The sequence below is a fragment of the Bradyrhizobium iriomotense genome (assembly GCF_030160715.1).
Taxonomy (GTDB): domain Bacteria; phylum Pseudomonadota; class Alphaproteobacteria; order Rhizobiales; family Xanthobacteraceae; genus Bradyrhizobium; species Bradyrhizobium iriomotense.
Map to the genome: position 1 here is coordinate 167554 of NZ_BSOW01000017.1, position 40438 is coordinate 207991.

Below are 40438 nucleotides of genomic sequence, written 5' to 3' on the forward strand. Positions count from 1 at the left end.
TGAAGAATCTCGGCTCCGACTCGGTCTGGGTGGTGCACGGCTCCGACGGGCTCGACGAGATCACCCTCACCGGCCCGACCTTCGTTTCTTCGCTGCACAAGGGCGAGATCAAGACCTTTGAGATCACCCCCGAGGACGCCGGACTTCCGCGCTGCGACGCCGTCGGCCTGAAGGGCGGCGACGCCGATGCCAACGCCATCGCCCTGCAAGGCGTGCTCGACGGCAAGCCGAGCGCCTATCGCGACGTCGCGCTGTTCAACGCGGCCGCAGCGCTGGTGGTGGCCGGCCGTGCCAACGACATCAAGGAAGGTGTGGCGCTCGGCGCCAAGTCGATCGACAGCGGCGCGGCGTCGGCTCGGCTAAAGCACCTGATCGCGGTCTCCAATAGCTGAGCCCTGCATGTCGGACATCCTGACCAAGATCGAGGCGTATAAGCGCGAGGAGATCGCGGCGGCCAAGCGCGCAGAGCCGCTTGCCACCGTGGAAGCCAAGGCCAAGGCTGCACCTGCGCCGCGCGGCTTTCTGCGCGCGATCCGGCAGAAACTTGCCAATGGCGACTATGCGCTAATCGCCGAGGTCAAGAAGGCCTCGCCCTCAAAGGGGCTGATCCGTCCCGATTTCGACCCGCCGCTGCTCGCCAAGGCCTACGAGGCCGGCGGCGCGGCCTGCCTGTCGGTGCTGACGGATACGCCTTCGTTCCAGGGGCATCTCGACTTCATGGTCGCGGCACGCGCGGCGACGTCGCTGCCGGTGCTGCGCAAGGATTTTCTGTTCGACACCTACCAGGTGGTGGAAGCCCGCGCCCATGGCGCCGACTGCATCCTGATCATCATGGCGGCGCTCGACGATGCCACTGCCAAGGATCTCGAAGACGCCGCCCTCGCCTACGGCATGGACGTCCTGATCGAGATCCACGAGACGAGCGAGCTCGACCGCGCGCTAAAACTGCGCTCGCCGATGATCGGGGTCAATAATCGCAACTTGCGCACCTTCGAAACGACGCTGGCGACAAGTGAGACGTTGGCACCCCTGATCCCGAGCGACCGGCTGATGGTCGGTGAAAGCGGCATCTTCACCCCGGCGGACCTCGCCCGCCTCGAGCGCGTGGGCATGTCGACATTCCTGGTCGGCGAAAGCCTGATGCGGCAGGCCGACGTGACGGCTGCCACCCGCGCGCTGCTGTCGCGCGAGGCCCCGCGCGCCACGGGCACGCGCTGAGATGGCGCGTTCACCGTCCAAAACCAGAGCCAAGACCAAAGCAAAGGCAAAACCCGCCCTCACCCATATCGGCGCCTCCGGCGAGGCGCGGATGGTGGACGTGTCGGAGAAGCCCGCGACCGAGCGGCTCGCGGTTGCCGAGGGGCGCGTCGTCATGACCAGGGCGACGCTCGATCTGATCCGCTCCGGCAACGCCAGGAAGGGCGACGTGCTCGGAACCGCTCGCATCGCCGGCATCATGGCAGCCAAGCGCACCTCGGAGCTGATCCCGCTCTGCCATCCGCTCGCGCTCTCGAAGGTCACCGTCGACATCGAGCCCGACGACAAGCTGCCGGGTTGCCTCGTCCGCGCCGCGGTGAAGGTCACAGGTCCGACCGGCGTCGAGATGGAGGCGCTGACCGCCGTCTCGGTCGCCTGCCTCACGATCTACGACATGATCAAGGCGGTGGAGCGCGGCGTGCGCATCGAAGGCATCCATCTCGTCGAGAAGATGGGCGGCAAGTCCGGCCATTACCGCGCCTAAAGCGCGCCCCGCTATTTCGCCTCGCGCTGGCGCTCGCGATAGGCGCGCGTCTTCATCCGGTTGCCGCACAGCGTCGACATGCACCAACGCCGCGTGGACGGTTTCGACCGGTCGTAGAACACGCGGCGGCATTCCTCCGACGCGCACATCTTAAGCCGGTCCAGCGTGCCGGTGAGCGTGCCGTCGTGTAGCTCGATGGCGATGGCCGACAGGCCGGCAAGCGCGTCCTGACGCACCGCAGACAGCGTCGCGCCGCGACCGGCCCGGATCTCCACCCGCAGCGGAAACGGTTCGAGCGCGCCACCGAGCGCACTAAGGACGTCCCTGTCCCTCCGCCGCTCGGTCGGCTCGCATTGCAGGTAGGCGCGCAGCGCCCCGCGCAGCCGCAGCGCGGTCTGGAACATCGCAGGCGTGATCTTCTCGCCGCCCTCGCCCATGCCGTGTTCCGCCAACCAGCCCCCAAGCTCCTTCGGACCGGAAAGCGCGTCGCTCTGCGGATGCTGCACGCCGAAATGCGTGAAATGGCGGACATCGAGCGAATTGGCGAAGTCGTAGAGATTCGCCAGATCGTCGGGAACCCTGAATTTTCGGGACTGTTTCGACATGCACACCAGTAAATCATTTTTACTAGTTTACGGCAACTGACACAGGTATTAATCGTTTAATGGTGTCGAGCAGATCAGACCATGGAGGCCGAGATGACAACGGACGCAACGACGTTCACCCGCCCCCGCATCTTCCACGGCTGGCTCGTCGTCGCCGCGGCCTTCGCGGTGACGTTCGTCGGCTTCGGTTCCGCCTACACGTTCAGCGCGTTCCTGGAGCCGCTCCAGCACGACTTCGGCGCTTCGCGCGGCTCGGTTTCGCTGGTGTTCTCGATCGCCGGCTTTCTGTATTTCGCGCTCGGCGTCGTCAGCGGCCCGCTCGCCGACCGCTTTGGCGCGCGCCCGCTGGCCGTGACCGGCATGATTGTGGTCGCCGCGGGGCTTGCGGCCGCGAGCGCGGCGCGCTCCCTCACCGAGGTCTATCTCGCCTACGGACTCGGAATAGGCCTCGGCGTCGGCTGCGCCTACGTCCCTGCAATTGGCGCGGTGCAGCGCTGGTTCGTCAAACGCCGCGGCTTCGCCTCCGGGCTGGCCGTGAGCGGCATCGGGCTCGGCACGCTGGCGATGCCGCCGATCGCTTCGCTGCTGATCGCGACATTTGGCTGGCGCGGCGCCTATCTGGTGCTGGCCGCGGTCGCCATCGTGCTGGGCTGCGGGATCTCATTGCTGCTCGAGAACGATCCGCGTGATCGCGGCCTCGGCCCGGACGGCGATCCGCCTGAGCCGGCACGCGCGATCAAGAGCGCAGGCACCCCGGTGCTGGAGGCCGTGCGCTCGGCGCGGTTTGCCGGCCTCTATTTGTCGTGCCTGGTCTGCTCCTTCGGAGCCTTCGTCCCCTTCGTGCATCTCGTGCCCTACGCACGCGATCACGGCGTTGCGACCTCGTCCGCCGTGCTGCTGCTTGGCACGATCGGCATCGGCAGCACCGCCGGCCGCTTCCTGCTCGGCGGGCTTGCCGACCGGATCGGCCGCGACCGCTCGCTGATCATGGTCCTGCTCGGCATGGCGCTCGCCATGGCGATCTGGGCGATCTCGGCGAGCGCCTTCGCGCTTGCCGGCTTCGCATTCGTCTATGGTGTGTTCTACGGCGGCTGGGTCGCGGTGCTCCCCGCCGTGGTGATGGACCATTTCGGCGGGCGCAACGTCAGCGGTATCATCGGCATTCTGTACACCAGCGTCGCGTTCGGCACGCTGATCGGGCCGAGCGCCGCAGGCTTCGCCTACGACGCCACGCACAGCTACACGCTGCCGATCCTGATCAGCGCCGCAGCCAACGTCGTCGCGGCGCTGATCGTGGCGGCGCCCCTGTTGCGAAGCGGAACGCGGGCGATCAGCGCAGCGAGGCGCTGATGGATCCGAACTTGCTGTTGAGCTTGGTGCCGAGCCCGTTGACGACGGTGATGACGGCGAGCGCGATGCCGGCAGCGATCAAGCCGTATTCGATCGCGGTGGCGCCGGACTCGTCGGCAATGAACTTCTGCAATATCGTCTTCATGATCCAGTTATCCTGTCCTCTCCCAAGGGATGACAAGACAACTCGCAAGCGTCGTGCCAGAGCACGTGTGAACCTCGCCAGCACGTTAGATGGTTAAATACTGGTTGACGCGGGCGAAGTCGGCAAGATTTGACCGCTCATATGCACGCTACCGGCAATATCTGCTGGTCCCGCTCATCGCACGCGCGTCATGAACGCTACGTCCGATTTACCCTCCATTAACTGCGATTCCTAACGTCGCCTCCACATCGTTCCCGTAAACCAACGGATGTTTCCGGGCTCAAGAATTGATCCTGGCGTGTGCACCGAAGCTAATCAGGTCATGACGGGATTCGTCAGTCGTCTCCTCGATCAAACGGCATTGATCCGCAGCGGACCGATCCGCTGGCTGGTGGTGGGCGGCACGTTGCTGATTGCTGCGATCGCGATCGGCGCGACGCTGATGGCGATGAATTTCCGCGAACGGGCGCTTCGCAACAGCGCGCGCGAACTCGACAACACGGCCCTGCTCCTCGCCCACCATTTCGATCAGCAGCTTCAGGATTTCGAGGTCATCCAGAAGGACCTGATCACCAATATGCGCGCAAGCGGCATCGCGAGCGTCGAAGACTACCGCAAGCGCCTGGCCACACAGGACGTCCACCGGCTGCTTCGCTCCAAGATGGAGGCGCTGTCCTATGTCGGCGGCGTGAACATCTTCGACGCTGACGGCGAGCTGATCAATTCGTCGCTTACCTGGCCCGCGCCGAAGGTCAACGTCGCCGACCGCGCTTACTTCCGGACCTTCAAGTCCGACCCGCGCTCGCCTGACGTGTTGGTCCAAGCCGTGCACAGCCGTGTCTCGGGCATGTGGACGATCCTTATCCTGCGCAGGGTCACGGGCCCGAACGGCGAGTTCCTGGGCTTGGTCGGGCGCGGCATCGAGCCTGCAAGCTTCGAGAAATTCTTCGCCTCCGTCGCACTTGGCGACGACGCGACGATCTCGATGCTCCACAGCGACGGCACGCTGCTCGCCCGCTTCCCCCATCTCGACGACATGATCGGGCGAAACTTCAAGACCGGCCCGGATGCCCAGCGAAGGTTGTTCGAGGTCGATCATCTTGCCGGACGCTTCACGAGCCCGATCGATGGTGACGACCGTCTGGTCTCGTCCCATGCCCTGCCCCACTTTCCGATCGTGATGGTCGCGACCACGACGCAGGCCGCTGCGCTTGCCAATTGGCGGGAGCAGATCGGCATGCTGGTCTCGGTGGCGCTTGCCTCGGCGCTCGCCATCGCGGCGCTCCTGATCGCGGTTGTGCGCAAATTGTCGGAGCAGCACCGCCTATCGCGGGAACGGCTGACGCTGGAGAAGCAGCGGCTGGATCGCGCCGTCAACAACATGACGCAGGGGCTTCTGCTGTTCGACTCCTCGCGACGGCTGGTGGTCTGCAACCAGCGCTATCTGGAAATGTATGGACTGTCGGACGACGTCGTGAAGCCCGGTTGCAGCTTCCACGACATCATCGCGCACCGCAAGGCGACCGGCTCGTTCGCCGGCGATGTCGATCGCTATTCCGCGCGCGTGCTGCGCGACATCCACCTGCGCAACTCCATGGTCGTCGACACGTCCGATGGACGCTCGATCCAGATCGTCAACGAGCCGCTTGCCGACGGCGGTTGGGTCGCGACGCATGAGGACATCACGGAGCGCCGGCGCACCGAGGAGCGCATCACGCATCTTGCGCATTACGATGCGTTGACCGACCTGCCCAACCGCACGATGTTCCATGAGCATCTGCGGGACGCATTGGGTGCGATCGCCAGCGGCGAGCAGATCGCCGTGCACTACATCGACATCGACGAATTCAAGGGCGTCAACGACGCGCTCGGCCATCTCGTCGGCGACGAGCTCTTGAAGTCGATCGCCGAGCATCTGAACCGTTGCGCCGGCGAGACCGAATTCGTCGCCCGCCTCGGCGGCGACGAATTCGCGATCGTGCAGAGTGCCGTGACCTCGCCCGACCACATCACCGATCTCGTGGCGCGGGTCTTCGCCGCAATCCGCGAGCCGTTCGACTGCATGGGCCACCATCTCACCACCGACGCCTCGATCGGCATTGCGCTGGCGCCGGACCATGGCGTCGACCTCGATCAGATCCTGAAAAATGCCGATCTGGCGATGTACGCCGCCAAGGCCGCGGGCCGACACACCTACCGCTTCTTCGAGCCGGAGATGGATGCAAAGGTGCGCGAGCGGCGACAGCTCGAGACCGATCTCAGGCATGCCATCGCCCATGGTGGGCTCGAAGTATTCTACCAGCCCTGCCTCAGCCTGAAGGACGATCGCATCACGGGCTGCGAGGCCCTGGTGCGCTGGCGCCATCCGGAGCGCGGCATGGTCTCGCCCGCCGAATTCATCCCGATCGCCGAGGACACGGGCCTCATCAACGAGATCGGCGAGTGGGTGCTCGCGACCGCCTGCCGGGATGCTGCGACCTGGCCGGATGACATCCGCCTCGCCGTCAACGTCTCACCGGTACAATTCAAGAGCGGCACGCTGGCGCTGAAGATCATGTCGGCGCTCGCGGCCTCCGACCTGCCGGCAAGCCGGCTCGAGCTCGAGATCACCGAGGCCGTGCTGATCCGCGACGACGATACCGCGCTCGCCATCCTGCATCAGCTCCGCGCCATCGGCGTGCGCATCGCGCTGGATGATTTCGGCACCGGCTACTCATCTCTGAGTTACCTGCACCGCTTCCCGTTTGACAAGATCAAGATCGACCGCTGCTTCGTCGAGGACATCGCGGGACCCGACGGCTCCTCCAGCATCGTGCAGGCCGTGGTCGGCCTCGCCGCTGCGCGGCGCATGACCACGACCGCGGAGGGCGTGGAGACCGAGGAGCAGCAGCGCCTGCTCCGCTCGCTCGGCTGTAGCGAAATGCAGGGCTATCTGTTCAGCGCGGCAAAGCCGGCCGACAAGGTGCAGGAGCTGTTTGCGCTTCACCGCACCCGGCTTGCCCAGAGGAGCAGCCACGAGAGCCGCCGCCGCGAAGCGGGCTAGTTCCCTTCACCTCGCTCCCGCTTGCGGCAGGGTAGGCAAAGCGACTTGTCCGCCGTAGCTCGGAGAGCGAAGGCGGAAGCGTGCCCACCTCTCGTCTGGCCGCGGATGCAGAAGCGGTAGGCACGTCGCTTACGCTCCTTTGCCCACCCGGCATCTCGACACTCAATCGGCTAAAGCGCGATGAGATTAGGATGAATCGTCATCGCGCTTTAGGTTGTTGTTTACGCATGATCTTTCCGGAAAACCGCTTCACACTTTTCCGGATCATGCTTTAGTTCGGCACTGCCGCCTTTTGTGCCGGTTTCGCGGCCGCCGCATTCACGGTTACGCCGTGCAGGAAGTCATAGGCGGCGTGCAGCGCCTTGTCGTCCTTCTCCTCCGGCGGAACATAGGATTGCGATCCGGTCTGCTCGCTGCCGTCGGCGGCGGAGAGATGGCCGCGCATTTGGGATTCGGCCATCGTGTCGACACGGCCCTTCAGCTCCGGCGGGACGTCCTGGAGGATCTCGATGTCGGGCGCGATGCCCTGCGCCTGGATCGAGCGGCCCGACGGCGTGTAGTAGCGCGCGGTGGTGAGCGCCAACGCGCCGCTGCCGGTGCCGAGCGGGATGATCGTCTGCACCGAGCCCTTGCCGAACGAGCGCGTGCCGATCAGCGTGGCGCGCTTGTGGTCATGCAGCGCGCCGGCCACGATCTCGGACGCCGACGCCGAGCCGCCGTTGATCAGCACCACCAGCGGCTTGCCCTTGGTGAGGTCGCCGCCATGCGCGGTGAAGCGCTGGGTCTCTTCCGGGTTCCGGCCGCGGGTCGACACCACCTCGCCGCGGGCGAGGAAGGCGCTCGACACCGAGACGGCCTGGTCGAGCAGCCCGCCCGGATTGTTGCGGAGATCGACGACGTAGCCTGCGAGCTTCTCCTGCGGGATATCCTTGGAGATCGATGCAATCGCCTTGCGCAAGCCGTCGGTGGTCTGCTCGTTGAACGAGGTGACGCGGATATAACCGATATCGCCGCCCTCGGTGTGGAACCGGACCGGACGCACATGGATGATCTCGCGGGTGATCGCGACGTCAAGCGGCGCGTCGGCGCCCTTGCGCACGATGGTGAGCTTGGTCTTGGTGTCGACCGGCCCCTTCATCTTGTTGACGGCCTGCTCGAGCGTCATGCCCATCACCGCCTCGCCGTCGATCTTGCTGATGAGGTCGCCGGACAGCAGGCCGGCCTTGGAGGCCGGTGTGTCGTCGATGGGCGCCACCACCTTGACGAGACCCTCCTCCATCGTGACCTCGATGCCGAGTCCGCCGAACTCGCCGGAGGTGGTCTCCTGCATCTCGGTCCAGGCCTTGTCGTTCATGTAGCGCGAGTGCGGATCGAGCGAGGTCACCATGCCGTTGATGGCGCCCTCGATCAGCTTTGAATTGTCTGGCTTCTCGACATAGCTCGCCTTGACCCGCTCGAAGACCTCGCCAAACAGGTTCAGTTGCGAATAGGCATCGTCCGCGCCCGCCGCCGCCTTTGCCACCCAATGTCCGCCTTGCGGAGAGGTTGCCAGCAGAGTCAAACACGCGCCGGTCAGCGCGCCGAGGGGGAACAGAAGGGTTTTCCGCATGGATTGATTGGCCTTTTCGCTGGCGGTTGGGAGCCGCCATGCAAATGGCGATCCAGCCCGTTTCTCACAATACCATTCTGGTTTCTTCAAGGCCGGTCCGCCACGTCGGCTTGTATCCGGCAAAAATCCCTTCGTCTTTGGCGTCTTTGGCCTAAACTTTTGGCAAGGTTCGCCGGCCCGTTCGCACCCGGCGGGGAATCGCCTGGCCCGACCATGCGTTGAAGCTATGCGATTTTGGGATGGTTTTGGCGGGCCGAACCGGATAGGCGATGAAATAAGGCTTCAAATTCTCGGGAGGATAACAATGAACGAAGCGCCCCGCATCCGGTCCCAACGAAACGTCGAACTCGGCGCCAGCGACGAGCCGTTCCAGAACCTGCACGAATTCATCCGCAAGGCGCGCTCCAACCTCAACCAGAATGCCTGGGACTATATCGTCGGCGCCGCCGAGACCGAGACCACGATGCGCCGCAACCGCATGGCGCTGGACGAGATCGCCTTCCGCCCCCGCGTGCTGCGCGACATGCGCAATGTCGACGGTTCCGTCGAGCAGTTCGGCCGCAAGATGCGCCTGCCGGTCGTGCTGGCGCCGGTCGGCGCGCTCGAGATCTTCGATCCGCACGGCGCGGCCTCCGTCGCACGCGGCGCCGGCGCCTTCGGCGCGGCGCACATGCTGAGCTCAGTGTCGGACCCGGGCCTCGAGAAGACAGCGGAAGCGGCTCCCGATGCGCTACGCTTCTACCAACTCTATGTCCGCGGCGATGACGCCTTCGTCGAGGATGTCGTCGCCCGCGCGGTGAAAAACACCTATGCCGCGTTCTGCCTGACGGTCGACACCGCCCATTACAGCCGTCGTGAACGCGACATCGCCAAGCGCTATGTTCGCGAGAGCCGGCTGCGCGCCACCGGCGGCGACTACCAGAAGGGCCTGGAGTGGCGGACCGTGAAGCTCGTCAAGGACAAGTTCAAGATCCCGCTCATCATCAAGGGCATCGCGACCGCCGAGGACGCGCTGGTCGCGCTCGATCGCGGCGTCGAGTGGATCTACGTCTCCAACCATGGCGGCCGCCAGCTCGATCATGGCCGCGGCGCCATGCATGTGCTGCCGGAAATCGTCGACGCCGTGAAGGGACGCGCGAAGATCATGGTCGACGGCGGCTTCTGCCGCGGCACCGATATCGTCAAGGCGATCGCCATGGGTGCGGACCTCGTCGGCATCGGGCGCCTGCAGTGTTGGGCGCTGGCCGCAGCCGGCGAAGCCGGCATCACGCGGATGCTCGAGCTGCTGGAAGACGAAGTGCTGCGCTGTCTCGGGCTGTTAGGGGCCACCTCGTTTGCCGAGGTGAACGCATCCTGCCTGCATCCGGCGACCGCGACCAACGCGCCGAGTGTATTCAGCGCGTTTCCGCTTCTGGACATCGAGCCCTATCGTTACTGAAAGGATGCAATGACCTCCCACCTCTCTCCCGGCAGCGCGGATGCGCTTCTGTTCGATCTCGGTCGCGTGGTGCTCGACATCGATTTCTCCAAGGCGATCACCTGCTGGGCGGGACATGCCGGCTGCGAACCACAATCGATCCTGGCGCGTTATGTCCGGGATAGCGAAGCCTATCGGTTGCACGAGATGGGCAAGATCAGCGACGAGGTCTATTTCGACTCGCTGCGGCGCTCGCTCGGCATCGAAATTTCCGACGCGCAGTTCCTGGAGGGCTGGAACGCGATCTTCGCGGGCGAGATGCCCGACATCGCCAACCTGTTGCCGCGCGCTGCGAAGCACGTGCCGCTCTATGCCTTCTCCAACACCAACCGGCCGCATGTGGAATATTTCTCGAAGGAGTATGCCGACCTGCTCGGCCATTTCCGCCAGCTGTATCTGTCCTCCAGCATCGGCCTGCGCAAACCCGATGCTGAAGCCTTCGACCATGTCGTCGCCGCGATCGGCGTCCCGGCGCAGCGCATCGTGTTCTTCGATGATCTGGCGGAAAACGTCGAAGGCGCGCGGGCACGAGGGCTGACCGCGGTTCACGTGACATCGCCTCACGACGTCGGCGAGGCGCTGAAGGCGCTGGGACTCTGAGAGCACGGCCGCTTCGCTGCGGTTGCTCGGCGCCTGGTTCCGGCCCTCTCCTGGAACTTTTTTGAGTAGAATGTGGAACAAGCTCACTGTGTGCAATTTTATACAGAGTTCCCGGAACGGATCCAGCCACGTCGGAGTCTTACGTCTGTTGGGTTTCTCTACAACGGACGCGTAACGTGTTGGGCAAGACCTATTTCAACAAGCAAGCTTCCATCCTTCTCAAATTCGCCAAATCAACGTCGAATTCGCAGCTCTCCGCCAAGCTGGTGAGCAAGGCGGCTGATCTGAAAGCGCAGGCTGACCCGCTGCCGGAGAAGGATGTCGGCCTGAGGGCGCCCGACGTCGATCCGGACAATGAAACGGGAGCCACATGATGTTAGCCGTGAGCCTGGTCGTCGCTGTGGCATGTCTGGCCACAGTCATTCCGGTCTTCCTCGTCATCGAGACGATCGCGCGGCGACCCCGATAAGCATTTTCGTTCTGACTTGGATTGGTCAAGCACGGCCCCGCGCCTGCACGCGTGGCGTCTATTTCCGCGATTACCCTGATCTCACCTCCTCAGGCATTTTCCGACCGCGGTGCCTTACTGCCGATCTGGCCTGCCATCGCAATAGCGAGCGATCAGCCCGGCCCTCTCCACCTGCCTTTTTGCCTCGACGCGCGCAGTCGGCTAGAACGCAACGCGACCTGTCCTTCGATTTGCTCTGCAGGAGTTTTGCCCGTGGCCCTGATGCCGGTGTCCGATGCGCTTGCCACCGTGCTCGCGGGTGCGGAGCCGCTGGCCGAGGAAACGGTCGCTCTCGACAATGCCTACCATCGCGTGCTGGCGCGCGACGTCGCGGCGAGGCGCACGCAGCCGCCGCAGGCGATGTCGGCGATGGACGGCTATGCGGTGCGTGCCGCCGATGCGGCGACGGTGGGCGCGGAGCTCACCATGATCGGCGAGGTCGCGGCCGGCCGGCCGTTCACCGGCGTAGTGGGCGCGAGTGAAGCAGTGCGAATATTCACCGGCGGCGTCGTCCCCGATGGCGCAGACGCCGTGGTGATCCAGGAGGACACGGTCGCTGACGGCAAGCGCATCACGATCAAGGAGGCCGCGATCGTCGGTCGGCACATCCGCCCGGCCGGCGTCGATTTCCGCGAGGGCGACGTGCTTCTGCGCAAGGGCACAAGGCTCACCGAACGCGACCTCTCGCTCGCCGCCGGCATGAATCACCCGGCGCTCGCCGTCCGCCGCCGGCCCAGAGTCGCGATTCTCGCGACCGGGGACGAGCTGGTGATGCCCGGCTCCACGCCGGGCGCGGGCCAGATCGTCTTTTCCAACGGCTACGCCCTGCATGCGCTGGCGCGGGCCGAGGGCGCCGAAACGATCGATCTCGGCATTGCCGCCGATACCGTTGCGGCGACCACCGCCGGTATCCGCCGCGCCCGCGAATGCGGCGCCGACATCCTGATCACGACCGGCGGGGCTTCGGTCGGCGACCATGATCTGGTCAGGCCGGCACTTCAGGCCGAAGGCTTCGAGATGGCGTTCTGGAAGATCGCAATGCGGCCCGGCAAGCCGATGATGCACGGCCATCTCGGCGCGATGCGGGTGATCGGCCTGCCCGGCAATCCGGTCTCGTCATATGTCTGCGGCTTCCTGTTCATGGTGCCGTTGATTCGCGCGCTGGCGGGCCGATCGCGCGTTCATCACCGCCGCGAGCGCGCCGTGCTTGGGCGCGACGTCGGCCCCAACGACATCCGCGAGGACTATCTGCGCGCCCGGCTCGAGGAGCGCGAGGACGGCACGCTGGTGGCCGTTCCCGTCAACCATCAGGACTCCTCGCTGCTTGCGAATCTTGCCGCCGCACAGGCACTTCTCGTGCGCGCACCGTTCGCGCCGAAGGCCGAAGCAGGCACGCCTTGCGAGGTGTTGCGGCTGCCCGTGTGAGTGCGATCTGATTCGCGCCTGACGCGAACTTCGCCGCGTTCACCCAAAATTAAGTGGTTGCGGAACACATATCGAACATATAGTGTCCGTTCATGATTTGTTTCGAGCATCCAGTGGCTTCTGCTGAATCTGGCGTCTCGGAATCGAACGACGTCAACCGGGGGACTTGGTCGAGATGTTAACGCGCAAACAATACGAGCTTCTGCGGTTCATCAGTGAGCGCCTCAAGGAAAGCGGCGTGCCGCCCTCCTTCGACGAAATGAAGGATGCGCTCGATCTGCGCTCGAAGTCGGGCATCCATCGCCTGATCACCGCGCTGGAAGAGCGCGGCTTCATCCGTCGCCTGCCCAACCGCGCACGCGCCATCGAGGTCATCAAGCTGCCCGAGCTTCAGGCCGCAGGCGCCGGCCGCCGCGGCTTCACGCCAAGCGTCATCGAAGGCAATCTCGGCAAGGTGCGGGGTGCAAGCGCTCCTGCCGACGAGGGCGAGCGTCCGGTCGCCGTGCCCGTGATGGGACGGATCGCGGCCGGCACGCCGATCGAGGCATTGCAGACCCGCAGCCACACCATCAGCGTGCCGCCGGACATGCTCGGCTCGGGCGAGCACTACGCGCTCGAAGTGCGCGGCGATTCGATGGTCGATGCCGGCATCCTGGATGGCGACATGGCGCTGATCCAGCGCAACGAGACCGCAGACACCGGCGACATCGTGGTGGCGCTGATCGACGACGAGGAAGCGACGCTCAAGCGCTTCCGGCGCCGCGGCGCGTCGATCGCGCTGGAGCCCGCCAACACCGCCTACGAGGTGCGCATCCTGCCGCCGAACCGGGTCAAGATTCAGGGCAAGCTGATCGGGCTGTACCGGAAGTACTGATGGCCCTTGTCCGGCAGATGGCCGGCTATCGCGCAGCGACACGGGCGGACGGATTGTCCGCTCCGGGCGGATAGTGTTTTCGCCTCCGCTGCGATTATCCCCTCACCTGCGCAGAGCTACATCCTCAGAGCATGGCAGGCGCGAACGCGCCGTGCATGATGCAGAGGACAAAGCCATGCGACAGATGATTTTGAGCGTGATCTCGGCGGCCTTGATCGCGGAATCGGCATCCGCGAGCGATGCAGCGCAGCACCACCATGCCGTCCGCAAGACAGAGCACGCGGCAACCACCGCGCCTTTCCGCAATTCCAGCAATGCGATCGCTCCCGCGCCGCAGGCGAGCTGGCCCTATTCGGGGTACTCGGCTCCTGCCGGCCGTTGATGGAGCTCGCGTGAGTGAATGGTGTGAACCAAGATAGAGTCGTAGCGTGCGGCTTTGTTCCTCGTTTGCCGGGAAGGATCCGGGAAAGATAATGTGATCGGGCGCCGCGCAGACGGGCCGCAGATTTGCCCACAAAAACGCGATACACTCGTAGGCTTCCACTCTGATAGAGGCCTGCGCCTCCGGGGGGCGCGGACCTGCTATCTCGCATGAGGAGCACTCCGATGTGTGACTACAGCCTACATGCCGTTGCGACCCGCCCCGCTCAAGTCGGCGAGACGATCGTCACGACAACCTTCCGCGGCACCTCGACGCGTGGATTTGCGTCGGAGCGTGATCTCTCGGTTGCCGTCTGCCTCCTGCCCGGCACCGAGCTCGCCTTCGCCGACAACGTCCGCTACGACAATCGCTGGATCTGGACGCGTACCGTCAATTCCCGCGTCGGCAAGTTCGGCAAGGTCGATCCGCACATTCCCGATCGTCATCACGATGCGATCGAATTCCCCGACGGCAACTACGTGCTGGTGACTCAGCTCGTCGAAGGCCAGCGTGCCACGGTTCTGCAATTGCCGGTGACGCAGCCCCTCGGCGAGAAGACAGAGCAGCCCGCCGTCGAGCAGCACCCGACCACGACGCCCACGACACGCCTGCCGATTGGCTGACGCGTCCTTTAATCCTCGGCCTGCAGGTCGGCCTCCGACGGCGTAGCGTCCTTGCTGCGTAACGTGGCCGGCCGCGGTGCGAGGCTGAGCTCGAAATCGCTATCGCCGGCTCCCGCCGGCGACCAGGGGCGGTTTGCGCCCCTTGCTTTCACCGTTTGCAGCGTGAAACCATCGCCGCTCCGCGACAGCGAGAGTGCGCCTTGCGTCTTCAGGCGCTCGCGATCGACGACCATCGCCGCGCAATCCGGCGCGGACGGCTTTGCCGTCACCACCAGCGCGGCGCGGCTGCAATCATCCGCCAGCGCATCGACACGCAGCGACAGCGCGACCAGACGACCATCGGCGAGCGGCGTCGCGCAGCCGGCCTCGTCGCATGAGACGCCATCGGCGAGCGAGGTATCGGTCGCGCCGCGCGGATCGCCATCGGCTGCAAGCCACTCCTTGAGGAGGAAATTGTCCTTGCCGGTTCGGATCAGGTGCAGCTTGCCGTCCCTGCCACGCACCGCGACGCTGTGGCCGTCGCCTGCGATCAGAATGTCGGGCTGGCGCATATGCAGCGCCCAGCCGATCGCGAGCGCCAGCACGATGGCGCCCGTCCAGCGCAGCGGCGTCCGCAACAGGCCCAGCACGACGAGGCCGATGCTGGCGGCGATCAGCGGCCCCATGCCAAACGCCGTGATGCGGCCGACCGCACCTGGCAAGGCCGCTACCCAGCGTGTCACGACGACCATCCAGTCGATGCCGATCCCCATCAGCCACCAGAACACACCATCGAGCCCGAACGGCGCAGCAATCAATCCAAGAATCCCGGCAGGCATCACAAGCGCCGAAACCACTGGCATTGCCGCAAGATTCGCGAGCACGCCATAGGGCGTGACGCGATGGAAATGGAAGGCGGCATAGGGCGTCGTCGCAAGCCCTGCGATCAGCGAGGCCATCAGCAGCATGACGAGCTCGCGGCCGCCCCATAGCGCGATACGCGCGGTTGTCGAATGGTCCGGCGAGGCGAACAGGTTCGGCATGCCGATCTGCACCAGCGCGACGAGACCAAGCGTAGCGGCGAACGACATCTGGAAGCTCGGATGAACCAGCGCTTCCGGAGCCACCGCGAGCACGATCAGTGCGGCAACCGCCAGCGTGCGGAAGGTGATGGCGCGGCGATCGACCATCACCGCGATCAGCACCACCGCGGTCATGAAGAACGAGCGCTGCGTCGCGACCTCGGCGCCGGACAGCAGCAGGTAAAACGCCGCGGCCACCAGCGCAGCCGCAGCCGACCATTTCTTGATCGGATAGCCCACTGCAAATCCCGGGATCAGCGCCAGCAGAGCGCGCACCGCAAAGAACACGACGCCGGCGACGACCGCCATGTGATAGCCCGAGATCGACAGCACGTGCCCGAGGCCTGAGATGAACATGGCGTCGTTGACGGGCTCGGTGATCGCATCGCGCCGCCCGGTGAGGAGCGCGGTGGCGATTGCGCGATTGTCGCCGTCGAGCGTGGCGCGGATGCGCGTGTCGATCGCATCGCGCAGGCCTTGCATGATCGCGGCATAGCGCAACCGCAAGCCACCGGCCTCCGGTGCTGCGGCGACCGTGATCGCCCCCATCGCAAAGCCTGACGCGCCGATGCCCTGGAAAAACATGTCGCGGGAGAAATCGTAGCTGCCGGGCCGCAGCGGCGCGAGCGGCGGCATCAGTCGCGCCTTGAGCTGCACGAAGCTGCCGACCTCGGGGGCCGTGCCCTTGCGCACCGACAGCCGCACGCGCTCGAGCTGGACGTCGCCCCGCGGCGCCTCCATCGCGGTGACGCGCAGCACGAAGCGGTCGGTGCGCTCGCGGATGTCGCGGGTCTCGACGAAGCCGGACAACGCCACCGAATAGAGCGGCTTTGCCAGAACGGTGTGCGCGATGCGCGCGGTCTTCCAGGTTGCCGTGGCAAAGCCTGCGGCGACCGCGGCGATCATGATGGCGGGCGCGAACAACCGGCTCCGCCGCAACAGCAGGCTACCTGCCATGAGCACCAGCGCCGTGATCGCCGCGACCGCGAGCACGGGTTCGTGGTCGGCAGCAAAATAGAGAGCGATCCCGGTACCGAAGGCAACGGGCACCCACGGCAGCAGCCGCCCCGCGCCGGCTTCCGCCTTCGCCCATCCGCGCAACGTTTCGGCCAGCGACGACCAGGCGCCGAAGCCGGCGGGCGCAAGACCGCCGGCCGAAGCGGCAGGGCCCACAGGCCATGTCCCGGCAATCCCTTGCGAGCGGTGTGGCCGGGAAGGCTCCGCCATTCCTGCACCTTACGATACGCGACTGGAACCGAGGCTACCGGAAGGTGCAGGGACGCGAATAGCGGAACGGAAGAGGAACCGACCGAAAGGCCGTTACTTTTCCTCTTCCATCGTCACGGCCACCGCCGCCTTGGCTGAGAGCCGGACCTTGTTGCCCTCGATGTCGGCGACGAGACCCTTGTCGATGAAATGATGATGGCCCTTGTGACTGCCCTCGCCGCTGTCCTTCCTGGTCAGCCTGATGCGGTTGCCTTCGACGCGGTCGACGGTGCCGATATGAACGCCATCGGCGCCGATCACTTCCATATGCTCTGCGATGTCTTGCATGGTGGGGATTTCCTGGTTGATCCCACACAACGCATTCGAGGTGATCCAGTTCACCTCTCTCGTCATTCCGGGGCGCGACGCAGTCGCGAGCCCGGAATGACGGGAGAGAAAGGGCCGGTTCATCCCCTACTGCGCGATCAGCGCCGTCCTCGCCGACACGTGATGACTAGCGATCTTCCAGTCGCCGTCCTCGAGAACGATGACCCAGGTGATCTTGACCGAGAGCGGCGAGGCTTCCTCGCCGAGGTCGAAAGAGGCGATGGCAGCCATGTTGACCACCTCACGCGCGACATGCGCGCAAGCGACGTCCGAAAACGAAACGCTCGGCGAACGCCAGCGGGGCAGACCATTGAAATAGGCTGCAACGCCGTCGCGGCCGCGATAGAGTTTTGGGTTCGAGCCGAAGAAGAACGCGTTCTTCGAATACAGCGACGACAGCGCCGCCGCATCCAACCTTGCGAAGCCGGCGGACCATTTCGCGATGATGGCGGAAACGATGACGTCGGCATCTTCCTGCATGCGACAGCTCAGCCCCTATCAACCCTTGGCGACTTCCTTGGCAAAGGTGTCGCGCAATCCGATCGTGCGCGAAAACACCGGCTTGCCCGGCGTCGAGTCCTTGTCGCGCACGAAATAACCCTGCCGCTCGAACTGCATCGGCTCGGTCGCATTGCTCTCGGCAACCGACACTTCGATCCGCGCATCGGGCAGGATCTCCAGCGACTGCGGATTGAGGTCGGCGGCGAAGTTCGCCGCGTTCGGGCTCGGGTTCGAGAACAGCTGGTTGTAGAGGCGGATCTCCGCCGGCACCGACTGCGCCGCCGGCAGCCAGTGCATCGTCGCCTTGACCTTGCGGCCGTCAGGCGCGTTGCCGCCCTTGGTTGCGGGATCATAGGTGCAGCGGAGCTCGGTGACTTCGCCGGCGTCGTTCTTGATTACGCCGGTGCACTTGATGAAATAGGCGTAGCGCAGCCGCACCTCGTTGCCCGGCGACAGGCGGAAGAACTTTTTCGGCGGGTTCTCCATGAAGTCGTCGCGCTCGATATAGATCTCGCGGGAGAATGCGATCTTGCGCGTGCCGGCGGACGCATCGTCAGGATGGTTGATCGCCTCGAGCTCCTCGACCTGCCCTTCCGGATAATTCTCGATCACGACCTTCAGCGGCCGCAGCACCGCCATGCGCCGCTGCGACGTGCGGTTCAATTCCTCGCGGATGCAGAACTCGAGCATGCCGACGTCGACGACGCTGTTGGCTTTCGCCACACCGATGCGCTTGACGAACTCGCGAAGTGCGGCCGGCGGCACGCCACGGCGGCGCAGGCCTGCCATGGTCGGCATGCGCGGATCGTCCCAGCCCGCAACATGGCCGTCGCGCACGAGCTGGGTCAGCACGCGCTTCGACAGGACAGTGTAGGTCAGGTTCAGCCGCGCGAATTCGTACTGGTGCGGTTCCGACGGCACCGGCAGCTTCTCGATGAACCAGTCGTAGAGCGGACGGTGATCCTCGAACTCCAGCGTGCAGATCGAGTGCGTGATGCTCTCGATCGCATCCGACTGACCATGGGCGTAGTCGTAGCTCGGATAGATGCACCACTTGTCGCCGGTGCGCGGATGATGCGCATGCAGGATGCGGTACATCACGGGATCGCGCAGGTTGATGTTGGGCGAGGCCATGTCGATCTTGGCGCGCAGCACGCGCGCGCCGTTCGGGAATTCGCCGGCCTTCATGCGGCGGAACAGGTCGAGGTTCTCCTCGACCGTGCGATCGCGGAACGGCGAATTCTTGCCGGGCTCGGTCAGCGTGCCGCGAGTGAGCCGGATCTCGTCCTGGGTCTGGTCGTCGACAAAGGCAAGGCCGTCGCGGATCAGCTTCTCCGCCCATTCGTAGAGGCGGTCGAAATAGTCCGAGGCGTAGAACAGGTTCTTGCCCCAGTCGAAGCCGAGCCAGCGCACGTCGGCCTGGATGGAGTCGATATATTCCTGCTCTTCCTTGACCGGATTGGTGTCGTCGAAGCGCAGATGGCAGCGGCCGCGAAATTCCTCGGCAATGCCGAAATTGAGCGCAATCGACTTCGCATGGCCGATATGCAGGTAGCCGTTCGGCTCCGGCGGGAACCGGGTCACGATCTCCTTGTATTTGGCCTGATCGAGGTCGGCCTGGATGATGTCACGAATGAAATCGCGCCCAACCTCAGTCGCCACCGGTTCTGTCATTACGAAAATCCTGTAGGGAAATCAGCGGTCCTTCTGCCAAATTCGTTTGACCGAGCCAAGGCCTTAGCGGTCCGCTGCCGGGCTTTAGTTATGCTCCGGTCCTGTTATATACCACCGCCTCCAATGCATAGGCCCTGCCAAGAATGACCGATTCCGTCGTCACCCGCTTTGCCCCCTCGCCGACCGGCTTCCTCCATATCGGGGGCGCCCGCACGGCGCTGTTCAACTGGCTCTATGCGAAGAAGCACGGCGGCAAGATGCTCCTCCGGATCGAGGACACCGACCGCGAGCGCTCCACCGAGGCGGCGATCGGCGCCATCCTCGACGGGCTGAAATGGCTGGAGCTCGGCTGGGACGGCGAGGTGATCTACCAGTTTAGCCGCGCCGCCCGTCACCGCGAGGTGGCCGAGCAGCTGCTGGCCGACGGCAAGGCCTATCACTGCTACGCCACCGCCGAGGAGCTCGCCGCGATGCGCGAGAAGGCGCGGGCCGAGGGCCGCACCCGCCTCTATGACGGCATGTGGCGCGACCGCAATCCGGCAACCGCGCCTGCGAACGTCAAGCCGACGATCCGGCTGCGCGCGCCCCAGACCGGCGAGACCGTGATCGAGGATCAGGTGCAGGGCCGCGTGGTCTGGCAGAACGAGAACCTCGACGACCTCGTCCTGCTCCGCGGCGATGGTACGCCGACCTACATGCTCGCGGTGGTGGTCGACGACCACGACATGGGCGTCACCCATGTGATCCGCGGCGACGACCATCTGATCAACGCCGCCCGCCAGAAGCAGATCTACGATGCGATGGGCTGGGCGCTGCCGAGCATGTCGCACATTCCACTGATCCACGGCCCGGACGGCTCGAAGCTCTCCAAGCGGCATGGCGCGCTCGGCGTCGACGCCTACCGCGCCATGGGCTATCTGCCGGCCGCGCTGCGCAATTACCTCGTCCGGCTCGGCTGGAGCCATGGCGACCAGGAGATCTTCTCGACCGAGGAGATGATTGCGGCGTTCGACCTCGCCAGCGTCGGCCGCGCCGCTGCGCGCTTCGATTTTGCCAAGCTCGAGAACCTCAACGGCCACTACATCCGCAACGCGGACGATCAATCGCTCGTGAAGATGTTCGAGGACGTGCTCGACCACGTTCCGGGACGTGCCGAGCTCAAGGCCAAGCTGAACGATGCCACGCGCGTGCAGCTTCTAAAGGCCATGCCGAGCCTGAAGGAGCGCGCCAAGACGCTGATCGAGCTGATCGACGGCGCCTATTTCATCTTCGCCGACCGCCCGCTGGAGCTCGATCCCAAGGCGGCAGCCCTGCTGACGCCGGAGAACCGGGCGCTGATCGGCAGGCTCCATTCCGCGCTGGAGAATGTCGAGAGCTGGAGCGTGGCCACCACCGAGGCCGCGCTGCGCGCCTATGCCGAGGAAAATAGCCTCAAGCTCGGCGCGGTCGCCCAGCCGCTGCGGGCGGCGCTGACCGGACGCAGCACTTCGCCCGGCATTTTCGAGGTTTTGGACGTCCTGGGACGCCAGGAAAGCCTTGGCCGCCTCAAGGATCAGTCTACGACGTAAGTCCTGTGCGGTGCCCATCTTGCAGCGCACACAGCAATAATATACCCATCTCACCCGTACCTTCTGGAATATCCGGCTTGCCCCGCCATCTGATGGGGGACGATCAGGTCCGGCCCGTTTCACAATTCATCGGGGACTTACGATGGACGCAAAATCCACAAAAACTGCAACGCTGACGGTCGGAAACAAGAACTACGATCTCCCGATCCTGAGCGGCAGCGTCGGGCCTGACGTCGTCGACATCGGCAAGCTGTACGGCCAATCCGGCCTCTTCACCTACGACCCGGGCTTTACCTCGACCGCGAGCTGCCAGTCCAAAATCACCTATATCGACGGCGACGCCGGCGTGCTGGAATACCGCGGCTATCCGATCGAGCAGCTCGCCGAGCACGGCGACTTCCTCGAGACCTGCTATCTCCTGCTCTACGGGGATCTGCCGACACCGGCCCAGAAGAAGGATTTCGACTACCGCGTCACGCACCACACGATGGTGCACGAACAGATGGCCCGCTTCTTCCAGGGCTTCCGCCGCGACGCCCATCCGATGGCGATCATGGTGGCGGCCGTCGGCGCGCTTGCCGCGTTCTATCACGACTCCACCGACATCAATGATCCCAAGCAGCGCATGATCGCCTCCATGCGCATGATCGCCAAGATCCCGACGCTGGCGGCAATGGCCTACAAGTACACCGTCGGCCAGCCCTTCGTGTATCCGAAGAACTCGCTCGGCTTTGCCGCGAACTTCCTCAACATGTGCTTCGCGGTGCCCTGCGAGGAGTACAAGGTCAGCCCGGTGCTCGCTGACGCGCTGGAGAAGATCTTCATCCTGCACGCCGACCACGAGCAGAACGCATCGACCTCGACGGTGCGCATCGCCGGCTCCTCCGGCGCCAATCCGTTCGCCTGCATCGCGGCCGGCATCGCCTGCCTGTGGGGCCCGGCGCATGGCGGCGCCAATGAAGCGGCGCTGAACATGCTCTATCAGATCGGCACCGTCGACAAGATCCCCGAGTTCATCGCCAAGGTGAAGGACAAGAACAGCGAAGTCCGCCTGATGGGCTTTGGCCATCGCGTCTACAAGAACTACGATCCGCGCGCCAAGATCATGCAGAAGATGTGTCACGCCGTGCTCAAGGAGATGGGCCACGGCGACGATCCGATGCTGAAGGTTGCGCTGGAGCTCGAAAAGATCGCGCTCAGCGACCAGTACTTCATCGACCGCAAGCTCTACCCGAACGTCGACTTCTATTCGGGCATCACGCTGAAGGCGATGGGCTTCCCGGTCTCGATGTTCACCGTGCTGTTCGCGGTCGCGCGCACCGTCGGCTGGATCAGCCAGTGGAGCGAGATGATCGAGGATCCGCAGCAGAAGATCGGCCGCCCGCGCCAGCTCTACACCGGCGTCACCAAGCGCGACTACGTGCCGATCGGCGAGCGGAAGTAAGCCTTTAGCCAACACGGCTCTCAAAACGGCGCCATCTCACGATGGCGCCGTTTTTGTTTGGCAGAACACCATGGAGCGGACGAAGCGCGGGGCGAGCGGATGCGGATCACGAACCCGGTGGATGGATGGTTGCAGGTCGTGGCCTGTTCGCCGTTACCCGATGCGGCCGGCGAAATGGTGCTTTATCCCGGATGCGACATTGACGGGGTGGTCACCGCGGAGCGCGTCGCGGCAACTGCCGTGCAGTACAGCGGTCACGACGTGCCCAAGCCGAAATGGCCGCGCCCCGGGATGTTGCTTCCCGTCACCGTGGACCTCGCTGATCCGACGCGGTTCAGGATCGAATGGGATCTGGTGCCGACCGGACACTACGCCGCCGAACAGCTCGCAGAGCATTTGCGCAGCGAGCCGCATGCCAACACACCGGGCCGCAGCCCGTTTCCCCGCTCCTGGCACGAGATGGAACATGCCGCGTCGTTGCCGGCGCTGGTCAATGGCCTGACGCCGCAGCAGGCGGAGATTGCGCTTGCCGGCGGCGGCGCGGCCCTCGGTCTGGTTCCGACGACGGCGAGGGTGTTGACCGTGCACGAGGTGCAACCCAGCAGCGCACCGGGCGGGACGTGGGACATTGCGGTTGCCGTGAACGACCCGAATGGCGGACCGAGCTGGGAAGCGGTCACGCGCATGTCATTCAGTAGCGCAAGCCGCCGCGAAAGCCGCAGCGCTTCCGGGGTCGAGTTGCCTGTCCTTGTCAATCCGGACAACCGCAAACGGATCATCGTCGACGTCGCGCGTCTGTGAGCTTCCAGACGGCGCCGTCAGCAGTGATGGCGCCGTTTTCGTTTGTCGCAAGAGGCCTCACGATGTGTCGGCGTGACGGGTCGCCAACGTACGCGCCGGTCAGCGTGAGCGCTTCTTCAGTTTGGGAAGTGTGTTCGGGTTGAACGCGGGTGTCGGCGCGCTGGCCTCTGGCGCCGGGTTTTCTTGTTCGCTGAGAATGAGCGTTCCCTCGAGAAGAACTCCAGGGACGTTTTCGGCTGTTGCGACGTAGGTCGCTATCTTTCCGGCGCACGTTCCCTCGAGCGTCAGCTTGAGGTCATCCACCCCGAAGACCGTTGCGTGCCCCTCAGTGTGTCGTTTGGTCGATAGCACGGCCGTGAAGCGATCTCCGTCGACCTTGCAAGAGCCGCTATAGGTCATGATGCTGTCGCAGCCCCAGATTTTTCCGTCCGCGACGTGAGCAATGCCTTGACCGAGCGGTGTCTTGAAAAATGCCCTGTAGGTGCCGTCCTTCAGCATGGGAGGACCCCTCTGCCTCTGTGTCGCAACAGCCGGGACGATCCGGCACGGATCAATATTAAGGCCCGGTTAATCCTCAATATCCGTGAGAAACCGGAGTTTGGTGGGTACGTCGCCGCCGGTATTTCGTTCGGGGCAGGCGGAGCGCGCGGCCTTCCAAATGGTCTCGAAGCGGCGCTGAGCCTTTCCTTTCAAGCCGCCAGATCATTCGAGCCGGCGGTGCAATCCTTGAAGTGCTCGAGGAGTGCGTTACTTGCCATGTGCTCCCAGTATTCAGCCTCGGCGAGCAGCTTCCAGCTGCGGTCCGGACTATACGCGGCGCTCTGTCGGCACAACGACGCCATCGCTCGCAAGCGGCGCACAGTCTCCATTCCCAGCCTCCCGTACCTGTTTCTGGGCTGAAATATGGGCTGCTCGGCGCACGCTGTCTGTTCGGTATATAACATTGGCCGATCGAAGAGCCGGGCCAGGTTCGACGAGCGGGCGTCGGACGCGTCGCAGGATCGCCTAATTAAACCACAGGCGAATTGGCGTCCTGGATACCGGTGAACGCCCAAGGATAACCGCTATCGAAATTTGCCTTCGCTAGCAGCCCCGACTAGTCACAAATGCCAATTCGAATTTGCAGTTATAATAGACTGGTCTGATTCGTCGGCTAATCGCGACTCGCGAGGATGTTGTGATGGCATTTTTCAAGCGTGAGCTCGGCCCGGTCGAGAGCTTCGAGAGTGCGTTGAAGCGAAAACGAGCGGCGCGGCAGAAGATGGCCGAGCGATTGAACCTCACCGAAAAGCTACTTGAAGAACAACGCGCCGCAGCCCGGCGACTGGCGGTTGCCGGAGCCACTCATGGCCAGCTCGATCGAGCGGAGGCCAAGATGCGCTCGGTCGAGGATCGCGCCAGGGGGCAGCGCGCCGAACTCGACGAACTCGACGAGCAGATCGCTTCAACCGAACGCGCCTTGGCTGAAGCCGTCTTGCAGCGCGACCGTAACAGGTTGGCGGATGATATTTTGGCCTTGGCAGCGGCTATCGAACAGGCCGTCCCGCAATTCAATTCAAGCGCCGTCGCGCTCGTGCAGGCCTCCCAAAAAGGGGTGGTGTTACCGCCTGAAGCGACGAGGTTTTCGACGAGCGTGGATGAAATGCGCCGCGAGGTTCTCTCCTCTGCGGATCTGATTTGCTGGGAGCTTCGGTCGATCGCGGTACGCACGCGGGCCGGTAACGCAAACGTTGCCCTTGGCGCATCGGCTGAACCGCATCAAAGGCCGTCGCCGGAGACAGAGAGACAATTGATCTACACGTTGAGTCCGCTGCTTTGGCGCGAAGGCGACGAGGTGCGCAGGGTTCCGGCGTTTACGCTGGTTGGGCTCCCGAGAGATTTGTTGCCGGTCGCACTACGCCATCAGCACGCGGACTATCTGAGCGCCCGGCGTGTGCAGACCCTCATACAGGTTCACGGCAGCGGAAGCGTCCAAGAAGGTCAGGGTCAGGACGATCCAGAAACCATTGATCTCGATGCGTTGGCCGCCGAGGAAACGGGCGGCGCCCCCGCAAATGTAGCCTGAGCAGAGTTTTGCGGTTCCCGACTGTCCTGACGACCAAGTCGTGCTGACTTGGATTTCCTAAAGCGCGATGAAATTGGGATGAATCGTCATCGCGCTTTAGGTTGTTGTTTGCGCATGATCTCCGCGCAAACGCGTTCCGCGTTTGTCGCGAGGGAAAACCGCTTCACACTTTTCCGGATCATGCTTTAGTTCGCCCGCCGGCCCTTGCGCATCGTGGCCAGCACGATGTCGGCCGCGAGCACGCTCGGCGGCTTGTTGCCGGTCGACATGATCGCGTCGAGCTGGGCGAAGGCCTCGACCTGCTGCTTGCGCAGCGGCGTATCCGTCAGCACCTCGGTCAGCGCCTCTGCGAGCTTTTCCGGCGTGCAGTCCTCCTGCAAGAATTCGGGGATCACTTCCCGGCCGATCACGAGATTGGCGAGGATCACCGATGAGACGCGGATGGCGCGGCGCAGGATGAAGGCCTCGATCGCGCCGACGCGATAGGCCGTCACCATGGGAATGCCCGACAGCGCAAGCTCCAGCGTCACCGTGCCGGATTTCGACAGCGCCGCGCGCGCGATCCGGAACGCGGCACGCCGCTCGGCCTCGCCGACCACGATTCTCGGCTTGACCGGCCAGCTCGCGATACCCTCGCGCACCGTTGGTTCGAGATGCGACATGGTCGGCAGCACCAATTCGAAACGCTGGCCTGTAGCCTGCAACCGGCCGAGCGCCGCGCCGAACACGTCGAGATGATGCCTGATCTCGCTGCGGCGGCTGCCGGGCAAGACCAGCAGCACCGGCGGCTCGCCGTCGCGGCGCTTCTGCTCCTCTGCATTCGGCCGCAGCGAGGACAGCTGCTCGATCAGGGGATGGCCGACATAGCTGCAGGGCGGGCCGCGGAGCTTGCGATATTCCTCGGGCTCGAACGGCATCAGGCCGAGCACGTGATCGACATAGGACAGCATGGCCCGCGCCCTGCCCGGCCGCCAGGCCCAGACCGAGGGTGAGACGTAGTCGACGATCGGGACGTGCGGATTGCGCGCGCGGACGCGGCGGGCGACGCGATGGGTGAAGTCGGGGCTGTCGATGATGACGAGCGCGTCGGGAGCGGCTTCGATCACGGCATCCGTGGTCTGACGGATCAGCCGCAGGATCTTTGGCAGTTGCTGCACGACGGCGGCAAAGCCGACGATCGACAACTCCTCGATCGGAAAGAGTGAGGCCAGCCCCTCGCGCGCCATGGTGCGGCCGCCGACACCTTCGAACTGCACGCCATCGCCGAGCCGCTGGCGCAGCACCTTCATCAGCGCAGCGCCCAAACGATCCCCGGATTCCTCCGTGGCGACCAGAAAAATCTTCCGCTTTGGATCGCGCCCCGGCGTCATGCTTGCAGGCCGATGACGAAGAGATAGTTGGCGTCCGCCAGCTCGATCATCGCCTGCGGCTCGGCGGCGATGGTATTGCCCGCGATCACGGCGATGCCCGAAAGGCCAGCGCTGGCGACACCTTCAACGGTGCGCGGACCGATCGTCGGCAGATCGAAGCGCAAATCCTGTCCGCTCTTCGGGGCCTTGACCAGCACGCCGCGCCCGCGCGCCGCGCGGATGCGGCCCTCGCCGCGCAGCCGCGCCACGCGCTGGAGCAGCCCGTCGGTGCCCTCGATGTCCTCGACCGCGACCACATGGCCGTCGATCACGACCACGGCCTGGCCGATGTCGAACGGGCTCAGCGCGGCCAGCACCGCGCGGCCACGCTCGATGTCGCTCCTGGCGTTATCTGCCGGCCAGGCGCGCGTAATGCAGCCCTCGGGCATCAGGAGATCGGGCGCAACGTCCTTGATCCCGACCATGCGAAAGCCGTCCTGCTCGAGCATCCGGCCGACGCCGGAGAGCAAATGGTCGTCGCCGCCGCGAAACGCGCGGACGACATGCCCGAGAAGCTGGAGCGTCTTGAGATCGAAGCGCACTTCCGACAGCGATGGCCGCATCAAGGTGCCGATGAAGATCAGGTCGCGGCAGCCCTCCTCGCGAAACAGCCGCATGGCGCGGCCGAGCTGGCCGACCGAGATCCAGCGATGTCGGAATTTTTCGACCCTTTCCGGATCGCAGGCGCCGCGCAGCGGAAACAGCACCGGCGCAATCCCACGTGCGGCGAGCGACTCCGCGACCGCAAACGGCATGGCGCCGCCGCCGGCGATGACGCCGACCGGTGACGAAATCTCTGGAGCCGCCGATGTCATGCTCGCGGCCATCCCGTGATTACTGCCCGATCGCGGGAAGACAGAGCGGGCGATGCTTGCCCTTGCCGATGAAGTCGAGGATTTCGGCAATGGCCGGGTCCTCAGCCGCAAGCGGCTGCACCGAAGCGAGCCGCTCGGCGAAAATTCCGGGACCATGGAACAGCTTTTGATAAAACGCGCGCACCGTCGTAAGCCGCTGCTTGGTGAACTTGCGCCGCTTCATGCCGATGATGTTGAGACCTTCGAGCACCGCATACTGGCCGTTGACGAGCCCGAACGGGATGATGTCGTCGCGCACGCCACAAACGCCACCGACCATGACCTGCGAGCCGATGCGGGTGAACTGGTGCACCGCGGACAACCCGCCGATGAATACGAAGTCGCCGATCTCGCAGTGACCTCCGAGCGTCGCCGAGGTCGCGAAGATCGCGTCGTTGCCGACATGGCAATCATGCCCGACATGGCTGCAATTCATGAAATAACCGCGGTCGCCGACCTCCGTGATGCCGCCGCCGGCGACGGTGCCGGCATTCATGGTCACGGATTCGCGGATGGTGCAGCCTGCGCCGATCCGTAACTTCGTCAGCTCGCCGCGATAGCTGAGCGATTGCGGCGGGGTGCCGAGCGAGGCGAACGGATAGATGGTGCAGTCGTCGCCGATGGTGGTCTGCGCCGTGATATGCACATGCCCGATCAGCTTGCAATTTTGGCCGATCACGACGTTTGGGCCGATGATGCAGTAGGGCCCGATCTCCGTGCCCTCGCCGATCACGGCGCCGTCTTCCACGCGCGCGGTGGGATCAATCTTGCTCATTAAGAAGGTCTGGCTATCCGTTGAAGTCGCTCGGTTTTCCGGTGGTTAGCGCGACTTTGCGTGATCTGTCCAGTGACGTATCATCTCCGCGCATTTCAAGCGCACAAAGCGCTCCTTCGAACACGAATAGGGAGTTGCGAACAGAAGGGGACGTAGCCTTTATTCGCTACTCCCTACTCGCTATTCGCCAGTTGGCTTCAGTCCGTCAGCATCGCGCCGACGTCGGCTTCGGCAACGACCTGGCCGTTGACCTTGGCGTCGCCGTGAAACCACCACATCGCCTTGCGGCGACCGATCGAGCGCATGTGGTATTCGATGGTGTCGCCGGGCAGCACGGGCTTGCGGAATTTGCACTTGTCGATGGTCAGGAAATACACCGCGCGCGGCTTCTCGGTGCCATCGACCGATGTGATGCCGATGACGCCCGCGGTCTGCGCCATCGCCTCGATCATCATCACGCCGGGATAGACCGGCCGCTCGGGGAAATGCCCCTGGAAGGCCGGCTCGTTGAAGGTGACGTTCTTGATGCCGATGCCGCTGTAGTCGGTGCGGATGTTGATCACCCGATCGATCAGCAGCATCGGGAAGCGGTGCGGGAGCGTGCGCAGAATCGCGTTGATGTCCACGAGCTCGAACCTGACCGGTGCTTCCTCCATTACTCCTGTCCCTCGTCCTTCGGATCGGCCTTGCTGTCGCGCACCAGACGCTCCACCGCGATGATCTCCTTGAACCACTGCTTGGTCGGCTTGGCGAAGAAGCCACCCCAACGTCCGCCTGCCGGGATGTCGTCCTTGACGCCGCTCATCGCGGTGACCTGGGCCCCATCGCCGATCTTGAGGTGGTTGTTGATGCCAACCTTTGCTCCCAGCGCCACGTTGTCGCCGATCGTCAGGCTGCCGGCGAGGCCGATCTGAGCCGCCAGCAGGCAGTTCCGGCCGATGGTCACATTGTGGCCGATCTGGACCTGGTTGTCGATTTTGGTGCCCTCCCCGATCACGGTGTCGCGCAAGGACCCGCGATCGATCGTGGTGCCGGCGCCGACCTCGACGTCGTTCTGGATCACCACCCGTCCGGTCTGCGGGACCTTGAGGTGGCCCTCGGGGCCGAAGAAGACGAAGCCATAGCCGTCCTGGCCGATTGAGCAGCCGGGGTGGATCAGCACGTTGTTGCCGATCAGGGCGCACTGGATGGCCGTACGGGCGCCGACGTCGCAGTCCCGGCCGATCTTCACGCCGGGGCCGATCACCGCGCCCACGCCGATGACAGTGCCGCTGCCGATCTCGACCTCGGGGCCGATGACGGCCAGCGGATCGACCACGACACCATCTTCCAGACGTGCCGTCGGATCGATGATCGCCGACGGCGCGATGCCGTCATTGCGGACCGAGGATTGCGGCCTCAGCGCGTCGCCGTGCCATTCCCGGGCGATCCTGACGAAGGCGCGGAACGGTTGCGCCACCCGCAGCGCGGCGACGTGGGCCGGCACCTGCGCCTCGAAGCGCGCGCTGACGAGGCACGCGCCGGCCTTGGTCGCCTTGAGCTGGTCGAGATATTTGAGGTTGTCGAAGAACGTCAGGTGCATCGGGCCGGCTTCGTCGAGCGAAGCCAGCCCCGTGATGATGTGGCCGGCCCGGCTCGGGTCGACCAGCTGCGCCTTCGTCAGCGTGGCGATATCAGCCAGCGCCGACGCAGGCGGCTTCTTGAAGAAGGACGGCTGCGCCATTCCACCCCGTCGAGGTCCGGCCGGAGATCAGCTTAGAACGACGTACCGCCGCCGAACCTGAACTGCTGCACGCGGTCATACGCACCCTTGGTGAGCGGCACTGCGTAGTCGAAGCGCAGCGGTCCGAACGGAGACTGCCAGATCAGACCGACACCCACCGACGAGCGGACGACGTTGCCGTTGTCATACACCAATCCGGTACAGGTTCCAGGCGTGGCCGGGTTGACGGTCGACGGCGTACAGTTCGAGTTCTTCGTCGTCGTCGTTTCGCCGGTGAGCGCCCAGGTCGTCGGGCCCTGGTAGTCGTAAAGACCGCCAGCGTCGGCATAGACCGCGCCCTTCAGGCCCACTTCCTTGGGCAGGAACCAGAACGGCATCTGCAATTCGAGCGAAGCGCCCCAGTACTTGGTGCCGCCGAGCGCGTCCTGCGTGCCGTAGGGATTGAGGTCGCGCGGACCGATGCCGTTCGGCGCAAAGCCGCGGACGAGGTTCGGACCCATCTGGAAGTGATCGAGCATGCGCAGGTCGGTGCTGCCCCACTTGTTGAGGATACCGCCCTGCACGTGGACGAGGCCGACGAGATCGGACACCAGCGACTGGTAGTACTTCGCATCGACCGCAGTCTTCAGGTAGGAGACGTCGCCGCCGACGCCAGCGAAGTCCTGCCGGAAGTCGACCAGGAGGCCGTCAGTCGGGTTCTTGTTGTTGTCGAGCGTGTTGTAGGTCAGCGTATAGCCCAGCGCCGAGGTCAGCGTCTTGCCACCAGCCAGTTCCTTGCGCACCGGCAGCGAGGCTTCGCCGTTCTGGTAGCAGCCAAGGCTGTTGGTCGTGCCCGCCAGACTGATGCCATTCGCGTTCGCAAAGGCCGGGCTCATGAAGTTCGGGTCGCCCAGCGTGTTGTTACAGTCCTGCAGGTAGGACGGCAGCGTGATTTCCTGACGGTAGACCGAATAGCGCAGCTGCAAGGCCAGATCTTCACGCAAGGAGAAGCCGAGCCGCGGGCTGAAGCCGAGCGTCTTGGTGCCGTAGGAGATGTAGCTGTTGGACAGCTGCGTACGCTGATAGAGGTCGAGGCCGAGCGCGACGCGGTAGTCGAGCAGGTACGGTTCGACGAACGACAGCGAGTAGCCGCGCGCATATTGGCCGTAGGTGACGGAGGCCTTGGCGAACAGGCCGCGGCCGAGAAGGTTGCGCTCGGAGACCGAGACTTCGGCCAGCGCGCCGTCGGTCGTGGAGTAGCCACCCGACACCGAGAAGTCGCCGGTGGACTTTTCCTCGAGATCGACGATCAGGACCACGCGGTCGCTGGACGAGCCGGGCTCGGTGGTGATCTTGACGCTCTTGAAGAAGTCGAGGTTCTTCAGGCGGCGCTCGGCGCGATCGACCAGCGCACGGTTATAGGCGTCGCCCTCGGAGAGGTCGAACTCGCGCCGGATCACGTAGTCGCGCGTGCGGACGTTGCCGCGGATGTTGATGCGCTCGATATAGGTGCGCGGACCTTCGTCGATGTTGAACACGACCGACACGGTGTGCGCATCGAAATTACGGTCGCCACCGGGCCGCACCACGGCGAAGGCAAAGCCGCGGCGCGAGGCCTCGATCTGCATTTCCTCGACCGACTTCTCGACCGATTCGACGTTGTAGAGCGAGCCGACGTTGACGCGCGAATAGGTGCGCAGCACGGTGGGATCGAAGTTCGGGATGCTGGTGCGGAAGTCGACCGAGCCGACGCGGTACTGCTGGCCTTCCTCGATCTTGAAGGTGACAAGGAATCCCTTCTTCTCCGGATCGTATTCGGTGATCGCAGCGACCACCTGCACGTCAGCGAAGCCGTGCTTGAGGTAGAAACGGCGAATCAGGTCGCGGTCGGCCTCGACCCGGTCCGGATCGTAGACGTCGGCACTACCGAGGAAGCTCAGGAGATTAGTCTCACGGGTCTTGATGACGTCCCTCAGGCGATAGCTTGAGTAGGCAACGTTACCGACGAAGTCGATCGACTTGACGCCGGTCTTGACGCCCTCGTCGACCGTGAAGATCAGATCGACGCGGTTGTTCGGCTGCTCGATGATCTCCGGCGTGACGTGCACGTCGTAGCGGCCGGAGCGGCGATAGATTTCCGCGATCCGCAGCGTGTCCGACTGGACCACGGCGCGGGAGAACGTGCCCCGCGGCTTGGACTGGACTTCGGCGGTGAGCTGCTCGTCCTTGATTTTCTTGTTGCCCTCGAAGGCGACGCGGCCGATGACGGCGTTTTCGACCACCGAAACCACGATCCGGCCGCCGACGCGGTTGATCTTCACGTCCTGGAACAGGCCGGTCTCGATCAACGCCTTGAGGCCGTCGTCGATCGCCGCCTGGTCAAGGCGCCCGCCGGGGCCCGGCTTGAAATAGGAACGAATGGTCTCGACCTCGACACGGCGGTTCCCTTCCACCGAGATCGAATCCACGGTCTGAGCCGCAGCGGACGAAGACACAGCGACAGCCCCGACCGGAGCAAGCACCGGCACGCCGAACATGATCAGGGTGGCAAGCAGACCCCCCCGGACTCGCATTCCAAACATCATGCGCAACGCGCCCTCAATCATTCCAACCCAGACCCAACCCCAACGCCCGGTCCGAGAGATTCCCCAAGTTTCACGCCGCTTGTAGCTAATTTCATCGACGCCGCAAACGGCCGAGCGCGCCGTAATTTCATTTCGATCCAAGACGTTGCCCAAGAGCAACGTCACAAAAAAGCCCCTATCAGGATGCCGCCAGATGGAGGATGTCGTTGTAGGTCGCGAACACCATCAACATCAGTACAAGTCCGAGCCCGATTCGGAACCCCATTTCCTGCGCGCGCTCGGACAAAGGCCGGCCCCGCACCGCCTCCACCGCATAGAACAAAAGGTGCCCACCATCGAGCAGCGGAACCGGGAAAAGGTTCAACAGCCCGATCGAGATCGACAGCACCGCGGCCAGATGTACCAGCGCCGCAAGCCCAATGGTCGCGACCTGTCCGGAGATCTGGGCGATTCGTAGGGGTCCGCCGACCTGGTCGGCCGCTTCGCGGCCCGTAAAGACCCCGCCGATATAGGCCAGCGTCCGGTCGATCACGAACCAGGTTTCCTTCACGCCCAGCCACAGCGCTGTGGCCGGATCGACCTTCTCGGTGACGGTGTCACCGGCCGCTGTCTGCCGGGTGATTCCGAGCACACCGAGCCGGTGCACATTGCCGAACGGATCCTTTACCTCGCGCAACTCAGGGGTCCCGGCCAGATCGACCAGGGAATCACCCCGCTTCACGGTGAAGGTCAGCTTGTCGCCGGCATGCGTGCCGACGATCCGCTGCATGTCGGAGAAGCTTCCGATCTTGGCTCCGTCGATGGCGGTCACGATGTCGCCGACCTGGAAGCCGGCCGCAGCCGCAGCACTGCCCGCCTCGATCTTGTCGACTCGCGCCGTCGTCGACGGCTTGCCGAAGAAGGTGAAAAGACAGGTGAAGATCACGATCGCGAGCAGGAAGTTCGCGATCGGTCCGGCCGCGACGATCGCAGCCCTCGGGCCGACCTTCTTGTGATGGAAGCTGCCGGCGCGTTCCTCCGCCGACATCGCAGCCAGCGTCTCGGCCGACGGCGTTGAAGCCTCGGTGTCGTCGCCGAAGAATTTGACATAGCCGCCGAGCGGGATCGCCGAGATCTTCCAGCGCGTGCCATGGCGGTCGTTGAAGCCCACGAGCTCGGGGCCGAAGCCGAGCGAAAAGGTCAACACCTTCACACCGGCCCAGCGCGCGACCAGGAAATGGCCGAGCTCATGGAAGAACACAACGATGGTCAGGACGAACAAGAAGGGGATCACGTAGCCGATGAGCCCATGGCTCAACGTGCTGAAACTATGGAGAAAAAACTCAATCATCGATTCCCCTTAACCCAGGGCCTCGCGGCCCCGGTCCCGAACCTTCTAGGTTGCCTTTAAGGCAATTTGAGGCAATAGGGTGGCCGCTCTATTTCGCGCAACATGGTCAACGGTGATCGCATCATCCGCCGAGGACAAGGGCGCCAGATTGCCGCCCTTGACCCAGTCTTCCAGTGTCGCTTCGACCAGCCGCGCGATGGCGCCAAATCTGATCTTGCCGGCGATGAAGGCCGCCACCGCGACCTCGTTCGCAGCATTATATACCGTAGTTGCGCCGCGTCCGGTCCTTAACGAATCGTAAGCCAGCCGCAGTCCCGGGAAGCGTTCGAAATCCGGCGCCTCGAAGGTCAATTGCCCGATCTTGGCCAGGTCGAGCTTGGCGGCAGGTCCCTTGATGCGGTCGGGCCAGCCGAGGCAGTGCGCGATCGGCGTGCGCATGTCGGGCGCGCCGAGCTGGGCAACGACCGAGCAGTCGGAGAATTCGACCATGCCGTGGATGATCGACTGCGGATGGACCAGCACGTCGATCTCGTCCGGCTTCAAGGCGAACAGATAGGACGCCTCGATCACCTCGAGGCCCTTGTTCATCATCGAGGCGGAATCGATCGTGATCTTCTGGCCCATGCTCCAGTTCGGATGCTTGAGCGCCTGGGCCAGCGTCGCCTGCTCGATGTCGGCGCTTTTCCAGGTGCGGAACGGGCCACCCGAGGCCGTGATGATGACGCGCACGAGCTCGTCACGATTGCCCGAGCTCAGCGCCTGGAACAGCGCGTTGTGCTCGGAATCGGCGGGCAGAATGCAGGCGCCCGCCTTGGCGGCGCGCTGCATGAAGAAATCGCCGGCGCAGACGAGGCATTCCTTGTTGGCGAGCGCTACATGGGCGCCGCGATCGACCGCGGCGAGCGCGGGCTTCAGTCCGGCCGCGCCGCTCACCGCCGCCATCACCCAGTCGGCCGGCCGTGCGCCGGCCTCGATGACAGCGCTCTCGCCAGCACCGCATTCGGTCTTGGTGCCGGCGAGCGCGTCCTTGAGCGCGGCAAGCTTCGAGGCGTCGGCAATGGCGACGAAGCGCGCGGAAAACTCTTTCGCAAGCTTTGCAAGCGCCTCGACGTTGCCGTTGGCGGTCAGCGCCTCGACGCGATAGCGCTCAGGCGCCGCGCGCAACAGATCCATCGTGCTGTCGCCGATCGAGCCGGTGGCACCGAGGACGGTGACGCTGCGCACCGCGGATGCCGCGGGCTTGTTGTTACGCAAAGGGACTGGGCTCATTGTTTCACCAAACCATAAGACCGCTTCCCGCGCTATGCACACCATGGCGCAGGATGCCAAAAATCGAGGCCACCAGGACGGCGGCGATAAAGCCGTCCAGGCGGTCCATCAAGCCGCCATGGCCGGGAATTAAGTGACTGGAATCCTTGACCCCGAACCGCCGCTTGACCGCGGACTCGAAGAGGTCGCCGGCTTGCGAGACCACCGACAGGACAGCGCTCAGGACCAATAGCGGCACCGCCTTGCCGAGGCCGAAGGCGGCAAAGCCGCCGGCCACCGCGAGGCTCGCAACGAACCCGCCGAGCGCGCCGGCCCAGGTCTTCTTCGGGCTCACGCGCGGCCACAATTTCGGACCGCCGATGCTCCGGCCGGCGAAATAGCCGCCGATATCGGTCGCCCAGACCACCAGCAGCACGAACATCAGCGCGACAAACCCGTTCACGGGATCCTGGCGCACGAGCACCGAGGCCACGAGTGCTGCAACGGCATAGAGAAAACCTGCCGCCGCCCAGCCGCGCTGGTCTTTGGCAAGAACGGCAATGCAGACGAGGCCGAGGACGCCGACCAGGACGACGGGGGTCAGCCAGCCCAAAGCGACGCAGAAGCCCATGACGGCAAGAGCGATCGTGCCGGCCCCGGTCGGCCCCGCCTTCCCTGCCCCGACCACCGTCAGCCATTCCACGTACAACCCGATCGAGGTGAGCGTGACCAGGAACGCCCAGATCCAGCCGCCGGCATAGGCGAGCGCGATCGCCAGCGGCGCCAGCACGAGAGCCGCCAGGACACGCATCATCAGGTTGCTTGAAGCCGGCGTTGAGCCCGCCGGCGCGGCGTCGTTTTCGGTCACGAGGCGGTTTTCGCGACCAGGCCGCCGAAACGGCGCTCGCGTCTGGCAAATTCGGCGATTGCGCCTTCAAGCGCGGCCTTGTCGAAATCCGGCCAATGGATCGGCACGAACACCAGCTCGCTATAGGCCGCCTGCCACATCAGGAAATTGGACAGGCGCTGCTCGCCGGAAGTGCGGATGATGAGATCGGGATCGGGGATCTCGGGTGCGTCGAGATAGTGCCCGAGCGTCTCGGCATCGATCGAGGCCGGATCGCGCTTGCCTTCGGCGACTTCGCGCGCGAGCTTTTGCGCCGCTTTCGCGATCTCCTGCCGCGAGCCGTAGTTGAAGGCGACGATGAGGGTGAGACGCGTGTTGTTGCGCGTCAGCTCCTCGGCCTCGTTCAGAAGGGCGCAGATGTCGCTTTCGAGACCCTCGCGCTCGCCGATGATGCGCACCTTGACGCCATCGCGGTGCAGGCTCGCGAGATCGTTGCGGATGAAGCGGCGCAACAGGCCGAAAAGATCGCCGATCTCGCTCGCCGGACGCGACCAGTTCTCCGAGCTGAAGGAGAAGATGGTGAGATAGCGGATGCCGAGCTCGTGCGAGGCACGGACGACGCGGCGCAGCGCTTCCACGCCGCGGCGGTGGCCCTCGGCGCGCGGCAAGCCACGTGCAGCCGCCCAGCGCCCGTTGCCATCCATGATGATGGCGACATGCGCGGGCGCCTCGGACCTTTCCGGTCCTTCCGTGACGGGCGCTGCGGCGTTGGACATGAAGGCGATGCCTTAGACGGTGAGAATTTCTTTTTCCTTGGCTGCCAGCAGCTGGTCGATCTCAGTGATCGTGCCGTCGGTGGCCTTCTGCACCTCGTCAGCGTGACGCTTCTGGTCGTCCTCCGACATCTCGTGGTTCTTCTCGAGCTTCTTGAGAACGTCGAGACCGTCGCGGCGGACGTGGCGCACCGCGACCTTGGCGGCTTCGGCGTATTTGTGCGCGACCTTGACCAGTTCCTTGCGCCGCTCCTCGTTGAGCTCGGGAATGCGCAGGCGCAGCACCTGGCCTTCGGTCGCGGGCGACAGGCCGAGATTGGAATCGACGATCGCCTTTTCGACCGGCTTGACCATCGACTTGTCCCAGACCTGGACCGAGATCAGCCGCGGCTCCGGCACGCTGACGGTGGCGAGCTGATTGAGCGGCATGTGGCTGCCGTAAGCCTCGACCTGGACCGGGTCGAGCATCGAGGCCGACGCGCGCCCGGTGCGCAGGCCGCCGAGCTCGTGCTTGAGAGACTGGGCGGCGCCTTGCATGCGGCGCTTCAATTCATTGAGGTCGAAATTACCCGTGGCCATCACTCTCTCCCTTCAGATCCTTGGCCGAGCGCGCGAGCTGCGCCTGGCGGCCCGTCAGCCGGCGACGATCGTCCCGTGGCCGATGCCGCGCAAAATCGCGCTGATCGAGCCCGGCTCGGCGATCGAGAATACGATGATAGGCAGCGACGTCTCGCGGGCAAGCGCGAAGGCGGTCGCATCCATCACCTTGTAGCCACCCTCGATCGCCTGCGAATGCGTCAGCCGGTCGAAGCGCTTGGCGGCCGGATCCTTCTTGGGATCGGCCGAGTAGACGCCGTCGACATTGGTCGCCTTGAGGACGGCCTCGGCGCCGATCTCGGCGGCGCGCAGCACCGCCGTCGTGTCGGTCGTGAAGAACGGATTGCCGGTTCCGCCGCCGAGCAGCACGATTCGGCCCTCGGCGAGGTATTTGTGCGCCGCGGCGCGAGTGAACAGCTCGGAAATCTCGGGCATGACGAAGGCCGACAGGGTGCGCGCCGGCGTGCCCTTGCGCTCGATCGCCGCTTCCACCGCGAGGCAGTTCATCACGGTGGCGAGCATGCCCATGGTGTCGCCGGTCGGGCGCGACACGCCGCGGGAGGAAACCTCGACGCCGCGAACGATATTGCCGCCGCCGATCACCACCGCGACCTCGGCGCCGAGCTGGCGGGCGGCGATCAGATCGTCGGCAACCCGGTCAACCGTCGCCTGGTCGATCCCAAAACCCTGCTGTCCCGCGAGATATTCGCCGGACAGCTTGATCACCACGCGACGGTAGACCGGATCAGTCATGAGCACTTTCCTTCTCCGGGCGCCGCTTCCGGCGGCACGCCGGAAGGAAACGTCCCGGCGCTTACTTCTTGCCGCTGGCGGCCGCGACTTCCGCCGCGAAGTCGCTTTCCTGCTTCTCGATTCCCTCACCGAGAGCATAGCGCACAAAGCCGGCGATCTTCACGGGTCCCCCGACCTTGCCCTCAGCTTCCTTCACCGCCTGCGCCACCGACTTGCCGGTGTCGTGGATGAAGGCCTGCTCGAGCAGGCAGACTTCCTTGTAGTAGGTCTTCAGGCCGGACTCGACGATCTTCTCGATCACGTTCTCCGGCTTGCCCTGCTGGCGGTACTTGTCGGCGAGCACGTCCTTCTCGCGCTTCACGATCGCCGGATCGAGACCGGCCGGCTCGAGCGCGAGCGGATTGGCGGCCGCGACGTGCATGGCGAGCTGGCGGCCGAGCGCTGCGAGCTCATCGGCCTTGCCGGGCGATTCGAGGGCGACGATGACGCCCATCTTGCCGGCGCCATCGATCACGGCGCCGTGGACGTAGCTCGACACCACGCCCTGGCTCACTTCGAGGGAAGCGGCGCGGCGCAGCGTCATGTTCTCGCCGATGGTCGCGATCGCGTCATTGATCGCGGCCTCGATCGTGACGTCGCCGACCTTGGCGGCCTTGACCTTCTCGACATCGGCGCCGACGTCGAAGGCGACCTGGGCGATCATCTTGACGAGGCCCTGGAACTGGCCGTTGCGCGCGACGAAGTCGGTCTCGGAGTTGACCTCGACGACGACGCCCTTGGTGCCCTTGGTGAGCGCGCCGATCAGGCCCTCGGCCGCGACACGGCCGGACTTCTTGGCGGCCTTGGACAGGCCCTTCTTGCGCAGCCAGTCCTGCGCCGCTTCCATGTCGCCATTGGTTTCGGTGAGCGCGGCCTTGCAGTCCATCATGCCCGCGCCGGTCGACTCGCGCAGATCCTTGACCATCGCAGCTGTGATAGTAGCCATCGTTGAAAATCCTTCTTGCCTGCCGGTTGACCCGCGGCGCGGCGCTGTCTCGCCCCACCGCGGTCCATCACAGGACGTCGCGTCAACTGAAATGGCGGCCGGAACGATCCGGCCACCCCTCGACTGTTATTCCGCTTCCGCGGTGAGCGCCTTGGCCTTGGCCACCCAGGCATCGGCACGGCTGGGCAGACCGACCTCTTCGCCGATCTTGTGCGCGGTGGCGTGATCGAGCTCGGCGAGCTGCCAGTAGTGGAAGATGCCGAGGTCGTTGAATTTCTTCTCGATCGCGCCCGACACGCCCGGGAGCTTCTTGAGGTCGTCGGCGGCGCCGCGCGGACCCGCAAGGCCCTGGAAACCGCCGGTGGACGGAAGCTCTTCAGCAGCCGGCTTGACCGAAGCACCGATATCGATGCCGGCGTCGCCCTGGGCGCGCGAGATGCCGTCGATCGCCGCACGCGCAATGAGGTCGCAATAGAGCGAGATCGCACGGCCTGCGTCGTCATTGCCCGGCACCACATAGGTGATGCCCTTGGGGTCCGAATTGGTGTCGACGATCGCCGCGACCGGGATGTTGAGCCGCTGGGCTTCCTGGATCGCGATGTCTTCCTTGTTGGTGTCGATCACGAAAATCATGTCGGGCAGGCCGCCCATGTCCTTGATGCCACCGAGCGAGCGGTCGAGCTTGTCGCGCTCGCGCTGGAGCGTCAGGCGCTCCTTCTTGGTGTAGGAAGTGGCTTCACCGCCGGACAGCACCTCGTCGAGATGACGCAGGCGCTTGATCGACGCCGAGATCGTCTTCCAGTTGGTCAGCGTGCCGCCGAGCCAGCGCGAGTTGACGAAGTACTGCGCGCAGCGCTTGGCAGCGTCGGCAACGCCGTCCTGCGCCTGGCGCTTGGTGCCGACGAACAGGATGCGGCCGCCCTTCGCAACGGTGTCGCTGACGGCCTGGAGGGCCTGGTGCAGCATCGGCACGGTCTGCGCGAGGTCGACGATGTGGATGTTGTTGCGGGTCCCGAAAATGAACGGCGCCATTTTCGGATTCCAGCGGTGGGATTGGTGACCAAAGTGCACGCCAGCTTCGAGCAGCTGACGCATGGTGAAGTCGGGTAGCGCCATAGTGATAATTCTCCGGTTGGTTCCTCCGGAAACGTGTGAGCAAGACGGAGCGTTCTCGCCCCGGCTGCCACCGGACGGCCTTTTGAGCCATGTTTCCGTGTGAGATGGCGCGCTATATAGCGCGATTTCGGCCAGAAGCAAGGAAATAAGGGCCTTTGCAAGGTGCTTTGGGAGGGCGTTTTAGCGCCCTGCCCCAGGCCCTTTTCCGTGGTTCCAGGCCCCTCCTTAGCACCTTGGCTGGTTCGGGGGGCATTTCTTCGCAGCCGGGGCTGGCGCCGGACGCGGCGGTGGAGGTGCCGGGCGCGGCGGCGGAGCCGCGGCCACCCGTGGCGGGGG

Annotated in this window: 39 protein-coding genes (1 of these 39 cut by a window edge); 16 read left to right on the forward strand and 23 right to left on the reverse strand. The window is 64.6% G+C overall.

The window, feature by feature from the left end; all coding sequences use genetic code 11:
- The 3 genes in view from trpD to moaC are tightly spaced (at most 7 nt apart) and all read left to right on the forward strand, a layout consistent with a single transcriptional unit that may run on beyond the window.
- Window positions 1–392 carry the 3' portion of an anthranilate phosphoribosyltransferase gene (gene trpD / locus QQL28_RS24480; protein WP_284269353.1) on the forward strand. Its footprint begins 622 nt before the window's first position, so only the last 392 of its 1014 coding nucleotides appear in the window; its start codon lies beyond the left edge, outside the window; it ends in the stop codon at window positions 390–392.
- A gap of 7 nt (window positions 393–399) precedes the next feature.
- A complete protein-coding gene (gene trpC, locus QQL28_RS24485; protein WP_284269355.1) occupies window positions 400–1218 on the forward strand; it encodes an indole-3-glycerol phosphate synthase TrpC in 819 nt (272 codons plus the stop codon).
- A gap of 1 nt (window position 1219) precedes the next feature.
- Complete coding sequence (gene moaC / locus QQL28_RS24490) at window positions 1220–1741, forward strand: cyclic pyranopterin monophosphate synthase MoaC (RefSeq protein WP_284269357.1); 522 nt, start codon at window positions 1220–1222, stop codon at window positions 1739–1741.
- Between the two features lie 11 nt (window positions 1742–1752).
- Here moaC and QQL28_RS24495 read toward each other — a convergent pair whose 3' ends face one another.
- A complete protein-coding gene (locus QQL28_RS24495; protein ID WP_284269359.1) occupies window positions 1753–2346 on the reverse strand; it encodes a CGNR zinc finger domain-containing protein in 594 nt (197 codons plus the stop codon).
- Between the two features lie 93 nt (window positions 2347–2439).
- Between QQL28_RS24495 and QQL28_RS24500 the strand changes: the two genes are divergently transcribed.
- A complete protein-coding gene (locus QQL28_RS24500; protein ID WP_284269361.1) occupies window positions 2440–3696 on the forward strand; it encodes an MFS transporter in 1257 nt (418 codons plus the stop codon).
- On the opposite strand, the gene QQL28_RS24505 is transcribed toward QQL28_RS24500, so the two are convergent.
- Entirely contained in the window at window positions 3677–3841 is a 165-nt protein-coding gene (locus tag QQL28_RS24505) for a Flp family type IVb pilin (RefSeq protein WP_284269363.1), read from the reverse strand. The two genes, QQL28_RS24500 and QQL28_RS24505, sit on opposite strands and share 20 nt — an antisense overlap.
- 322 nt (window positions 3842–4163) lie before the next feature.
- On the opposite strand from QQL28_RS24505, the gene QQL28_RS24510 reads away from it, so the two are divergent.
- Window positions 4164–6884, forward strand: a complete 2721-nt coding sequence (locus tag QQL28_RS24510; protein WP_284269365.1) for a bifunctional diguanylate cyclase/phosphodiesterase — start codon at window positions 4164–4166, stop codon at window positions 6882–6884.
- A gap of 271 nt (window positions 6885–7155) precedes the next feature.
- On the opposite strand, the gene QQL28_RS24515 is transcribed toward QQL28_RS24510, so the two are convergent.
- Window positions 7156–8493, reverse strand: a complete 1338-nt coding sequence (locus QQL28_RS24515; protein ID WP_284269367.1) for a S41 family peptidase — start codon at window positions 8491–8493, stop codon at window positions 7156–7158.
- 304 nt (window positions 8494–8797) lie between these two features.
- Between QQL28_RS24515 and QQL28_RS24520 the strand changes: the two genes are divergently transcribed.
- The 7 genes from QQL28_RS24520 (at window position 8798) to QQL28_RS24550 (ending at window position 14421) form a co-directional block, all read left to right on the forward strand.
- The gene (locus tag QQL28_RS24520) at window positions 8798–9931 is read left to right on the forward strand and encodes an alpha-hydroxy acid oxidase (RefSeq protein WP_284269369.1); all 1134 of its coding nucleotides are present in this window, start codon (window positions 8798–8800) and stop codon (window positions 9929–9931) included.
- A gap of 9 nt (window positions 9932–9940) precedes the next feature.
- Window positions 9941–10570, forward strand: a complete 630-nt coding sequence (locus QQL28_RS24525) for an HAD family hydrolase (protein ID WP_284269371.1) — start codon at window positions 9941–9943, stop codon at window positions 10568–10570.
- Window positions 10571–10746: 176 nt separating this feature from the next.
- On the forward strand, window positions 10747–10944 hold the full coding sequence (locus QQL28_RS24530; RefSeq protein ID WP_284269373.1) for a hypothetical protein: 198 nt from the start codon (window positions 10747–10749) through the stop codon (window positions 10942–10944).
- A 347-nt stretch (window positions 10945–11291) separates the two neighbouring features.
- Entirely contained in the window at window positions 11292–12503 is a 1212-nt protein-coding gene (locus QQL28_RS24535) for a molybdopterin molybdotransferase MoeA (protein WP_284269375.1), read from the forward strand.
- 175 nt (window positions 12504–12678) lie between these two features.
- Entirely contained in the window at window positions 12679–13377 is a 699-nt protein-coding gene (lexA, locus tag QQL28_RS24540) for a transcriptional repressor LexA (RefSeq protein ID WP_284269377.1), read from the forward strand.
- Window positions 13378–13552: 175 nt separating this feature from the next.
- Window positions 13553–13759 carry a hypothetical protein gene (locus QQL28_RS24545; RefSeq protein ID WP_284269379.1) on the forward strand — a complete coding sequence of 69 codons (207 nt, stop codon included), beginning with the start codon at window positions 13553–13555 and terminating at the stop codon, window positions 13757–13759.
- A 224-nt stretch (window positions 13760–13983) separates the two neighbouring features.
- Window positions 13984–14421 carry a hypothetical protein gene (locus tag QQL28_RS24550; RefSeq protein WP_284269381.1) on the forward strand — a complete coding sequence of 146 codons (438 nt, stop codon included), beginning with the start codon at window positions 13984–13986 and terminating at the stop codon, window positions 14419–14421.
- 8 nt (window positions 14422–14429) lie between these two features.
- Here QQL28_RS24550 and QQL28_RS24555 read toward each other — a convergent pair whose 3' ends face one another.
- From QQL28_RS24555 to QQL28_RS24570, 4 genes are all read right to left on the reverse strand, one after another.
- A complete protein-coding gene (locus QQL28_RS24555; RefSeq protein WP_284269383.1) occupies window positions 14430–16709 on the reverse strand; it encodes a ComEC/Rec2 family competence protein in 2280 nt (759 codons plus the stop codon).
- Window positions 16710–16802: 93 nt separating this feature from the next.
- Window positions 16803–17036, reverse strand: a complete 234-nt coding sequence (locus QQL28_RS24560) for a DUF2171 domain-containing protein (protein ID WP_284269385.1) — start codon at window positions 17034–17036, stop codon at window positions 16803–16805.
- A 126-nt stretch (window positions 17037–17162) separates the two neighbouring features.
- Window positions 17163–17555: a YybH family protein gene (locus tag QQL28_RS24565; protein ID WP_284269386.1), complete on the reverse strand. Its 393-nt coding sequence runs from the start codon at window positions 17553–17555 to the stop codon at window positions 17163–17165.
- A gap of 18 nt (window positions 17556–17573) precedes the next feature.
- Window positions 17574–19250 carry a glutamine--tRNA ligase/YqeY domain fusion protein gene (locus tag QQL28_RS24570; RefSeq protein ID WP_284269388.1) on the reverse strand — a complete coding sequence of 559 codons (1677 nt, stop codon included), beginning with the start codon at window positions 19248–19250 and terminating at the stop codon, window positions 17574–17576.
- 143 nt (window positions 19251–19393) lie between these two features.
- Here QQL28_RS24570 and gltX point away from each other — a divergent pair, with 143 nt between their 5' ends.
- From gltX to QQL28_RS24585, 3 genes are all read left to right on the forward strand, one after another.
- Window positions 19394–20818: a glutamate--tRNA ligase gene (gene gltX / locus QQL28_RS24575; protein WP_284269390.1), complete on the forward strand. Its 1425-nt coding sequence runs from the start codon at window positions 19394–19396 to the stop codon at window positions 20816–20818.
- Between the two features lie 142 nt (window positions 20819–20960).
- Window positions 20961–22262, forward strand: coding sequence for a citrate synthase (gene gltA / locus QQL28_RS24580; RefSeq protein WP_284269392.1), 1302 nt, complete (start codon window positions 20961–20963; stop codon window positions 22260–22262).
- Window positions 22263–22361: 99 nt separating this feature from the next.
- Entirely contained in the window at window positions 22362–23063 is a 702-nt protein-coding gene (locus QQL28_RS24585) for a hypothetical protein (RefSeq protein ID WP_284269394.1), read from the forward strand.
- A gap of 99 nt (window positions 23064–23162) precedes the next feature.
- Here QQL28_RS24585 and QQL28_RS24590 read toward each other — a convergent pair whose 3' ends face one another.
- Window positions 23163–23561, reverse strand: a complete 399-nt coding sequence (locus tag QQL28_RS24590; RefSeq protein WP_284269396.1) for a hypothetical protein — start codon at window positions 23559–23561, stop codon at window positions 23163–23165.
- A 191-nt stretch (window positions 23562–23752) separates the two neighbouring features.
- The gene (locus QQL28_RS24595; RefSeq protein ID WP_284269398.1) at window positions 23753–23932 is read right to left on the reverse strand and encodes a hypothetical protein; all 180 of its coding nucleotides are present in this window, start codon (window positions 23930–23932) and stop codon (window positions 23753–23755) included.
- 311 nt (window positions 23933–24243) lie between these two features.
- On the opposite strand from QQL28_RS24595, the gene QQL28_RS24600 reads away from it, so the two are divergent.
- Window positions 24244–25128: a hypothetical protein gene (locus QQL28_RS24600; protein WP_284269400.1), complete on the forward strand. Its 885-nt coding sequence runs from the start codon at window positions 24244–24246 to the stop codon at window positions 25126–25128.
- Between the two features lie 185 nt (window positions 25129–25313).
- Here the strand turns inward: QQL28_RS24600 and lpxB are convergent, their stop codons facing one another.
- The 14 genes from lpxB to QQL28_RS24670 form a co-directional block, all read right to left on the reverse strand.
- Window positions 25314–26498 (reverse strand): lipid-A-disaccharide synthase, encoded by a 1185-nt coding sequence (gene lpxB / locus QQL28_RS24605; RefSeq protein ID WP_284269402.1) that lies wholly within the window; start codon window positions 26496–26498, stop codon window positions 25314–25316.
- Window positions 26495–27352, reverse strand: coding sequence for an LpxI family protein (locus tag QQL28_RS24610; protein ID WP_284269404.1), 858 nt, complete (start codon window positions 27350–27352; stop codon window positions 26495–26497). The genes lpxB and QQL28_RS24610 overlap by 4 nt, the downstream gene beginning before the upstream one ends.
- 19 nt (window positions 27353–27371) lie before the next feature.
- Window positions 27372–28166, reverse strand: coding sequence for an acyl-ACP--UDP-N-acetylglucosamine O-acyltransferase (gene lpxA, locus QQL28_RS24615; RefSeq protein WP_284269405.1), 795 nt, complete (start codon window positions 28164–28166; stop codon window positions 27372–27374).
- Between the two features lie 197 nt (window positions 28167–28363).
- Window positions 28364–28822: a 3-hydroxyacyl-ACP dehydratase FabZ gene (gene fabZ, locus QQL28_RS24620; RefSeq protein WP_027523862.1), complete on the reverse strand. Its 459-nt coding sequence runs from the start codon at window positions 28820–28822 to the stop codon at window positions 28364–28366.
- The gene (lpxD, locus tag QQL28_RS24625; protein WP_284269406.1) at window positions 28822–29889 is read right to left on the reverse strand and encodes a UDP-3-O-(3-hydroxymyristoyl)glucosamine N-acyltransferase; all 1068 of its coding nucleotides are present in this window, start codon (window positions 29887–29889) and stop codon (window positions 28822–28824) included. The genes fabZ and lpxD overlap by 1 nt, the downstream gene beginning before the upstream one ends.
- A gap of 32 nt (window positions 29890–29921) precedes the next feature.
- Window positions 29922–32453 (reverse strand): outer membrane protein assembly factor BamA, encoded by a 2532-nt coding sequence (bamA, locus tag QQL28_RS24630; RefSeq protein WP_284269407.1) that lies wholly within the window; start codon window positions 32451–32453, stop codon window positions 29922–29924.
- A 178-nt stretch (window positions 32454–32631) separates the two neighbouring features.
- Complete coding sequence (locus QQL28_RS24635) at window positions 32632–33783, reverse strand: M50 family metallopeptidase (RefSeq protein WP_284269408.1); 1152 nt, start codon at window positions 33781–33783, stop codon at window positions 32632–32634.
- A 45-nt stretch (window positions 33784–33828) separates the two neighbouring features.
- Window positions 33829–35052: a 1-deoxy-D-xylulose-5-phosphate reductoisomerase gene (dxr, locus tag QQL28_RS24640; RefSeq protein ID WP_284269409.1), complete on the reverse strand. Its 1224-nt coding sequence runs from the start codon at window positions 35050–35052 to the stop codon at window positions 33829–33831.
- 4 nt (window positions 35053–35056) lie between these two features.
- The gene (locus tag QQL28_RS24645) at window positions 35057–35899 is read right to left on the reverse strand and encodes a phosphatidate cytidylyltransferase (RefSeq protein WP_284269410.1); all 843 of its coding nucleotides are present in this window, start codon (window positions 35897–35899) and stop codon (window positions 35057–35059) included.
- On the reverse strand, window positions 35896–36654 hold the full coding sequence (locus tag QQL28_RS24650) for an isoprenyl transferase (protein WP_284269411.1): 759 nt from the start codon (window positions 36652–36654) through the stop codon (window positions 35896–35898). Before QQL28_RS24650 ends, QQL28_RS24645 begins: the two co-directional genes overlap by 4 nt.
- 12 nt (window positions 36655–36666) lie before the next feature.
- The gene (frr, locus tag QQL28_RS24655) at window positions 36667–37230 is read right to left on the reverse strand and encodes a ribosome recycling factor (RefSeq protein WP_284269413.1); all 564 of its coding nucleotides are present in this window, start codon (window positions 37228–37230) and stop codon (window positions 36667–36669) included.
- A 54-nt stretch (window positions 37231–37284) separates the two neighbouring features.
- The gene (gene pyrH, locus QQL28_RS24660; RefSeq protein ID WP_284269414.1) at window positions 37285–38001 is read right to left on the reverse strand and encodes a UMP kinase; all 717 of its coding nucleotides are present in this window, start codon (window positions 37999–38001) and stop codon (window positions 37285–37287) included.
- 61 nt (window positions 38002–38062) lie between these two features.
- Complete coding sequence (tsf, locus tag QQL28_RS24665) at window positions 38063–38986, reverse strand: translation elongation factor Ts (RefSeq protein ID WP_284269415.1); 924 nt, start codon at window positions 38984–38986, stop codon at window positions 38063–38065.
- Between the two features lie 126 nt (window positions 38987–39112).
- A complete protein-coding gene (locus QQL28_RS24670) occupies window positions 39113–40102 on the reverse strand; it encodes a 30S ribosomal protein S2 (protein WP_284269417.1) in 990 nt (329 codons plus the stop codon).
- Window positions 40103–40438 lie beyond the last annotated feature (336 nt).

Excerpts from the sequence above, each read along its gene's own strand:
- lpxA (WP_284269405.1), bottom strand. The coding sequence starts at position 28,166 with ATGAGCAAGATTGATCCCACCGCGCGCGTGGAAGACGGCGCCGTGATC.
- fabZ (WP_027523862.1), bottom strand. The coding sequence starts at position 28,822 with ATGGAGGAAGCACCGGTCAGGTTCGAGCTCGTGGACATCAACGCGATT.
- QQL28_RS24565 (WP_284269386.1), bottom strand. The coding sequence starts at position 17,555 with ATGCAGGAAGATGCCGACGTCATCGTTTCCGCCATCATCGCGAAATGG.
- gltA (WP_284269392.1), top strand. The coding sequence starts at position 20,961 with ATGGACGCAAAATCCACAAAAACTGCAACGCTGACGGTCGGAAACAAG.
- QQL28_RS24545 (WP_284269379.1), top strand. The coding sequence starts at position 13,553 with ATGCGACAGATGATTTTGAGCGTGATCTCGGCGGCCTTGATCGCGGAA.
- QQL28_RS24570 (WP_284269388.1), bottom strand. The coding sequence starts at position 19,250 with ATGACAGAACCGGTGGCGACTGAGGTTGGGCGCGATTTCATTCGTGAC.
- QQL28_RS24525 (WP_284269371.1), top strand. The coding sequence starts at position 9,941 with ATGACCTCCCACCTCTCTCCCGGCAGCGCGGATGCGCTTCTGTTCGAT.
- QQL28_RS24595 (WP_284269398.1), bottom strand. The coding sequence starts at position 23,932 with ATGGAGACTGTGCGCCGCTTGCGAGCGATGGCGTCGTTGTGCCGACAG.
- QQL28_RS24495 (WP_284269359.1), bottom strand. The coding sequence starts at position 2,346 with ATGTCGAAACAGTCCCGAAAATTCAGGGTTCCCGACGATCTGGCGAAT.
- QQL28_RS24510 (WP_284269365.1), top strand. The coding sequence starts at position 4,164 with ATGACGGGATTCGTCAGTCGTCTCCTCGATCAAACGGCATTGATCCGC.
- lpxD (WP_284269406.1), bottom strand. The coding sequence starts at position 29,889 with ATGGCGCAGCCGTCCTTCTTCAAGAAGCCGCCTGCGTCGGCGCTGGCT.
- QQL28_RS24555 (WP_284269383.1), bottom strand. The coding sequence starts at position 16,709 with ATGGCGGAGCCTTCCCGGCCACACCGCTCGCAAGGGATTGCCGGGACA.
- QQL28_RS24650 (WP_284269411.1), bottom strand. The coding sequence starts at position 36,654 with ATGTCCAACGCCGCAGCGCCCGTCACGGAAGGACCGGAAAGGTCCGAG.
- bamA (WP_284269407.1), bottom strand. The coding sequence starts at position 32,453 with ATGATGTTTGGAATGCGAGTCCGGGGGGGTCTGCTTGCCACCCTGATC.
- QQL28_RS24505 (WP_284269363.1), bottom strand. The coding sequence starts at position 3,841 with ATGAAGACGATATTGCAGAAGTTCATTGCCGACGAGTCCGGCGCCACC.
- moaC (WP_284269357.1), top strand. The coding sequence starts at position 1,220 with ATGGCGCGTTCACCGTCCAAAACCAGAGCCAAGACCAAAGCAAAGGCA.
- QQL28_RS24670 (WP_284269417.1), bottom strand. The coding sequence starts at position 40,102 with ATGGCGCTACCCGACTTCACCATGCGTCAGCTGCTCGAAGCTGGCGTG.
- QQL28_RS24550 (WP_284269381.1), top strand. The coding sequence starts at position 13,984 with ATGTGTGACTACAGCCTACATGCCGTTGCGACCCGCCCCGCTCAAGTC.
- QQL28_RS24610 (WP_284269404.1), bottom strand. The coding sequence starts at position 27,352 with ATGACATCGGCGGCTCCAGAGATTTCGTCACCGGTCGGCGTCATCGCC.
- QQL28_RS24560 (WP_284269385.1), bottom strand. The coding sequence starts at position 17,036 with ATGCAAGACATCGCAGAGCATATGGAAGTGATCGGCGCCGATGGCGTT.
- tsf (WP_284269415.1), bottom strand. The coding sequence starts at position 38,986 with ATGGCTACTATCACAGCTGCGATGGTCAAGGATCTGCGCGAGTCGACC.
- QQL28_RS24635 (WP_284269408.1), bottom strand. The coding sequence starts at position 33,783 with ATGATTGAGTTTTTTCTCCATAGTTTCAGCACGTTGAGCCATGGGCTC.
- QQL28_RS24590 (WP_284269396.1), bottom strand. The coding sequence starts at position 23,561 with ATGCTGAAGGACGGCACCTACAGGGCATTTTTCAAGACACCGCTCGGT.
- QQL28_RS24500 (WP_284269361.1), top strand. The coding sequence starts at position 2,440 with ATGACAACGGACGCAACGACGTTCACCCGCCCCCGCATCTTCCACGGC.
- trpC (WP_284269355.1), top strand. The coding sequence starts at position 400 with ATGTCGGACATCCTGACCAAGATCGAGGCGTATAAGCGCGAGGAGATC.
- frr (WP_284269413.1), bottom strand. The coding sequence starts at position 37,230 with ATGGCCACGGGTAATTTCGACCTCAATGAATTGAAGCGCCGCATGCAA.
- QQL28_RS24600 (WP_284269400.1), top strand. The coding sequence starts at position 24,244 with ATGGCATTTTTCAAGCGTGAGCTCGGCCCGGTCGAGAGCTTCGAGAGT.
- pyrH (WP_284269414.1), bottom strand. The coding sequence starts at position 38,001 with ATGACTGATCCGGTCTACCGTCGCGTGGTGATCAAGCTGTCCGGCGAA.
- QQL28_RS24585 (WP_284269394.1), top strand. The coding sequence starts at position 22,362 with ATGCGGATCACGAACCCGGTGGATGGATGGTTGCAGGTCGTGGCCTGT.
- lexA (WP_284269377.1), top strand. The coding sequence starts at position 12,679 with ATGTTAACGCGCAAACAATACGAGCTTCTGCGGTTCATCAGTGAGCGC.
- QQL28_RS24515 (WP_284269367.1), bottom strand. The coding sequence starts at position 8,493 with ATGCGGAAAACCCTTCTGTTCCCCCTCGGCGCGCTGACCGGCGCGTGT.
- dxr (WP_284269409.1), bottom strand. The coding sequence starts at position 35,052 with ATGAGCCCAGTCCCTTTGCGTAACAACAAGCCCGCGGCATCCGCGGTG.
- gltX (WP_284269390.1), top strand. The coding sequence starts at position 19,394 with ATGACCGATTCCGTCGTCACCCGCTTTGCCCCCTCGCCGACCGGCTTC.
- QQL28_RS24520 (WP_284269369.1), top strand. The coding sequence starts at position 8,798 with ATGAACGAAGCGCCCCGCATCCGGTCCCAACGAAACGTCGAACTCGGC.
- lpxB (WP_284269402.1), bottom strand. The coding sequence starts at position 26,498 with ATGACGCCGGGGCGCGATCCAAAGCGGAAGATTTTTCTGGTCGCCACG.